Source organism: Nocardia albiluteola, assembly GCF_018860155.1.
GTDB lineage: Bacteria > Actinomycetota > Actinomycetes > Mycobacteriales > Mycobacteriaceae > Nocardia > Nocardia albiluteola.
In genome coordinates this window covers 1,135,020-1,190,906 of sequence record NZ_JAHKNI010000001.1, presented here as the reverse complement: position 1 = coordinate 1,190,906, position 55,887 = coordinate 1,135,020, and the positions used below count along the sequence as shown (strand labels likewise).

The following is a 55,887-nucleotide window of genomic DNA, read 5'->3' as shown; positions in this document are numbered from 1 at the left end:
GCCGGTCTCAAGGACCTGATCGACGTCGCTGGAATACCCACCACGGCCAGCTCCAGGGTCCGGGCCGACCACCGTGCGACCGCTGACAGCACGGTCACCGCCCGGCTGCGGGCCGCCGGCGCCGTCCTGGTCGGCAAGACCCACACCCACGAGTTCGCCTACGGCCTGACCACCCCGCAGACCGGCAACGCCTGGGACGGCGGCCGGGTCGCCGGGGGCTCCAGCGGCGGGTCCGCCGTCGCGGTGGCCACCGGGGCGGCGACCTTCGCCCTCGGCACCGACACCGGCGGCTCGATCCGGGTGCCCGCCGCACTGAACGGCGTGGTCGGCCTCAAGCCGACCTACGGGCTGGTGCCCCGCCACGGCGTCACCTCGCTGTCCTGGTCGCTCGATCATGTCGGCCCGATCACCCGCACCGTCGAGGACGCGGCCCTGGTCCTGGCCACCCTCGCCGGGCACGACCCGCGCGACCCCGCCTCGCTGGACACCCCCGCCGTCGACTACCGGCCGGAACGGGACCCGGACCTGACGGGCGTGCGCGTCGGCGTGCCGAGCAACTACTACTTCGACCACGTCGACCCGGAGGTGGCGGCCGCCGTCCACCGCGCCATTGCGCAGCTGGAAGCGCTGGGCACCCGGCTCACCGAGATCGACATCCCGATGCCCCGCTACATCCAGGCCACCCAGTGGGGCCTGATGGTGCCGGAGGCCACCGCCTTCCACGCGCGCACTCTGCGCACCGTGCCCGAGCTGTACCAGACCGACGTCCGGATCCTCCTCGAGGCCGGCGAACTGATGGGCGCGGGCGATTACCTGCGTGCCCAGCGCGCCCGCACACTGATGCGCGGCGCATGGGCTCGCGTCCTGGACGAGGTCGACGTGATCGTCGCCCCGACGGTCCCGATGACCGCGGTCCGGGCCGGCCAGGAGACCGTCACCTGGCCCGACGGCACGGTCGAGAGCGTCTCCGACGCCTACGTGCGCCTTTCCTCCCCGGCCAACATCACCGGGGTGCCCGCCCTGTCCGTCCCGGTCGGCCACGACACGGCCGGCATGCCCATCGGCATGCAACTGCTCGGTCAGCCGTTCAGCGAACGGACGCTGCTGCAGGTCGGCCACGCCTACGAGCGGACGCAGCCCGCCCGAGCGCTCGCGCCGGTCGCCTAATTTGCCTTAGTGAAGCTAGGGTGAGCGCCTCCTAAACGCAATAACTGTGCTTTAAAGTGGTGGCATGAGTCGCAAGCAGATGGTGCGCCCCGGTGGGCGCAGCGCCCGGATCCAGGCCGCGGTGCACTCCGCCGTGCGTGAACTCCTATCGGAAGCGGGGCGCGACGCACTGACCGTCCCGCTGGTCGCCCAGCGCGCCGACGTCACCCCGTCGACGATCTACCGTCGCTGGGGCGATCTGGCCGAGCTGCTGTCGGACGTCGCGGTGGAACGGCTGCGCCCCGACAGCGGGCCGGAGGACCACGGCGACCTGCGGTCCGACCTCACGGCCTGGGCCGAACAGTTCCTCGACGAGATGACCTCCGCCTCAGGCCGCGCCTACATCCGCGACGCCCTGCTCGGCGACCCGGACGGCGGCAACGCCGGCCAGTGCTCGGCCTACGCGGCCGAACAGATCAACGCCATCCTCGCCCGTGCGGCCGACCGCGGGGAGAACACTCCCGACGTCGAAGCAGCCATGGACCACGTCGTCGCCCCCATGATGTACCGCATCCTCTTCCGCCCGGCCGGGCTCGACGCCGCGTACGCCCGCCGGCTTGTGACCGACCTCCTCGGCGCCCGCGGGGGAGGTCGGTCACAAGCCGGGTGACGGCGGCCGCATGCGACCCGCGCGCATCGGACCGAGCACAGCAGTCGTCGACGCCGCCCGCGAATCCCTCGTCATCGGAATCCTTTGACCACCAAACGAATCCGTGACCACAACCGGTGCCAACTTGCCGAGATTTCCGGCCACTGATCTGTGAAGGTCACACGATAACGAGACAGCCAACCGAGGGGCGCGGTGTTGTCCCCCATCCGACGTGTCAGCTCCACATCAGGTCCGTGTCAGCCCGCCTGGCGACAGTACGTCCCATGAACAACACGGCAATCGCGGCCTCCGGGCTGCGCAAGGCGTACGGCGACAAGGCCGTACTCGACGGCATCGACCTGAATATCGGTGCCGGAACGATTTTTTCGTTGCTCGGACCCAACGGTGCGGGCAAGACGACGACGGTGAACGTGCTGACCACGCTGCTGAAGGCGGACGGCGGCACGGCCCACGTCGCCGGGCACGACATCGCCACCGACCCCGCGGCGGTGCGCGCGGCCATCGGCGTCACCGGGCAGTTCGCGGCGGTCGACGAGCTGCTGACGGGCCGGGAGAACCTGGAGATGATGGCGGACCTGCACCGCCTGCGGGGCGGCGAGCGCACGCGCGTGGTCGACGAGCTCCTCGAACGATTCGGCCTGGCCGAGGCGGCCGCGAAGCGGTCCTCGACCTACTCCGGCGGCATGCGCCGGAAGCTGGATCTGGCGATGACGCTGGTCACCCGGCCGCAGATCGTCTTCCTGGACGAGCCGACCACCGGGCTGGACCCGCGCAGCCGCCGCACCATGTGGGAGATCGTGCGGGAGTTGACCTCCGACGGCGTCACGATCTTCCTCACCACCCAGTACCTCGAGGAGGCCGATCAGCTGGCCGACCGGATCGCGGTGCTCGACCAGGGCCGCATCGTCGCCCAGGGCACCCCCGAGGAGCTCAAGCGCCAGGTGCCCGGCAGCCACATTCAACTGCGATTCACCACGGCCGGCGAGGTGGCCGCGGCGGCGCGAGTGCTGCCCGGCTCCACCCCCGACGAGGAGGCCCTGACCCTGCGGGTCCCCGGTAGCGGCGGCACGAAATCCCTTCGGCTGCTGCTGGATCGGCTCGACGAAGCCCACCTGGAGGCCGAAGAGGTCTCCGTCCACACTCCCGACCTCGACGACGTTTTCCTCTCCCTGACCGGCCACGCAACCACGGAGGCAGCAGCAGCATGAGCACCCTGACCGCACCCCTGACGGATTCGTCGATCATGGTGCGCCGCAACATCAAACACATCACCCGGACCCCCGTAACGATCTTCAACGCGGCCCTGATGCCGGTCGTGATGATGCTGATCTTCGTGTACGTCTTCGGCGACGCGTTCAATGTCGGCGAGCACTACATCAATTACGCGGTGCCGGGAATGATCCTGCTGGCCATCAGCTATGGGCTCTCGGGCACCGCGGTGTCGGTGAGTTCGGATATGGCCAAGGGCATCATCAACCGCCTCAAGGTGATGGACGTCTCGCGCGGTGCCGTGCTGACCGGTCACGTCGTGGCCACCATCATGACCAACGTGGTGGCGATCGCGGCCATCATCGCCGTGGCGTTCGCGCTCGGATTCCGTTCGCCTGCAACGCCGCTGGAGTGGCTCGGCGCGATCGGCGTGATGGCGGCGACCTCGTTCGCCGCGTCCTGGCTGACGGTCGCGCTGGGCATGGCGGCCAAGACGCCCGAGTCCGCGGGCATGAGCGTGGTGCCGCTGATCATGCTGCCGTTCCTGAGCAGCGCGATCGTGCCCGCCGGCAAGATGGGGCAGGGCATCCGGCAGTTCGCGCAGTATCAGCCCTTCACGCCGATCATCGAGTCCCTGCGCGGATTTCTCACCGGACATCCCTCCGGCGGAGACACCGCGGCCGCGCTGGCCTGGTGTGCCGGGTTCGCGATTGTCGGATACCTGTGGTCGCGGGCCACTTTCAACAAGCGAGTGTAGTTGCGGCCAGCTCGTGCCAGGCCGCCTCGCCACCCGCCCTCGTCGCCTCGGTGAAGACCTCTTCACCGAGGCGACTTCGTGCTTCCTGCTCGATGCGGGCCACGTCGGGCAGGGACAGATCGGGCAGGCCGCGCACCGCGGTACTCGCCGCGAGCAGCCGCGCGGCCTGCTCGTACTGCTCGGATCGCAGTGCCAGGTCCGCGATCCCGACGATCACCCGCGCGGCCCCGGGCGCATATCCCATCTCGGATGCCGCGCGGAAGGCGGCGGCACGGTGGGTGCACGCCTCGTCCAGATCGTCCGTGAGGTAGCCGAGCAGATCTTGTATCGCCGCTCTGTAATGTGCGTGCTCCGCGTCATGACCCAACGCTGTTGTCGCGACGTCGATCTGCCGGCGAGCAAGCTCGGTGTCACCGTTCCAGCGAGCCAGCTCGGCCTTCGCCAACGCCACCTCTGCCAGTGCGCTCGACCAGGAGGTCTGCTCCGCGGTTCGTTGCGCGTCCGCCGCGGCGGCCACACTGGCCTCCGGATCGCCCATCAACCAATACAATTGGGCCTGTCGGGACCGGAAACGGACCGCATCCTCGACTGCACCGACCGCGGAGACCGCGGAGACGGCCTGGTCGAAAAGCTCACAGGCGGAGGAGAATTCGCCGCGCATGGCGCGTCTGTCCGCCAGCTCGCTCAGCGCGAACGAGATCCCCCAGCGCTCACCGACGACACGGAACTCCGTCAACGCCGACTCGAAATACTCGTCGGCCTCGCGCCCGAGCTGGCCTCCCACCACGGTCCGCATCTTGCCGAGCTGCAGCCTGGCCAGCGCCCGCACCCACGGCTCTTCATCGGTGAGCAACGGTTCGAACGCGGTCAGCATCGCGTCGGGTCCCTGCAGTAGTCGCTCGAGCGCGCCGACGAACCGCACCCCGGGGTGCGGTGCCCGGCTGTCGCGGCCGAACCGGTAGGCCTTGTGAATCCAGTCCTGCACCAGGTATTCATCGTTGCGCCCGGTGGACACGAAATGCACGATCAGCCCGTACACGATGGCGCGGGTGTCGTTGTCCACCTCGCCGTCGAGCTCCGCAGCCGCGGTGATCAGCTCCAGCCCGGTGGACTTGTGCCCGCTCAGCCACCAGTACCACCCCGCGCCGGCGGCCATGCGCATCGCCCCGGCCGCCTCGCTGGCCGCGAGCGCGCCCCGCATCGCGACGAGGATGTTGTCGTGTTCGGCCGCGAGCGTCGCGAGCCACTCCACCTGCTCCCCGCGGCGCAGGTGCGGTTCCGCGGTAGCCGCGAGCCCGGTGAAGTACTCCAGATGCGCCCGCCGCGCCGACTCCGCCTCCCCCGCCTCGTCCAGCCGCTCCCGCGCGTACTGCCGAATCGTGTCGAGCATCCGATAGCGTGGCCCGCTGTCGTCCGCGATGAGCAGCAACGACTTCTCGGTCAGCGTGGTGAGCAACTCGAGCACCTCCCACTGCTCGATCGCCGTATGTGCGCCGCCCCCAACCGCTTCGAACTCGCGCCCCAAGACTCGCCCGCCCTCGAGCGCCTCCGGACCGCCCGGCGCACTCTGCCCAACACCCGCGCCGCGCCCCTCACGCCCGCTTCCGATGTGTACGCAAACCTGTTCCGCCGCTTCCAAACTCACTCCACCGGAGAACACGGCAATCCTGCGCAGCACCATCCGCTCGGCGTCGGTGAGCAGCTCCCAGCTCCAGTCGACCACGGCGCGCAGCGTCCGATGCTGCGGTATCGCCGTGCGGCTGCCGCCGGTCAGCAGGCGGAAGCGGTCGTCGAGGCGGGTGGCCAGCTGGTCGAGGGACATGGTGCGCAGCCGGGCCGCGGCCAGTTCGATCGCGAGCGGGATCCCGTCCAGGGCGCGGCAGACGCGCGCCATGGTCGCCAGGGTGGCGGCATCCGAGGGCAGCTCCTTGCGCACGGTTCCCGCGCGGTCGCGCAGCAGCTGAACGGCCGGCGCGGATTCGATCTCGTCCGGGCTCGCGCCCTCGGCGGGCAGCGCCAGCGGCTCGACCTGCCACAGCGCCTCGCCGGTGATGCCGAGCGGTTCCCGGCTCGTGGCGAGGATCCGCAGGCGCGTGCACTCCCCCAGCAGCCGGTGCGCGAACGCCGCGGCGGCATCGATCACGTGCTCGCAGTTGTCGAGGATCAGCAGCGTTTCGCGCTCGCGCAGCGCCGCGACGAGCCGTTCCATCGGCTCGGCCTGCTGCCCGGCGAGCAGCGCGTCCCGCAGTCCCAGCGCCGCCAGGGCCGATTGCGCCACGTCACCGGTCGCGCCGACCGAGGCCAGCTCCACCAGCCAGGCGCCATCGGGCAGGTCCTCGAGCATGCTGTGCGCGGTCTCCACGGCCAGCCGGGTCTTGCCCGAGCCGCCGGGCCCGGTCAGCGTGGTGAGCCGATGGTTCGCGATGAGCTCGCGCACCACCGCCACATCGGCGTAGGTGCCGATGAACGCGGTCAGCTCGGCCCGCAGATTCGTCCGGCGTTCCTGCTCTTCGCGCGCCCCCACCTCGCCGCGCAGCAGCGCGACGTGCAGCGCGGACAGCTCCGGCGAGGGATCCACGCCCAGCTCGTCGGCCAGCGCCTCGCGCGCATTCTGATAGACGGTCAGCGCCTCCGCCGCGCGCCCCGCCTCGCCCAGCGCCCGCATCAGCGCGGCAACCAGCCGCTCCCGCAACGGGTTTCGGGCAACCAGCTCAGTAAGCTCGGCGACCAGCCCCGGCCCGCGGCCGAGCGCGATCTCCGCCTCGTACAGATCCTCGGTGGCCGCGAGGCGCAACCCCTCGAGCCGGGTGATCACCGCCTCGGCGGCCTCACTGTCCTGGATCCCGACGTCCTGCATCAGCGCGCCGCGCCACAATTCGACGGCCTCGCGCAGCAATTCGGCCCGCTGCGCATCACCACCGCCGCGCGCCTGATCCAGCAGCTGTTCGAAGCGAACGGCATCGACGTTCCGGGGTTCGACCGCCAGCCGGTATCCCCCCGCCTGCACCTCGAGCGACCCGTCCGGCAGCACCCGGCGCAGCCGGGAAACCAACGCCTGCAGGGCATTCGCCGCATCAGCAGGCGGCTGCTCACCCCAGATCCAGTCGACCAGCGTCGTTTTCGCGACCGCCCGGCCGGGCTCCAGCGCGAGAGCAATAAGCAGCGCCCGCAATCGGGCGCCCGGCACCTCGATCACTCCACCGTCATCTGCCCGGATATCGAGCGGTCCAAGCAACGCGATCTTCACCCGGCCCATTCTGCCGTGCGAATCCTGGTTCGGGCGGACCGCCCGGTGTCACCGGACGGCATCGACGGCATCGACGGCATCGACGGCATCGACGGCATCGACGGCATCGACGGCATCGACGGCATCGACGGCATCGACGGCATCGACGGCATCGACGAGGCAACCACAGTGCGCCGGCCCGTCCGGAAGATTCACCCAGATCCCGGTAATACGTGGCGCCGTCGCGCACATCACGATGCCGCAGCCTTCGCTCACGTGCATCACGACGCTGCCCGCCATCCGGTCGCGGCCTCGCTCACCGATCCCCGAGTGGTCGGTGACCACGGCCTCGGCATCGCTGGGCACCCCCGGCTTCGAGGGAATCCATCTGCAGCCGCGGTGCGCGCCGACCCCGGCGTCGGCGCTTTCGAACGGGCGAAACCTGCCGAGGTGACGCGTCGCATTCCGGCCCACACGTGCTGTCAGCCGGTGCTCGACCAGCCCAGAAAATGCTCATCTACCAGCGTAAACACACTGTCAGCGCCCATGTCAGAGCGGTATCAGCCCGCTGTCAGCGCCCCCGGCGAAAGTATTCACATCAACGAAGCACAGCGAACCGGCCGACCGGCCGAATTCGCCACCCACACAAGGAGAAAACAATGACCACCTTCCAGACCCCCGCCCCGATCGCCGTCACCGTCGAGGTCCTGTCCGCGACCGTGAACGTGATCGCCTCGGACCGCACCGACACCGTCGTGCAGGTCCAGCCCGCCGACCCCGCCAAGAAGGGCGACGTACGGGCCGCGGCCCAGACCCAGGTCGACTTCGCCGGCGGCGTGCTGACGGTGAAGACCCCGAAGGACTGGCGCACCTACACCGCCTTCGGCGGCAACCCCACCATCGACGTCACCATCGAGGTCCCCGCCGGCTCCCGGCTCAGCGGCACCTCTGGCTGCGGAAACCTCTACGCCAACGGCGAACTCGGCGAGATCCGCGTCGAGACCTCGATGGGCGACATCGTCCTGGACCGCCCTCTCGGCTCGGTTACCGCCAAGACCGCCAAGGGCAACATCCGGATCGGCGCCGCCACCCGCGGCGACATCCGCCTCGAGACCTCCATGGGCGACCTCGAGGTCGGCATCCGTCCCGGCAGCGCGGTGACCGTGCACTCCAACACGATGCAGGGCGCGGTGCAGAACCAGCTGGGACCGGTCGCGGACGGCAACGGCGACAACGTCGACGTCTACGCCCGCACCTCGATGGGCAACATCGTCGTCCGCCACGCGGTGGCCGCCTAGTGCTGGGACGGCAGGGCCGATCCACTCCGCCGAGCCCGGGTACGCGACAACATCTCGTACCCGGGCCCCGGGAAAGCAGCTACCACCAGGGCGAATCCAACGTGTCAGGCCCGTATCAGGTCGATGTCAGCCGATCGGGCGAAGGTATTCCCATGACCAGTTCCGCAACCGCGACACCAAGGGCACGGAAGGCGAACGGGCACAAGATGATCCGCAACGACGCGGCGATGCGCAACGGCGCGCTCACCATCTTCCCCACGCCCCGCGGCCCGATCGCCGAGAAGTAGAGGCAGCCCATGGAACTCCGGGTGGACCGGGAGCGCTGCATCGGCGCCGGAATGTGCGCACTGACCGCTCCCACGGCCTTCGACCAGGACGACGCGGACGGCCGCGTGCTGCTGCTGGACACGGCGGCCGACCCCGAGGGCATCCGCGAGGCCGCACGGCTGTGCCCGTCCGGCGCGCTCACCATCGTCAACTGAATCGTCACGTGAGGAAATCCCCGATGAGCCAAGCAGATTCGATCCCGCACGGCCTCCCCACCGCTCGCGACGCGGGCCCGTTCAACCCGCCCAGCGCGGTCGCCGAGCTGCGCGAGACCCGCCCGGTCAGCCCGATCGTCTTCCCGGACGGACACCAGGGCTGGATCGTCACCGGCTACTGGGCGCTGCGCGAACTCCTGGCCGACACCCGCTTCAGCTCCCGCCAGGACCTCGGGGTGCTCCACACGCTCGAGGACCTGCCCGACCTGCCGGCCGACCGCGAACCGTCGCCGCAGATCCCCGGTGTGTTCATCGCCATGGACCCGCCGGACCACACCCGGTTGCGCCGCAAGCTCACCGGCGCCTTCACCGTCCGGCGCATGAAACAGCTGGAAGACCACATCGTCGAGGTCGTCGAGCGGCAGCTGGACCACCTGGCGAGCCTGACCCCGCCGGTCGACCTGGTCGCGGAGTTCGCGCTGCCGGTGCCCTCGCTGGTGATCTGCGAGCTGCTCGGCGTCCCCTACGCGGATCGGGTCACCTTCCAGTCCAACTCGGCCAAATTCCTGGTCCGGGACCAGGAGATCGAGGAGAAGATGGCCGCCTACGGCGCGCTGACGACGTACCTGGCCGAGCTGGTCATGAGCAAGCGCGCCGAGCCCGGCGACGACCTGCTGTCCGATCTGGCCCGCCAGGACGATCTGTCCATCGAGGAGCTGACCGGCATCGCGTTCCTGCTGCTGCTCGCCGGGCACGAGACCACCGCGAACATGTTGGGCCTGGGCACATTTGCGCTCCTGGAGTATCCCGAGCAGGCCGCCGAGCTGCGCGCCGAACCCGATCTGATGCCCGGCGCCGTCGAGGAGCTGATGCGCTACCTGTCCGTGGTCGATGTTCTCTACCGCTACGCCGCGGAGGATCTCGAGCTCGGCGGCGAGACGATCGCCAAGGGGTCGACCGTCGTCATCTCGCTGCTCGCGGCCAACCACGACCCCGCGCGCTTCGAGAACCCCGATGCCCTGGACATCCGCCGCACCGCCCGCGGCCACCTGTCCTTCGGCCACGGCGTCCACCAGTGCCTCGGCCAGCAGCTCGCCCGCATCGAGATGCGAGCCGGATTCCAGGGCCTGCTGCGCCGCTTCCCGACTCTCGCCCTGGCCATTCCGGCGGAGGAGGTGAAGCTGCGCACCGATATGAACATCTATGGGGTACACGAACTTCCGGTCACCTGGACCGAAACCTCCTAGTAACCACGCACTCCGGGGCGGGGATCCGGCGGATCCCCGCCCCGGACTCATATCCCGTACCCCAGCCATGCCCGCCGACCACCAGGCCAGTTGCGTGAGACACTCGAGCGCACGACCGGACGTGGTCCGCCCCCATCCGCTCGATGTACCGCCGCGCCCGAGATCGGACGTGCCAGCAAACCCGATCACCGCCCCACCACAGGGGCCGGGGCGAGTGACCCAGCGGGTGCGAGTGTCCGCTGCCACTGAAAATGCGTGTTCAGCGTGCAAATCCCGCGTTTCGATCGGGTCTGGCGGCACAATGTGCCCCATGCAGCCATTTGCCAGAATGATGCTTGCCGCCCTCGCCGGCGCGCTGACCGTGGTCGCCGGATCCGCGGCCGCCACGCCCACCGCGTCCCACACTCAACTGTTCCCCCAGCCCGTGGCCGAGCCCATGGGAATCCATGCGCAGGAGGCGGAGCTCGCCGACGCGACCACCGGCCTCCCGCTGTGGTCGCGGCAGGCCAACACCCCGGCCCCGATCGGCAGCCTCGTCAAGGTGATGACGGCGCTGGTCGTGCTCAACTCCGGCGACCTCGACCGGAATATCACCGTGCCGCAGGGCATCATCGCCTACGACGCCAAGTACGACGGCAGCGCCGCGGGCCTGGTGCCCGGCGAGGTGCTCACCGCGCGGGAGCTGCTCTACGCGATGCTGCTGCCCTCGGGCTGCGACGCCGCCTACGCCCTGGCCGAGTCGTTCGGCCCCGGCCAGGACGCGTTCATCGCGAAGATGAATGCCACCGCGCGCCAATTCGGCATGGCGGGAACGCATTTCAGCGATCCCAGCGGGCTGCCCAACCCGACCGACCGCGCCACTCAGTCCACCCCCGCCGACCTGGTGAGGCTCGGCATGCGCGCGATGAACCTCCCGGCCTTCCGCGACGTCGTCCGGCTGCGGAGCTATCACCTGCCTGCCGCCCCCGGCCACCGCGACCACGTCTGGCGGACCACCAACCGCCTGTTGAGCGACTACCCGGGCGCCACCGGCATCAAGACCGGCAGCACCGACGCCGCGGGCACCTGCCTGCTCTTCGAGGCCGTCCGCGCAGGCCACCCCCTGATCGGCGTGGTCCTGCACAGCTCCCCCGGCGACGGCGCCGTCGCCGCGTCCGACGCCGAACACATGCTGGACTGGGGCTTCGGCCCGACGGTCAGCGCACTGCCGCTGCTGAGCGTGCTGCCGTTCGGCGCACGGTAGTCCGGCCCCCGCGGCTAGCACTCGACCCGCGGGGGCGAAACTCGCTGTGGCCTAGGCGGTCTAGGCAACCCGCAGCACGAGCTTGCCGCGTGTGCGGCCGTTCTCACCCCGGTCGTGCGCGGCGGCGGCCTGTTCCAGCGGGAAGACCTCCGCAACCTCCACCCGCACCTGCCCGTCGTCGATGAGATCCGCGATCCGGGTCAGGGCCGGACCGTCCGGCTCCACGAGGAAGGGCGTCGACCGCACGCCGAGTTCCGCTGCCGCGTCGGCCAATTCGGGGGAAACCCCGCTGGGGACGGCAACGATCACGCCGCCCTGTCGCAGCACCCGCAGCGAGCGCGACGAGGTCTTGTCATGCTCGTCGCCGACCAGATCGATGACGACATCGACATCGCCCACGGCATCCTCGAACCGGACCGTGGTGTAGTCGACGACCTCGTCCGCGCCGAGCTGCCGCAGCCAGTCGTGGTTCCTGCTGCTTGCCGTGGCAATCACTTGGGCGCCAAGGTGTTTCGCGAACTGGACCGCGAAATGCCCCACCCCGCCCGCGGCGGCATGCACGAGCACGCGCTGTCCCGCCCGCACGTCGGCGGCGTCCACCAGGGCCTGCCAGGCGGTCAGGGCCGCCAGCGGCACGGCCGCGGCCTGCTCGTGATTCGCGGTGACCGGCTTGCGGGCGAATTGCCGCGACGGGGCGGTCACATACTCGGCATAGCCGCCGGCCGCGTGTGGAAACCGTGGCATGCCGTAGACCTCGTCGCCGGGCCGCAGCGCGGTCACGCCGAAGCCGACCGCCTCCACCACTCCGGACACGTCCCAGCCGAGCACGAGCGGCGGCTCGCCGAGCACCCCCGCCATCCCGCCGCCGCCGCGGGTCTTCCAATCCACCGGGTTGACCCCCGCCGCGTGCACCCGCACCAGCACCTCGGTCGGCAGCGGCTCGGGGCGGGGCACCTCCCGCACCCGAAGCGCGCTCGAATCGCCGAAACTCTCCAGTACCACCGCACGCATCGTGTCCGCGGACATCGCGTCACCTCTCGATTCGCGGAAGACCTCGGGCGGTCTCCCTGTTGACGGAGGTGAAGGTATCCCCGAGGGGGTACTTACCATCAAGAGCTGCAACTTTCCTCGAGGAAAGCTGCCTGGTGAGGAGATCAGCAATGCCGACAAGCTGCCCGACCGGACGGCACGCGCACCACGACGTCTACTCCACGCAGTGCCCGTGCCGGCCGATGTTGGATCTGCTCGCGAACAAGTGGTCCGCGCTGGCGATCGGCGTGCTCGAGGACGGCCCACAACGGTTCGGCGAGCTCCAGCGCCGGCTGCAGGGCATCAGCCCCAAGGTCCTGACCCAAACACTGCGCCGCATGGAGGATTTCGGCCTGGTCGACCGGACGGTCTATCCGGCCGTTCCGCTGCACGTCGAATACGCCCTCACCGAACTGGGTGAGAGCGCGGCGGTGCCACTGAACAACCTGCGCGCCTGGGTGGAGCGCAACCTCGATGCCGCCCTGACGAAGGCTGCGAGCTGAGAATGCGGCAGGGCCGCTGCGCCTGCGGGATCTCGGTTCCAGATGACGCCTCGAGCCGAGTGCCATTGGCGGCCAACCGATCTCACAGAGCGCATCGGACCGGGCGCCGTGGGTGGGGCACACTCAGGACCGGCCCACGATTTCCTGCAGGACAGACAAGACAGGCGTGGCCGGACGCCCGATCAGCGTCTCGAGCTCGGGGTCGGTGGCGGCGAACTCCCCGCGGCGCGAGGCGTGGAACATGCCGAGCAGCAGCTCCGCCTGGGCGGCGGGGACGCCGTGGGCGATCATCGTGGCGGTCCATTCGGCGTCGTCGGCGACGACGCGACGGATCGGGCGGCTGGTGAGTTCGCTGAGCATGGCGGCGATGTCGGCCAGGTCGTGGGCGGTGGGCGCGGTCAGGGGCGGGGTGGGGCCGTCGAGGCGGCCCTCGTCGGCGAGCAGGGTCGCGGCCGCCTCGGCAAGGTCAGCGTGCGCGGTCCAGGAAACGGGGCCGTCGGCCGGCGCGACGAGTTCGCCGGTCTCGAGCGCGCCGCCGAGCAGGCGCGCGATGGTGCCGGCGTAGAAGCCGTTACGCAGGGCGGTGAACGGCGTGCCGGTCGTCGCGAGGTAGCGCTCGGTCGCGGCATGGTCGGGCATCGGCGCGAAGCGCGAATCCGCCGCCGCGCCTTGATGACTGGTGTAGAGGATTCGTTTCGCGCCGGCCGCGCGCGCGGCGTCGATCGCCGCGCGATGCTGGGCGACCGCTGCCGCACCCGTCGAGCCCGCCGAGACGACGAGCACCTGCGACGCACCCTCGAACGCCGCGGCCAGCGAGCCGGGCTCGCCGTAGTCGCCACGGCGCACGCGCACTCCGCGCGCGGCCAGCGTGCGGGCCGTGCCGGTGTCGCGAACGCTGGCGCCCACCCGTTCGGCGGGCAGCCGATCGAGCAGCCTGTCGACGATCCGGGAGCCGAGCTGGCCGTTTGCGCCGGTAACGATGATCATGATGCATCCTCTCGCGGTTATAACGCTGATAATATCAACGTTAATAACCACGATAGCAACAATCGCTATGATGGCCACATGGCAGAGACGAGGTCGGGAACCAGGCACCAGACGCGGGCGAGCATCGTGGAGGTCGCCGCGCAACTCCTGCGCGAGCAAGGCCCGGGGGCGGTCACCATCAGGGCGGTCGCACAATCCGCTGGCCTGCAGCCCCCAGCCATCTACCGCTTCTTCGAGGACAAGGACGCGCTGCTCGACGCCGTCGCCGAACACGTCTTCGCCACCTACGTCGAGGCGAAAGCCGTCGCGCCGGATAGCGATCCGGTCGCGGACCTGCGCGCCGGATGGGACATGCACATCGACTTCGCCCTGGCCAACCCGGCCGTTTTCGGCCTGCTCACCGATCCGCACCGCAGCGGGCACTCACCCGCGGCGGCCGCCGGGGTCGAGGTGCTGCGCACCCGGGTGCGCCGCGTCGCCACGGCGGGCAGGCTCCGGGTCGGCGAGCGGCGAGCCGTCGAGCTCATTCACTCCGCCGGCACCGGCGTACTGCTGACGCTGCTGGCCACGGCCCCGGGGGACCGCGACCCCGGCCTCGCCGACGCGATGTACGACGCGGTGACTCGCGCGATCCTCACCGATGCCCCCGCACCCCCCGAGCCCGTCGCGCTCGATCCGGCCGCCCTGCCCGGGCTCACCGCGGCCGAACGCGCCCTGCTGTCCGAATGGCTACAGCGCCAATAAATTCCGCGCATCGCACCCCGCACATGCGAAGGGCCGCCGTCCCGAACGGAACGGCGGCCCTGGGCGGTGCAGCGTCGAGAACTACTTCGCGGCGACCGGCGTGCGACTGATCACCTCGTCGACCAGACCGTAATCGCGGGCCTCCTCGGCGGAGAACCAGCGGTCGCGCTCCGAATCCTCGGTGATCTGCTCCGCGGTCTGCCCGCTCAGGTCGGCGATCAAGGTGGCCATGCGCAGCTTCATGCGGCGCAGCCGGTCGGCCTGGATCTTGATGTCCGACTCGCTACCACCGATGCCGGACGACGGCTGGTGCATCAGGATTTCGGCGTTCGGCAGCGCATGACGCTTGCCACGCGCGCCCGCCGTCAGCAGGAACTGACCCATCGACGCGGCCATTCCCATCGCGTAGGTGGCGACGTCGCAGGAAATCAGGTTCATCGTGTCGAAGATGGCCATTCCGGCAGTAATGGAACCGCCGGGAGAGTTGATATACATCGAGATATCGGCGTCCGGATCCTCCGCGGCCAGCAGAAGCATCTGAGCGCACAGTTTATTGGCAATCTCGTCGTCCACTTCCTGACCCAGGACGATAATTCGCTGGGCGAGTAGGCGATCGTACAGAGAATCGCCCCAAGAAAGCCCGCCCGACGCGGCCCGGTTGACGGGCGTAGCGGAGAAGCCGGACCCAACGACGGGCTCGGCCGCTGCCTGCCTGTTCTCGTACATACCCACGTGCTGCTCTCTTTCTGTCACTGCACTCCGACCTGCCGAGCCTACTCTAGCCGGGTCCGGAGCCCTGGTGTCCGCTGGTACCAACGGGTTCGCTGAGAGCGTAGGTTCCCCCAGCGGTCCGTGGGCGTGAACGAAATATCGAAACCGGCCCGCCATTCTGTATTTTTCCGCGGGATCCGCCCGAATTATTCCGAACCCGGGCAATGCGCCGGGAATGGCTCACCCCACCGAGCGGATTGCCTCGGCAACGGCGGCGAGCGCCAGCAGCCGGACCGTATCGACCGCGGCGTCGACCGAACCGGTGGCCGCGGCAATGATGCCGTCGCCGTCGAACCGGGTGTGCGGGGGCGTGAGCGCGCGGGCGAGCCCGTCGTGCGCGCCTTGGGCGACGATATGGCAGCCGACCTTGTCCAGGCGGGCATTGGTGATCACAGCACCGATGGTGGTGTGGGTGCGCGGCGCGGCCGCCTCCCGCAGCGCCTCGAAGATCGCGGCCGAGTCCAGACAGATCCCGCCGCTTCCGTCGTCGATGTCGCCGAAGGCGTTGACCGCGCACACCGCGACCACCACCAGCTCGCCCAGAGTCTTTTCCGCACAAACGATCCCGCCGGGCCGCCGCTCCGGCCCCCGCCACTGCGAGGTGTACGCGCCGGTGCCCGCGCCCACCCGCCCGCGCAGAATCTGCTCCCCCGAGGCCGCCGCGGCCGCGGCATATCCGTGCTCCGCGGTAGGCCGCACGGCCGGATCGCCCGCGGCCAGATCGAACAGCGCCATCGTCGGCACGATCGGCACCCGCCCGCCGGGCGTGACGACGCCACGCCCCTGCTCCTCGAGATAACGCATCACCCCGTCGGCCGCCGCGAGCCCGAAGGCCGAGCCCCCGGTCAGCAGAATCGCGTCGACGGAATTCACCGTCTTGTCCGGCGCGAGCAGATCCAGCTCCCGGCTGGCCGGCGCACCGCCGCGCACCTCACAGGAGGCGACGGTCCCCTCCGGCAGTGTCAGCACCGTGCACCCGGTCTCCGCCGCCGGATCCGACCAGTGCCCCACCCGCACCCCGGCGATCCCGATCGTCATGCTCTCCTCCGATTCTCGACGAGTATCCCTGCCACTATGTTGGAGCAATGGCGCAACTGGGAACCACCGACCTCGACATCTACCCGCTCTGCCTGGGCGGCAACGTCTTCGGCTGGACCTCGAATCGCAACGAATCGTTCCTGGTCCTGGACGCCTTCACGGCCGCGGGCGGCAATCTGATCGACACCGCCGACGCCTACTCCGCCTGGGTGCCGGGACATTCCGGCGGCGAGTCGGAGACCATTCTCGGCGAGTGGATGGCCTCGCGCGCCAACCGCGACCGGGTGTTCATCGCGACCAAGGTGGCCAAGCTTCCGCAGCGCCCCGGCCTGAGCGCGAGCAATATCCGTGCGGCCGCGGAGGATTCGCTGCGCCGCCTGCAGACCGATCACATCGACCTGTACTACGCCCACCACGACGACACCGAGGTGCCGCTCGAGGAAACCCTGGCCGCCTTCGACGAGCTGGTCCGCGCGGGCAAGGTGCGCCATCTGGGCGCCTCCCAGTACACCGCGCCGCGGCTGGCCGAGGCGCTGGAGATCTCCGAGCGCGAGGGCCTGGCCCGCTACCAGGTGGTACAGCCCCACTACAACCTCGTCGAGCGCGAGCACTACGAGGGCGACCTGGCCGACCTGTGCGTGCGCGAAGAGCTCGGCGTGCTCCCGTACTACGCCCTGGCCATGGGCTTCCTGACCGGAAAGTACCGCCCCGGCGACCAATTCGCCGGAAACAGCCCCCGCGCCGCCGGCGCCCGTGGCTACCTGAACGAGCGCGGTATCGCGATCCTGGCCGCCCTCGACGAGATCGCCGCCGCCCACGCTGTCCCGGTCGCATCGGTCGCCCTGGCCTGGCTCCGCGCCCGCCCCGCGATCGCCGCCCCCATCGCCAGCGCCCGCGTCCCCTCCCAGCTCGATGCCCTGCTGAAGTCGGCAAACCTGGATCTGACCACGGCAGAGGTCGACACTCTCACCGCCGCATCGGAATAATCCACCTCGCAGATCCCGAAGACACCGCCATCCAACGCGTGCACTACGGGTTGACCCACCTCGCGCCGCGCTCGCCTCAGTGCGGTCGGTGAAGCACACTGAGTGCCGAACCGGGACGGATCCCGAGGGGACACAGCGATGGCGAACATATCGACGGTATTCATTCGAGCCGAGCAAAATCCGGATGGTGCTGGAGATCTGACTCCCGCCGATCTGCTCGAGGTACTCCTGTGGCGCAATCAAGGTTCCACCTACAACGTGCCGCTGTGGGAGCGCATCAGCGGCAACCTGATCGACCTGCAGTTCGGCGCGAAGTGGGGCGCCGGCTTCGCGGTGACCGAACTGCGGGACCGGTTCGGCGACCAGCTGCGTTCCATATGGGCGCGCTGGACCGATGACACCGACATGCTCGAGTACCGCACTCCCGACGAGGCCGGAGCGTGCCGGTGCCCCTACTGGTTCGACGAGATCCGCCTGACCCCGGCACTCGATGCACCGGCCGCCTCGACCGCACCGCCGGGTTGGTCGGCGTCCCCTCTCGGCTGGCGCTCGATCGACGGCCCGCGTCGCCGGTTCGCCGACAACTGCCGCACCGGCTTGTCACTGTATGTCGATCCCGGAGTGCCGACGACGACCTCGACGACGCGCGCGGCCACGAACTGGCTGTTGAGCGACGACTGGCTCACCTTCTACTGGCCGAACCTCGATGTGCCGGAATCGATCACCGATTACATCCGGTCCAACGACGAGGGGCTGCACCGCGTCGAGGTGTGCTGGCGGGGCATGCCGGTCGAGACCTCGATCCGCATGGGCTCCGGCCCGGACGACGGCTGGACATTCTGGTCCGCCGACGACTGGTCGACCTGCGCCGACGACGAATTCGTGCACTACTTCGGCAACGAGTAAAGGCGCTGTCATCCGAATGCCTTGGATGACAGCGCCCTTCGTCCCGATCGTCAACGCTCGGCGACCAGCTCCGAATCCGGGTCCTGCTCGGAATCGCCTGCGGCAGTGGCATTCTCCTCCAGCACCGCCTCGCCGCGCGCCACCATCCCGGCCTCGTCGGACAGTTCCACGTGCGGAATGAACAGCGCCAGCACGAACGCCAGCACCGCGCCCGGAATGATGTACCAGAAGCCCGGAACCAGCGCGTGCACATACGCCCCGACGATCGCGTCGTGCAGATCGGCGGGCAGATGCTTGACCACCGCCGGCACCAGATTGCTCGGATTCAGGTGCGAGCTGACCACTTCCGGCATGTGCGAGGTGAACGCATCGGTCAGCCCCGAGGTCAGCCGGCTGGTGAAGATCGAGCCGAAGATCGCGACGCCGATCGCGCCACCCATCTCCCGGAAGTAGTTGTTGGCGCTGGTCGCGGTGCCGATCTGGCCGGGCTCCACGGCATTCTGCACCACCAGCACAATGATCTGCATGATCAGGCCCAGGCCCGCGCCGATGACGGCCAGCTGCGCACCCACCACCCACATCGGGGTGTGCGCGGTCAGCTGGGTCAGCCAGAGCATGCCCGCGATCATCAGCAGCCCGCCGATCGGCGGAAAGACCCGGTAGCGACCGGTTTTGGTGATCACGCTCATCGAGGAGATCAGCGTGATCATCATGCCGACCATCATCGGGATCAGCAGCAGCCCCGAGATCGAGGCCGAAACCCCGGTCGCCATCTGCAGATACGTGGGAATGAACGCCAGCGCCGCGAACATCGTCAGGCCGACGATCAGCCCGATCGCCGAGGTCAGCACGAAGGTCCGGTTGCGGAACAGCCACAGCGGCAGCATCGGCTCCTCGGCCCGCGCCTCCACGGCCACGAACGCCCCGACCACGATCACCAGCGCCGCGACCATCCCCAGGATCGTCGCCGAGCCCCACGCGTATTGCTTACCGCCCCAATCGGTGATCAGGATCAGCAGCGCCGTCGCGGACGACATCAGCACGGCGCCAAGGTAATCAGGCCGGGCCTTGGGACGATGGGTCGGAATCGACAGGTACCGCGCGGCGATCACCAGCGCCACCAGCCCGATCGGCACGTTCAGCCAGAAGCACCACTGCCAGCCGAGATGATCGGCGAACAGGCCGCCCAGCAGCGGCCCCGCCACCGAGGTGATGCCGAAGATCGCGCCCATCGGGGCCATGTACTTGCCGCGATCCTTCGCGGGCACCACATCGGCGATGATGGCCTGCGCCAGGATCATCAGACCGCCGCCGCCCACGCCCTGCAGCCCGCGGAACACCACGAATTCCCAGAAGCCCGTGGACATTGCCGCGCCGATCGAGGCCGCGGTGAAGACCGCGATCGCGAACAGGAACAGCCAACGCCTCCCGAACATGTCGCCGAACTTGCCGTAGATCGGCATCACGATGGTGGTGGCGAGCAGATACGACGTTGCGGTCCAGGCCATGTACTTGACCCCGCCGAGGTGGCCGACGATGGTCGGCATCGCCGTGCCCACGATCGTCTGGTCCAGCCCGGCCAGGAACATGCCCGCGATCAGCGCGGAGAAGATCAGCCAGATTCTCTTCTGCGTCAGGACAATCGGCGGTGGTGCTGCATCCGTGGTGGTCATCCCCGTCTCCCGTGGTCGGTGGTCTTGCCGGTGGTCTCGGGCGCGAACAGCCGGGCGGCCATCGCGCGGTAGTCGTGCACGGCCTCACTCAGCGACCGCTCCGGGTTCTGCCCGAGAGCCATGGCCGCGCGCATCGTCAGCATGGACATCAAAGCCGCTGTGAACGCGCCGAATTCGGGCGAGAGATCATCGCCCATCCGGGCGGACAGCAGCTCTACAACGGCGGTCTCGTGCTTGGCGCCTGAGGCGACGAATGCGGCCAGCACCCGCGGCTCGTCCCGGATGATCTCGCTGACCTGCTCGATATCCGCGAGTACGTCCTCATCGAATCCGGCCATGTAGAGCTGAATCAGATCCTCGAGCAGCTCCCCGGTCGGCCCGCCCGCGACGAATTGCGCACGCGTTTGCGGTGTTCCGACCTCGCCGACGGGCCCAACGACGGCGTCCAGCTTGGTCTCATAGTAATTGAAGAACGTGCGCGGCGACACCCCGACCGCCTTGGCGACGTCCTCCACCGTCGTCGCGTCCATCCCCCGCTCGAGCACCAGCCGCCGCGCGGCCCGGCACAGGTCGAGCCGGGTCTGATACTTCTTCTGCTCACGCAGCCCGACGGGCGCCTCGTGTTCGAACAGGGACATACCCAGAAACTAGCACAAACTGCAAAATTTCAGAAAATGCAACTTCTGTGAGCCGGGTTACACCCGACACCCGCCCCATCGGCGAGCGCTGCGCGAGATGAAGGCCGGCCATCCGGCACCCTCCATAGATGCCGAGAAGTCACTCGGAACGGAACCGTCGTTCCGCGTAATAGAACGGCGAATAACATGACCGTGCCCGCCGGACAAAAATTTCCGAGGTTCCGATCCGGCGGGCACTGATCAATACCCTAGCCACGCGAATCCGGGGCGCCCACACGCCTTTCCATCAAAGGATCCGCGATTCACAGCGGCGATCAGCCAATGCCGCAACGGATTCCCGAATCATGCATAGCTACAAATTTGCTGCAACGCTCGCACTACCAAACACAGCGGGCCCGTACCGTAACTCCCGCCCTGGTGGTCCCGGGTTATGCCGTAACTCCTCGGACCCCTCCGAATCCCCCGAATCCGGCTGCCACTTCGGCGTGTTCCGATCCGCCAGCGCCCGACTGATCTGCGCCCCCGTGGTGCGGATCATCGGCACAACCGCCCGGGCCGCCTCGGTATTGGGCACGATCGCCGACAGCGCCGCCACCACCTCACGCCCGGTCGAGCGCACCGGCACGGCGATCGCGGTATTGGCCGGATCGATCAATCCGGGACAGTAGGCCGCACCCGTCCGGCGGATCTCCGAGAGCAGCGCGCGCAGCGCCTGGGGGTCGGTGACGGTCCGCGGCGACAACGGCGGCAGCGGCCCGGACAGCACGGCCTCCTGCAGCCCCGACGCCGAATAGGCCAGCAGCACCAGCCCCGGCGCCGAGGCGTGCAGCGGCAGCCGCGATCCGGGCCCGTTGAGCACGGTCGGCACGGCATGGGGCGCGGAGAGCAGCTCGATGAACATCACCTCGAACCCCTGCCGCACGCTCAGGTGCACGTTCTGCCCGATCCGCGCGCTGAGCTCGGTCATGTAGGGCGTCGCCACCCGGACCAGATCCCGGGTCGGGGCCGAGCGCGAGACCAGTTCCCACATCCGCAGTCCGATCCACACCCGCCGGTCGGCGTCGCGCTGCAGCCAGCCCCGGTCCACGAGCTCGGACACCATCCGCGACACGGTCGGTAACGAAAGCCCGGTCCGCTTCGACAGTTCGGAGACAGTGATGACCGGATTATCGTCCTCGAACGCCTCGAGCAGGCGCGACAAGCGCGAGAATACCGACTCCCCATTGGAATATCTGGCCATAGAACGACTTACCTCCGGTTTATCCGGGACACCCGACTACGCGCCCGCAACGCTGCGAGCGCGACCGGTTCCGACTTTTTCGGATCGCGCTGTCTGCCCCCTGGTCGACCGCTTAGAGTTGTCTGTGAATCCTTTAGACTTGCAAACAATGAAATCCCGGAGAGTGGGAATTACATACAAGGAAACCCCTGTGATGACGCAATTATGTGCGCGATCACAGGGGTTTCCCGGTGCCCGAATTATCCGATACTGAACGGCTTGCCGTAGACGGTGACGTACCCGATCGACGAGTTCGTGTACACCTTCGCCTGCGCGAACGACCGCGCCTGCGCGTAGCCGCCGCAGCCGTCCACCGCCCACTGCTCGTCGTGCCAGGTCAGGCTCTGGTGCGGGCCCGGAACGGACTGCCACGAATAGTGGCTGTCCACGCCGAAGTCGTCCGGCTGCTCGATGTCGAGCAGGTCCAGTTCCTTGGCCTGACCGGCCGCGAGGGTGAGCGTCGTGGAGCCGGTGCCGGTGGCGGATACCGAGTTGCTGCTCGGGTCCGCGGTGGCGCTGGCGCCCACGCCGTTGGTCATGCCGCCGGACAGGTCGACCTGACAGCCGACGATGTAGCCGACGATGAGGTGGGTGGATGTCTTCGGGTCGCCGGCCGCGCCGCCGGTCAGATTGACCTGGGCATGTCCGCTGGTCCAGGTGTTGCGGCTGAGCGGGGTCGCGACCATGGACGGGTTGATGTTCGCCGATTCACCGGTGATGTCGACGTGCACGACGGTGCCGTCGCCCATGGTCTGGGTGATGTGGCTGTCGGGTAGCGGCACGAAGGTGTCCGCGTTGGCCGCGCCGGTCGAGAGGAGTCCCACGGCCGCGACGGCGGTGGCCCCGATGCCTGCCAGACGGGCGAATGCACCCATACGAATTGTTTTCATTGCAAGTGTCCTCGAGAAAGTGGTGGGTGAACTCAGCCGAGGCTGAACGGCATGCCGTAGAGGGTGGTCTTGGTGTAGTCGGGGCCGACGATCTCGACCGTCACCACCTGCCGGGCCTGCGCATAGCCCGCACAGCCCTGCACGGTGACCTCCTGGTCCTGCATATCGAAGTGATAGACACCGCTGGTGGTCATATCCTTCTGGTCGTAGTTCACCCACTTGACCTGGCCCGGAGCCAGCGGCAGCGACAGCGAGCCCGACAGGGTCGGGGTCGTGCTGATCTCGCCGGAGACGCCCGCGGTCAGGGCGCCCAGCGCCACCTGGCAGCCGACGACATACCCGACCGACATGGTCGAGGCGCCGTGCGTCGAGGAGTTGTTCGTGCCCGGGTTGTTGATCGGGCCGTTGTTCGGGCCCACCGTGCCGGGCGGCGTGGTCACGTTCGCGGTGATGTGCGTCGAGAGCCAGGCGACGCGCCCGGCCCCGTTCGCCGCCAGCGACGGCGAGATGTTGACGCTGTTACCGACACTGTCGATGGTGACCCCGGGGTTCACGACGTGGCCGTCCGGCAACGGCACGAAGGTGTCCGCGTTGGCGGCACCCGTCGAGAAGAGCCCGATCGCGGCGGTGCACGCCGCGGCGATACCGGTGGCCCGGACAACCCAGGCCGAACCGGCTTTCTTGATATCCCTCATCAGTCCTCACTACCAATCATCAGGCAATGCCCCGAGACGAAGTCGGAGCATTCGTCCGGTGCGCCGAAAGGTCGCTTCACAGAAGTCGTAAACCGCCGAATACAATGCGCACCGTGCCGAACGGTAGCTCAAATCACAAAGAAACCCAGTTGGTGTTTCCTTCATTGAATCTCCGGACATCACGGCCTATTTCGCGCCGATTTCCATCAATGAAATAGATCCTTCATTGAAATCGCGGTGGCTTCGGGCGCCCCGGCTGGGCACGCTGAAGACGGCCCGTACGGACTTCCTCGGCGCTCAACTCTCGAGCGAGCACCGGACTGCACTCCGGAACCCTCGATCCGCCGTCGAGGTTCGTAAGACCACCGGGCTCCGGGCGCGCCCGTCGAAATGTATGCCCCTCATCATGTTTCGGCGGGCACGCCCCCACTTCGGTGTCAAGACCCCTGGTGTGACACATCCGATGCGAAACATCCCGCGCCCGGATTCGCTTTTGGGGCCCGCGGCGAGCAAACTTCGGGGCATGAGCCAGGAGAGCGGGCCAACGCCCGGATTGTTCAGTCACACCTCAGCACCCATCGAGACCGACAGCACCGCGTCCCACGACAAGGTACAACGGCCCCTGTTCAGCAGCGCACCGTCCGCCGAGCCGCAGGTCCCCACCGACGGCGACCGCTGACGGGTCGCCCCCCGTCACCGCCGCGATTCCACCCCGTACTCCGGCGATACTCCGCAGTCGTTCCGGCCACCGGCAACCCCGTAGTCCCGGAACCGCACCCCAATCGTTCAGGCCCTCCGCCGCGGTCGCAGCCACCGCCACGGCCCCGCCCGAACTCGCGCCCGAGTGGACCACCACCGAGGACGCACAGCCGATTACGCTGGGACGCGTGAACGCACTCAGCGAGAAGGCCACCACATTCCTGTCCCTGCACCGCCCCGGTGATCCGGCGATCCTGCCGACCGTCTGGGACGCCTGGTCGGCGAATCTGGTGCAGCAGGCCGGATTTGCGGCACTCACCGTGGGCAGCCACCCGCTCGCCGATTCGCTCGGCAAGGCCGACAAGGAGGGGATGACCTTCCCCGAGGCGCTGGCCCGCGTCCGCGAAATCACCGCCGCCGTGGACATTCCCGTCTCGCTGGACATCGAGTCCGGCTACGGCCTGAAGCCCGAACAGCTCATCGAGGGCCTGCTCGAGACCGGCGTGGTCGGGCTGAACATCGAGGACACCGTGCACAGCGAGGGCGGTCGGCTGCGCGAACCGCAGGAGCATGCCGATTTCGTCGCGGGCCTGCGCCAGGCCGCCGACGCCGCGGGCGTGCACGTGGTCGTCAACGCCCGCACCGATCTGTTCCTGCGCCAGGACGGCGATGCCGAGACCCGCGTCGAGCGCGCGATCGCCCGCCTGCGCCTCGCGGCCGAGGCAGGCGCCGACGTCCTGTACCCCGTCGGCGGCCACGACCCGGAAACCCTGCGCCGCCTGACCTCCGAACTTCCGCTGCCGGTGAATGCAATTGGCATGCCCGACAAGGGCGATCGCGCGTACTTCGCCGAACTGGGCGTCGCCCGAGTCAGTTTCGGCCCGTTCCTGCAGGCGGCACTCACCGCCGAGACGAACCGACTCCTCGGGCGCTGGAGTTGATCGCCCTCACCCGGACCGAGCTCACCCATGACACCTGATCCGGGCGGGTGGGCGCGATCGGCGCTGAGGGTGCTGTCAGCAACTCGCTCGGCAGACGAGCCCACGCCCCTGTGGAGCTTTCCGCTCCCCGGGGATTCGACGGTCGAGCTGTTCGTCAAGGACGAGTCGCGACGGCCGACGGGAAGCCTGAAATACGGTCTCGCGCGCAGTCTGCTCGCGGATGCGCTGCGGCGCGGACGGATCCGCGAGGGCACAATGCTGATCGAGGCGACGAGCGGGAATCTGGCTGTGGCCGAAGCCTATTTCGCGCGCCTGATCGGGCTACCGTTCACGGCTGTGGTGCCGCGCCGCACCGCGGCGGCCAAGCTGGCCCGGATCGAGGAATACGGTGGGCGCTGGCATCCGATCGAGCCCCCGCTGGCCGTGTACGAGAGGGCAGCCGAGCTGGCGGTCGACATCGGCGGCTATCACATCGATCATTTGAACGCCCTCGGCGACGCGGTGGATCACGACGAATCGAACCTCGCCGCCGAGATCCTGGACGACTGCGAACGGATCGAACGCGCCGCCCCCACCTGGATCGTGACAGGTGTCGGCACCGGAGCCACCTCCCGCGCCATCGGCCGCCATCTGCGCACACACGGGCACACCACGCGACTGGCCGTGGTGGATCCGCAGAACTCGGCGTACTTCCCGGGCTGGGCCAGTGACTGCCCCGATTACGCCACCGGAATGCCCTCGATGATCGAGGGCATCGGACGCCCGCGCATCGAACCCGCATTCGACCCCGAGGTGGTCGACCTGGTCATTCCGGTCGGCGACGCGGCCAGCGTCGCGGCCATGCGTCATCTCAGCGATATCACCGGCAGGTCCGCCGGTCCGTCCACCGGCGCTTGCCTTGTGGGCGCCCTGCACCTGATCGCCCGGATGCGCGAGCAGGGACGAGCCGGGACTGTCGTTGTCGTGCAGGGAGATTCGGGCCGCCCCTACGCCGACACGTATTACGACGACGGTTGGATCGACGCCAAGGGCTGGGACCTGACCGAACCAGCGGCGGCACTTGCACACTTCGCAGCGACAGGCCGCTGGGATCTCCCCCGTTCGGCCTGAGTTCCGGGCCCGACCTCAGCTCCCGCCGCAGGCCAGATCATGTGTTGAGCGCGGGTGACGGTGGGAAGGCTACGGGCAGAGCCGACAGGGACCGGTGGAACGGGCCTGGCCGCCATGTGAGGTTCTCGACCTCGGTCGCGAGCCGGATTTCGGGGAGCACGTCGAGGAGCTGGTCGATGGCCTCCTGGGCGACCAGGTACGCGATCGATCGGCCGGGGCAAGCGTGCAGGCCGGCACCCCAGGCCAGATGCGAGCGGTTGCCCGCGTAGCCGTTGCGGTCGGTGATGGAGGGGTCGTCGTTGCAGGCGGCCATGCTGATGACGACAGGTTGGTGCGCCGGCAGCCAGACATTGTCGATCAGGATCGGCTGGCGGGGGTATCGAGTGCACAGATTCGCCAACGGCGGATTGGTGAACAACACTTCATCGAGTGCGTCACGGGTGAGCATGCTGCCGCCGAGGACGCTTCCGGCGAACCGTTCGTCGGTCAGTATCAGTACCAGCGTGTTGGCGATCAGGTTCTGCATGGGTTCGATCCCGGCGCCGTACATCAGCACCAGTTGCTCGACGGCCTCGACGTCGTCGAGCGCGACCGGATGCCGCAGCATCCGCGTAGTGATGTCGTCACCGGGTTCGGCCCGCTTCAGCGTCACCAGGTCGGACAGGGCTCGGATGATCATCGCGTTGCCGGTTTCACCTTGGGTGCCGTCGAGCATGGCGGCGAAGCCGGCGGCGATGTGCTGTCCGGTCTCTGGTGGGCAGCCGAGGATGGCATTGACGATCGCAAAGGTCAGGGGGAAGGCGTACTGGCTGATCAGCTCCGCCGACCCCTCCTGACAGAACGTGTCGATCAACGACGTCGCGACCTGTTCCACCGTGTGGCGCACGGCATGCAGGTCGGCGTTCTCGGTGCCTGCGAGGATGGCCTGCCGGTACCGGGCGTGTTCGGCGCCGATGCTCTGCAGGGCCGCGGGTCGCCATTGCATCACAGGCAGCACCGGACTGTCGGCCGGAACGGTCTTCTCCCAGATTCGCGAGTCGGAGGGAAAGTGGTCGGAGTCATGGAGGATCTGCACCGCGGCGCGGTAGCCGATCACCAGGGTGGCGGGCACCCCCGGCGCCAGTTCCACCGGAGCCAACGAGCCGAAACGCTCGCGCATCGAGCGGTACACACGGTGTGGATCGGCGGCGAATTCGGGTGAGTACAACGGAACACGCGGCCCGTCCGGGCCGGTCGGCAAGCTCTGTGTGAGCGGGCGAGCGGCCGTGAGCGGCGAGAACTGCGGCGATGTCAAAGGTGTGACTCCGGGAGGTAGGTCAGAATTCGGCAACCGCGATCCGGGCTGCCCCGGACGCGGCCGCCGCAGCGTACCAGCGAAACCGCGCTCCACACGCTAACACAAAGCCGAAGCGCAACAACATAAGTCGAGCGGGGTGGAGAAGAGGCGATGCACCCCACGACTGGCAACAAGATGGTCCCATCATTGGCGGAATCCACGGTCTCCCACCATCTTTCCCAGCTCCGCAAGGCCGGCCACGAGGCCACGGCCTCACTTCCACCAGGACGGCCACGGGATCGGCAGACTGACGATAACGATCACTTATCGCTGCAGTTCCGGACTGCCCCTTGGTCGACGCCACGATTCGCGGTGAACTGGTCTCAACGAAAGATCAGGGCCCGCAACGGCTCCCGACCAGGAGGAACACCATGAACCGCAACGCCGAGCAGACCGTCCGCGAGTACTTCGACGCCCTGGCCACCGGTGGCGACGTCGCCGCGTACTACGCCGAGGACGCGACCTTCTGGTACCCCGGCGACCTGCCGATGTCGGGCACCTGGCGCGGGCGCGAGGCCATCGTCGAGGGCTTCCTCGGCGCCGCCTTCGGCCTGCTGGACCCCGACAAGGAGACCACGATCGAGGTCACGAACATTATCGCGGCCGAACCCTACGTCACGGTGGAATGGGATTCGATGGCCACGGTCCGCAACGGCAACGCCTATCACAACAAGAACATCGCGATCTTCCACGTACAGGACGGCCTGATCACGACCGCCCGCGAGTACGCCAACACCCAGCACTGGGAGCACGTGCTGCGCGATCCGCAGGCGGCGTGAGTCCCCGTCCGACCGAACGAATGTCCCGGCCGGGACGCGGCTACCCGGGAGGAAGGTGTTCCTTGACCCAGGCGTCGGCCGCCAGCTTCGCGTCCTCGACTCCGCGAGCGGATACCTCGCGAAGCATCCCGCCGTCGGGCCGGGAGATGAGCCAGGCGCAGGTGGTGCCGGTGGTGCCGGTGATGCGAGCATGGAAGGTGCCGAATGTTTTGGTTAACCACCATTCGGCCGGGTCACCGTCGACCTCCCACCCGTCGGACGCGTGCTCCGGTCGGACAGGCCCGAACGGCCCTCCGCCCACTTTTCTTCGCGCCTGGCCGACCACCCGTTTCCTCTCCGTTACCTCTACCGACCGATACTCTAATATTCTCGCCTGCCTTGCGAGACAACAAGTTTTCGAGCATGGAATTTAGTTGTAAACTGACCCGTTCGCATTTCTGAGCACACCGAGCAAACTTTCCAGCTGCGGCAACCCGAGCAGCCCCGGGAGCGTCGTCACCAACGCCCACCTGCGCCAACACTTCTCGAATACGACGCCGTCACTTCCCCTGAACGCTCCCGAGCGCCCGGCAATTCTTCCCGCGCAACCATCACGCATACTCGGAAGCGCCGAAACATAATGCGGTAGTGCAATTTCCGGCAGCGCACACCGGTTCCTTCTCTCTGGTGGCGAATCGCGCCCGTGAGGCTACGTTCATCCGGTTCCATTCGATCGACCCCGTGCCGAACCACGCCGGTTCGTGGGTCGACGGCCAACAGGAGAAGACCACAGGTGGCCATCGCGGATATTCAGGCGTTCGCCCATCTCACCGACCCCGACATCGAGGCGCTCGGTTGCGAACTGGACCAGATCCGCACGGATATCGAGCAGTCGCTCGGGCAATCGGACGCGGACTATATCCGGCGTGCGATCAGGATTCACCGCGGTGTCGAGGTGGCCGCGCGTGTGTTGTTGTGCGCCAGCCGATATCGAACGCCGCGGATCGCCGGGACCATGATGCTGGCGACCGCGAAGATCATCGAGATGATGGAGCTGGGCCACAACATCAGTCACGGTCAATGGGATTGGATGAACGATCCCGAAATCCATTCCACCAGTTGGGAGTGGGACTTCCTCGGCCCGTCCGCACACTGGAAGCGCGCGCATAATCACGTGCACCACACCTACACCAACGTCTACGAAATGGACGAGGACCTGGGCTTCGCCGTCCTGCGGATGACCCGCGACGAGCCGTGGCGTCCGGTCCATCTGCTGCAACCGATCACAAATCTGCTCATCGCCGCATCGTTCGAGGTGGCCATCGCTGTCCACGACCTGGGGGTAGAACGCCGACATCTGAGCATTCCCCGCAGCCGAGTGGGGTCGGCGCCGAATATCGAGTTCGCGCGAAAGATGGCCCGCCAGGTCGGCAAGGACTTCGTGCTGTTCCCGGTGCTGAGCGGGCGGCGCGGGTTCCGGCACACGCTCGCGGCGAACGCCACCGCGCTGTTGCTGCGAAACCTGTGGTCCTACCTGGTGATCATGTGCGGGCACTTCCCCGACGGCGCGGAAAAATTCACCGTCGAGCAACTGGACGAGGAGACCCGCGGGGAGTGGTATCTGCGGCAACTGCTGGGCTCCGCGAACTTCACCGCCGGCCCGACGCTGGCGTTCATGACCGGCAACCTCTGCTATCAGATCGAACACCACCTGTTCCCCGACCTGCCCAGCAACCGCTACCCCGAGATCTCCGAGCGCGTGCGCGCCCTGTGCGACAAATATGACCTGCCGTACACGACCGGCTCGCTGCCCACACAGTTCTGGCTGGCGCACCGCACCGCGTGGAAACTCGCGCTGCCGGACCGATTGCTGCGCCGCACCGCCGACGACGCCGCCGAAACCCGCTCGGAACGCAAGTTCTCCGGCGTCTCGCCCACCTCGGCCGATCGATTGGCGGCGACCGACCCGGCCATCGGCGCACGACGCGGGCTTCGCACCGCCTTGGCCGCGGCCGAATCACCGAAGCGCCGAGCCGATCACGGTGTGCGCCGGTGGATTCGGCGGTGGATCGCCTCGATCACCGGACGGCGCTGAGGGACACCAGTTGAAAGGACAGCCCTTGACGACAGAGCGGCCCGTGGTTCGGATTCTCGCCGGAGTGGCGGGCCGCAGCCTCACGCTGATGGTCGGGATGGCGATCGGCGCGGTGGACGCGATCACAGCCCGGCGAGACCAGAACAGTCCGCAACCTGCGCCCGCGGTGCAACCGGTCGTCGTGGGTGTCAGCGGTGGCGCGATCGCGGCCGCGGCGATCGCGCTGGGAATGCCCCGGGATAGGGCCCGGCAGATCGCGGTCGCCTATCCCCAACAGGATGTCCTGGGCGCGAAGAGCTTTCGCGCCATGCTGACCCGACACGCACTGTACCCGCAGCCACGAATTCGAGAACTTGCCCACGCGGTCGTCGGTGACCGCACCTTCGCAGACTTCGCCCTCGATCCAGAATCCTCCGAACAGCAGCCACACCGAGCCGCGTCATCATTGCTCATCCCCGTTTACTCGGCCGAACACGGCACCCTGCTGCTGCCCCGCGACCTCCCGAAGCTCGGCCTGTCCGACCTGCCCGTCGCCGATGCTCTGGTCGCCGCCACCCGGATACCCGGAGCCCTGCCCGCAGCCCCGGGACTCGAGGACATCTTCGACGGCGGTTGCCAATACCGAGTGCCGCACGACATCTTCGCCCCACACCCCGCCCTGATCCTGGACCTGTACGGGCCGCAACCGCACGACAGCCGAGGCGGATTGATCTTCCCACTGCTGCATCCATCACTGCCCGCAATCGCCCACCGCCCGCGTCCATTCCGCGACGAGACCCTGTGCGAATCAACCATTTTCGCCCACGAGCCCTACGGCGCCGCGCTCAAGGCGCCCACCCGGACATCCGAAGAACAGTTCGACACCGGTTACGACATCACCACGAGCTGGATCAATTCCCGGTCCGACCAGCAACTTCTGAACGTTCTCGACCCGGATGTCCTCGGTCTGCCGAAGGAGACCGTCGCGGCCGATCGAGTCCGATCCATCGCCTGACCGGTCGGCGGCCCCTAGCCTCGCACGCACGGATCCCAAACCACCCACGGTCGCCGCAGTGGCGCGGTGCAAGGCCCGTGTGAGCCAGCGTGGCAGAAGAAGCGGCCCGGGCGGCCACCCTGTAGGGGCTCGGGGAGTCCCGAGCGAATGTTGTTATGCTGGATCGGATTTCGAGCGGCAACACAGGGGGGATCGTGACTCATCCTAATTTTGGCAGCTCTCATCCGCTGCAGCCGACTCCGCCCGGACCCCCCATGTCCTATTTCCCCATGGGCGGACCGGGTTATTCAATGCCGCCCGGGCAGCCCGCGCCGTTGGAGCAGGTGCCCCAGTTTCCTCCGCTTGGACCGAACTATCAGATGCCGCCGCAGCGACGCGGTCACGGCGCTCTGATCGCGGTGGTGGCCGCGGCAGTGGTCGCCGCACTGGCAGTTGCCGCAGGAGTCGCATATGCCATGTGGCCGTCATCCAATGACCTGAGATCGATCGCCGGCGATTGGACAGATAAGGAAAAGGTGGTCGTCAGAGCCTTTCCGAAGATCGTCACCGATCCTGGCAATCAGGCTGGCTGGCAGGGGACTCGATGCTACGGCGACGTCGACAGTCCCAATGACCAGATCCAGGGCGTAACTTGCAGCCCACCGAGCGTGAGCTTCACAGTGAGCATCCTGGACACTGGCAACGCCAACGCCGCAGTCGCCTATCTCGCCGGGCGAACAGACGCACAGTGGCAGAAAGCAGCGGTTGCCCACGACGGATTCTCGGCCCCACTGTCGGTGTGGACCGCCCCGAGCGGCGACGAGATCCGGACCGGTTTCGGCGCTGATTCGAAATTCGGACGGTACGTAGTCGACTTCCGCATGGACGGCCACCCCAAGGAGCAGCTCATCGCGGCGTGGAAAAAGCTTCCTCTGCGTTAGGGATGTGGTTGTCGTCCAACCGATCTGCGCCATGTCACAGCCGACAACACATGATGACCACGGGATCCATGAGGACCCGGATGGCTTCGCGGTGGGCTGGTGGTGTGGACGGCTGGTGAGCAGGCGAGGACCCCGGCTGTGATGCCGAGACCCTCACCTGCGTTGGCGCTGGTCGGTGGGGTCAGTTGGCGGGCGCTGGGTTGAGCACTGCCGGGTCCACGTCGGGCACTGCGAGTCTCGGGTTGTACCCGGCCGCGACGACCTTCATGACAAATCCGGCGGCCTCTTCCAGTTGGCGAGCGTGGGCCAGCCCCGCGATCACCGCGGTCTCGGCTCCCAGATCGGCGATGAGGGTTGTGGCCAGATCGAGCCCGTCGGGCTCGTCTCCGCATACAGCCACGACCGGCGCAGCCTCCGGCAATCCGGTGTAAGGCCAGGAGGCTCCGGCGAAAAGGTGCAGTGCTTTCACCACCCGCGCTCCGGGAGCCGTGCGAGCCACCAACTCCGCCGCCGACCCGGACGCCGGCTTCAACTCACCGGTTGCGTAGTCCACCGGATTGGTGCAGTCGATCACCGTCTTGCCGACGAAGGATCCGTCCGGACCGCCGACAAGCGTGATAGCGGCCTCGAGCCCTTCGTAGGACACCGCGACTACGATGACATCCGCGCTCGTCGCGAAGTCGCCCGGGGCGATAGCCGTGGCCGCGGGTCCGATCTGTTCGGCCGCCTCACGTGCATGCACCTGATTGCGCCCGGTCACCAGAATCGAGTGACCGGCACCGGCCCAGGCCCGGCCGAGCGTCACGGCAAGGTTGCCGGTGCCCAGGATGCCGATATTCATAACGTTCTCCTTCGTCGGGAAATGATGACCTCGAGAACGCTACGAACCATGCTCCTACCGATCGGTAGGAGCATGGTGGGAGACTGATCCCATGATCGAGGGATCCTGCCAAGTCTTCGTCTCCGACTGTCACGTACGCGCGGCAACCGAGCTCATCAATCACACCTGGGATCCCGTGGTGCTCTCGGCGCTCCGCCTGGGACCAACACGCCGCAACGAGCTACTGGCCCGCATCACCGGCGCCAGCGACAAGGTACTCACCCAATCGCTACAACGCCTCCAATCCCACGGACTCATCACCAAACCGGTCACCACCCCGCCCGCGAACAACAGTGCGATCTACCAACTCACCCCACTCGGCGAATCCTTCGCCCACGGACCACTGGCCCATCTCGCTCAATGGGCAGCCGACAACCACACCGAACTCACCGAGCCGCACACAACGTCATGACCCGCAACAGCTAGCTCAGCACGGGTTACGGCCCGCCCGGCAGGCGGCGGCGGCCCGTGTGGAGTTCGGCGATGAGGTCCTCGTAGCCGATGGCCAGTTCTGCCAGGCGTTCCCAGGCGTCGCCGAGGCGCCAGTCGACCGGGCTGGCCAGGGCGGCGTAGGCGGTGGCGGTGAACCGCGCGACGCGGTCGACGACGGCACCCAGGGTTTCGGTGTGCACGTGGGCCGAGCCGTGCGCCGGCGGGAGGGACGAGGTGACGCAGCGGTCGATGTCGGCGATGTGTTCGGCGCGTTCGAAATCCAGCTCGGCCGTCTCGGGACAGGTTGTGCCCAAGCGCCTTTCGTGGAGCTCAGTGAGAGCGTGCGCCGCGCGCAGGATCGGATGCCGGTCGTACTCGAGGCCGCGGCAGGCGTGCAGCAGTTCGGATTTGGTGGGCAGGGGTTCGCCTAGCATGGTGGGGCGATCTTCGAGGTGGGACATCTGGGTGCCATGGGTTCTCGTGTCGTGGGTGGATATGGATCGGACGCGCAGGGGATTTCGCGCGGCATCGATTCGGTGTGGAATATTCCGAGGCTGAATATCTCGGCTGGAATGTCTTGCGCCGTCCGACATTCCGAACCCCGAGCCCTCCGGCGCGCTATTACCGGTCCGCAGACATCGGTCCGGCGAATTCCGTCCGAGAGCATGTCGAAATTACTGGGTGCGGATGTCGAGATTTATGGGTGCGAATGCTGAATTGGAATGTCTCCGCAGTGAACTGCCCCCGCGCGAAGGCCTCAGGCGGACGCGCAGAGGGGGCATTGCTCCGGAGGGGCCGACGGATTCGGATGCCCCAGTTCGATGAGCATCATCCAGCAGAAGCGGATCATGTCGCAGTCGCTCAGCGTGCAGTCCGCGTGCCGCTCATGATTCAGCTCTCTATGCATCTACACAGGTGAGAGTGGGTTTCCCGGGATGTCGTGGTAGACGGGGTTCCACCGCAAGGAGCGTCCCTCTCCTTCAGGATCCGGCATGCGCCGCGGTGGCCGGCCGTAGCATCCCGGCCCCGATCAAGGCGCGCTTGGCCTGTCTTTTCAGCGCGCACACGGTAATTGGACAATCGATATGTTCCTGCATGATTCGATGCGCTACGGGGATCGTCATTACGGTCACAGCGTTGTGATCCGCGGGCGGCAGGCCGTACATGGTGGCCCCCTTTCCGATTGGCTGGTCGATGAACGAAATCTTTTCTACGCCAGGCGATGGCGAATCGGCACACATCGACCTACGATGTCGGTTGTAATCGCTCGATCACCACCGGGGCTCTCGCCCGTAGATTCCTTTCCGGCAGGGGTATATCGGTTATGCGCTATTTCCGAGATCGCGTTCTCCGGCAGAGCCCTCTCCGCCGCAACGCCTTCCGGCATACCGCTCCCCCGATCAGCACCATCCGGTACGGGGCCTACCGGCGCGGGCCGTTCCAGTACGGGGTGCAGATTCGTTAGGGAGGCAAAGGGAATGGCAGGATCTACGCTCGCGCGGCGGTCGCTCGGCCGGCGGTTGCGGCAGCTCAGGGAAGCGGCACAGATGAGCCAATCGGCGGCGGGGAGAGCGGTTGAGCTGTCCCCGCAGTCCATCGGGAGGTTGGAGGACGGGCAGGCGACGCGGACGTCGAGTTTGCATATCAACGCGCTGTGCGATGCATATCGGGTAAGCGATGCCGAGCGAAAGGTGTTGCTGGCGTTGGGCGCTGAGGTGCGGGAGGCACACAAGTCCGGAGGAAGATGGTGGCGAGCCTACGCCGACGAGATTCCGATGGACTTCAATCACTATATCTCGCTTGAGGATTCGGCCAGCAATATCACTTTCTGGTCGACACTCCTGATACCGGGACTGTTCCAGACCTCCGACTACCGGCGGGCGCTGGCGTGGACCGAGCATCCGACAAAGACACACGATGAGGTCGAGCGACTTGTGCAGTTGGCCTCGAGGCGACAGCGTCGACTGCGGGACCCCCGGGTCACGATCGTTGTCCTGATCTTCGAAGCGGCGTTGCGCTGCCAGGTAGGCAGCGTCGCGGTCATGGAGGAGCAGTTGCTGAGACTCGCTGCGCTCAGCGAGTATCCGAACATCACGATCCAAGTCGTGCCGTACAAGGCGTCCAACCATTTAGGGTCTCTCGTCGGCAAGTTCGTGTTGCTGGATTTCCCACCTCTGCCTGCGACCAAGCTGCAGGAACCATCGGTCGTCTACGTCGAGGGCTTCGCGGGCAGCCTCTACCTCGAGCGAGAGTCCGAGGTAGAGCAGTATCGGCAAGCGGGAGAACAGATCCGGCGTGTAGCGTTGAACCCAATCCAATCCAGAGAGCTGATCCTGGAAATAGCAAGGGAGTGTGCCCAATGAGCATCAACCTCATCGGCGCTCAATGGTTCAAGTCCAGCAAAAGCAGGGAGACCTCGGCTTGCGTGGAGGTTGCCTTCCTGAACGAAGATCACGTCGGCGTCCGCGACTCGAAGAATCCGACCGGTCCGGCACTGATCTTCGCGCCTGCGGAGTGGGATGCCTTCACCGCTGACGTGCGGGACGGCGGACTCGATCACGCTTGATCGAACGTGCGTGAGGACCGGACACATTGTGTCCGGTCCTCACGCCGTTTATGCCCCGTAACCTCGTTGAAGATGCGGCCCGTGATAACCGATCAGTTGAACCCCCGCCCGAGTGCCCAGTAGGGTTCCGGGAAGCGGGGGGACGCCAACCAGCCCCCACATCGGGCGACAGTGGAGGGCGACGGATGACCCAGAGGTCGAAGACACTCAGCGTGGTCGCGCTGACCGCCGCCGCGGGGCTGACGCTGGCTGGATGTGGAAAAACCAACACTGGATCGCCGACATCGGCCGCACAGACCACGACGGCAAGCAGCAGCGCAGCTGCGGCTACAACCACCGCGTCCGATTCCGCAGTGAAGCAATGGGACCCCTGCACTATTCCAGATTCGGCTGCTTCCGGTCTGGGTCTTAATGCGACCTCAAAGACCGACCAGATCGCCGGAACGACGTTCGATGGTTGGAAAACCTGTGGATGGCAGGCCAACGACAAGACCTACACCTTCGAGATGTTCACCTCTAGTCACACATTGAGCGAATACAAGCAGCGAACGGACTACGAAGGATTTACCCCGATAACCGTCGGAAGCCACCAAGGTCTTCAGTATCACGCCGTGGGTCAGGCTGATATTGATTGCTCAATCAGCCTGCAAGTGACAGGCGGCACTGTCGACTTCGAAGTGGTCAACCAATACGGAAAGCCGGGCCTTGGAGAGCCCTGCGCCACAGTTCACCGCCTTGCGGATGGTCTGGCCCAGTACCTCCCGGGGACGTAGGGAGGGGATAGTGGACGGCGTCGATCCTAGCCAGTGGAAGACCCTGCTGGACAAGGCTAATTCAGGCGAACTATACCTCGATCCGGAGACAGGCAAGGGCCTGGACAAGGTGTGTGACGATCACATCGACGAGTTGAACAAAGTCCTCACATCATCGTTGTTCCTGGATCGTATAACAGGTTTCGGTAATTTCAACTCAGGCAAGACCCTCGAGAAGAAGTTCTCCGCAATCGCAAACGGGGACGATCGCTCGTTGAACACCGTGATCAAGCAGCATATCGACAGCGTCAATACCGCCAAGCAGGTCGTAGCGAAGGCAATTGCGAATTATGTCGCTCTCGACGAGGAGCATCGCCGCCAGATCGAGGCGGTGACCCCGCAATGAGCTACGACGACTACAAGCGCAAAGTTATTGCTGCCCAAGAGCAGTGGAACAAAGACCGAGATTGGATCTACAAGACCGAGGGCCAAGGTAATTACGGCACCGAGTTCTCCGGCGATGTCCAAAATCCGGCGATCACTACCCCGGACAGCTACGACCACATGGACCTCGCGGCCATGCAGCAGTCCGTCAATGCGATGAATCCGAAGCAGGTTGACCAAGCGGTCACGGCCTGGGCGAACATCGGCGCAACCCTCACCGGCACCTTCTCCCAATTCCAGCAACAGTTCGCCAAGACGATCAACGGCGACAACGGCCACTCCGGCTGGCGAGGCCAAGCCGCCACAGCTGCGGTCCAAGCGGTGAACAACTACACCGACAAATCCAACCACCTGGCGCACGCGGCAACCGCTGTCTCCCTGAAGCTTTCGGAGATGAAGACCGGCCTCGAGGAAACCCAGTCCCTGATGCCCGGCGTCACGACCCCCACACCGTCCGGCAAGACCCTGCCCACCGACGGCGTCATGAAGGTCGACGACCACAACAAGCAGGAAGCCACCCAGGAAGCCCGCCGCATCCTCACCACCGTCTACGGCCCGGTGGCCAGCCAGACCGATACCGGCGTCCCCTACCTGCCGACGGCCCCGCAGCTCACCTCGGACCCGAACGGCCCGGTCGGCCCCTCGGGCCCGAACTCCAAGCCCGTCACACCCGCAGGCGGCACCGGCCCGACCAACACCGGCGCGTCCGGCCCGAGCGCCGGCGGCGCGACCGGCCCCGCCAACAGCGGCGCCACTGGCCCCGATTCGAGCAAGAGTCCGGGCGCGACCGGCCCCGGCGAGTCCGCCACCGGTCCGTCCTCCACCTCCTCGAACCCCGCCGATTCCACCTCGACCGCGGGCGTGAAGTCGCAAAGCTACAGTCCGACAACACAATCGTCGACCCCTTCCATGGCCACATCGGTCTCCAGCCCGACTACGCCGGGAACGACGTCCAGCCCGAACTATTCGAGCTACACGCCGGGTTCGAACCTCGGCGGCTCGACCAACTCCGGCATCCAGACGCCGACCACGAATGCGCCCGGCCGCAGCGTGCCCGGCAGCACCGGCACCGCGCAGCCCGCCGCCGTGTCCACCACCTCCGCGGCGGCCGCGGCCCGCGCGGGCACCACCGGCATGACGGGCATGAACCCGGCCGCGGCCAAGGGAAAGGGCGAGGACTCCGAAAAGTCCGGCACCCCGGACTATCTGGTCACCAAGGAGCACGGCGACGAACTCACCGGCCTCGGCGACCAGCCGAAGATGGTGCCCCCGGTCCTCGGCGGAGACTACGATGCCCCCAAGTATTAGATTCACCGGCCTGGAATTCGAAATCCTCTGGGCCGCATACGATCGCGACCGGCTCCCGTATCCCCTGCAATACCGCACCCACATCGAAGATTTCGACACCCTCAAGCGCGCCCGCGAGGCCGCCGTCGACTCGGTACTCCAGAAATACGAGCCGGAACTCGAACGCGCCCTGCATATCCTGGTGAACCCCGAGGCCCGCGTCGAGGCCAAGGGCTTCGGCGGCCCCGGCATGTCCCAGATCTACCGCTTCCACGGCGCGGTGCAGGGTAACGCCGCCGCCGTCATGGTCCAGCTGCCCGGCCCCGCCCCCGACTGCGGCGGCGAGGTAGTCATAAAATATTGCAGTGCAGCCCAATTGGGCGACTACGCGGTGGAATCCCTCCCCAAGCGTAAACCGGGTAGGCGCGCCCCCTTGGAAATCCGTCGCGACGCCCTGGAAGCCGACCGCCGCAACCCCATCCGCCACTCCCCCTCCCTCACCGCTCAATTGGACGAGGTCTTCACCCGCCCCCGCCAGGCCTACGGCGAAATCATGATCTTCCCCGGCCCGGCCCTGGACGCCCGCCGCTCCCCCGGCCGCTCCTTCTGGTGGATGGACTACGAAGACGGCCGCTACTACGTCAAAACCACCAACCCCATCATCGCCAAACCCATAGACCCCAAAGCCCTTGCCGCAGAAGTAAACCGACTGACCAAAATCACAGCCCAATACTTCCGCGAAGACGCCGAACACGACGAATACCTCCGCACCCGCCACCCCTGAATCTCGACTTTCGCGATCCCTCTCGAGCATTCATTCGATCACAGACCGCAGACGTCTTCCCAGACGACCGATATGCGGCAATTGAGGATGTTCGGCAGCTGAGTTGATGAGTGCGGAGGTGAGCCGATCGGTAGAAGCATCCGCTACAAGAGCAGAGGATTGGCGAAGGTCGAGTTGTCGATGATGACGTCCATGAAAGGCAACGGTTCGACCTCGGCGAGGTAGATCTGTTCGGCCGGTAGGTACCGGTCGCGGTGGATCGTCTCGTCGTTGTCCCGCTCGGTGCCGCGGCTGACCGAAATCTCGGGGGATACCTCCAGCCAGATGCGGAAGTCCCAGTATTCGTTGATCTCCGGGCGGAACGCGAAGACACCGTCCACGATCAGCACCGCGTCGTCGTCGGCCGCGGTCACTACCGAGGCATGGTCGATCTGGGTCAGAGGGTCGATCGCGCACAGCGCGCACTCGCCGGAACCGTTGGGGCCGAACGGTTCGAGCAGCAATGCCCGAATGCGCGGGTAGTCGAAGGCGTTGCGGTAGTAGCCCTCTCCGGACTCACGATCGTAGAGGTGCCGGTCACGCCAGGGATTCTTGAAATCATCCAGACTTGCCCGCAGCACGGGCCGCCCGGCTCGGGCGATTCGTTCGGCAAGTTCGTGGCCGAAACTGGTCTTACCCGAGGCGGTCAATCCGTCGATGCCCACCGTCAGCCGATGGTGACCCAGTGCCAAAACGCGTTCGGCGACTTGATCAACCAATGCGGCACGCTCGGGTGAAGCAGACAGGGGAACAGGTTGTTGCCAGGTCGAGACCGAACGATGAATACGCCCCCTTGCCCTCATGCACTGAGCCTAGCCGGGTTCGCTGGAACCGGTACCGGCAAGTGAGCGCTCTGGACCGAGCCTGTCACGGCAGCACCCCATAATCACTCGCTCATCGGCAGATCCGGACGTTCGCGAACGCGTGGGTCGCGGCATGAGGGGATGCTCAGCCGACGGTTTCGCGTCCCGCAAGGAATCGGTCGAGCAGGTCGAACAGCACTTCGAGGATGCGGATTTCCTGCTCGGGAGTGAGATCTGTGACGAAGTCCCACTCGGGCACCGCGATCTGCTCGATCAAACCAGGCCACGTGAAACTGCTTTGGCGACGGAGCTGATTGGCGAGCAGCCAGTCGCGAAAGCCATCCAGTCCTGGGCCGCCCGACCGCCGCGCGGCGTAGTCGTAACCCTCGAGGAAGCACGTCACGCCGCGAACACTGGTGAAGCCGATGAAGATGCCGGGGCGCGCCGCGAACTGTCGGAGGTATTCACGTTCGGTCAGGCTGCTCGGGTCCATCGGCTTCGGCTCGATCTCTCGCGCGCGCCGGGCGAAGTGGGTATCCAAGTCCATGGGTTTCTCCATTCCGCGAGTTCACCATGCCGACGGTGATCGCGCTCAGCATGTACGTGCTCCGGTCAGCCGGGCGCGCAGCCGATTCTGAACACCCTGATCGCGGCAAAGTAGTGCGTTGCGGCGGGTCCGGTTGGATTGTGGCGTGCAGGCTTGCGACGCGCAGGACAAGATGGTCTGTATGGCGGATCCTTTACGACTGCGCGTCGGCGGCTACTACGACTCAGGGATACAGCGCTGGCCAGGGGCAGAACTGATCCTGACCATCGAGGGATGTTTGTTGCTCGTCGACCAGATCTCTCCGACTGCTGAGCAGATCGCCGAGTTCGAAACCGCGCAAGCACAATTCGCCTGGCTCGATGGCCGGCACAACGGGATCCTGCTCTATCGATTCGGCGAAGCCTCGTGGACCGGTCTTCCCTTCAATCCGCACGAAGACACTCCGCCAGGCATGAGCGCCGGACTGCCGAGGGTCGAATCCCGACAGCACCTAGCGGTTTCGGTCGGCCTGGCCGACGTCGATCGTGCACCGGTAGTGGCCGTGCGCACCATCCGATGGCCCGAGCGCTTCGTCAGCGCAATCAGCGCAACAGTGCTGAGACTGACCCAGCAAGACTTCGACCACGCCAGCAGGATCGACGAGGCCAACTACCTGCACCTGTTCGTCGGAAACGAACGACTGGCCCAGCGCGCGGGGATGCGCTGCACGAGCACGAACTGAAGCGCATACCATCGGCCCGCTCCGCAGTGGTTCGGGGAGCGCGTCACGCACGCCATTCGGCAAGAGCGGACATGCTGCGCCGCAGTCGATCTCGCCGAGTAGAACACCCGCCCAGCGGCATGACATGACGTATCGCTTGCAGATCGTTTGGTAGCGTCAGCATCACCGGTCTGGCCTTACGAGCCGGTCAGGGGTTAGGGGGATGGATGGACACGGCCCAGCGTTATCAGTTCTTCGCCGAGTACGAGGTGCGTGGACATTCACCATGCTACGAGGCTTGGGGCCACGAAATTGCCAGCGACAAGGATGTTCTCGGGCTGATCGACCAGCTTCCTCCAGAGAAGCGGCAACCGAACCTCATCCTGGGCGCGGCTCGCTACCTCGGCGTCGAACCATCGAACTATCGAAATTTCAAGACTTGGCTGACCGACCATTGGGCACAAGTCGTCGAGGTCGCGATGAGTCGGCGCACACAGACAAACGAGCCCGGCCGGACCGCAGTGCTGCTGCCGGTGCTGGCACAGATTCCGGGACCGCTGTCGCTGATCGAGGTGGGGGCCTCGGCCGGGTTGTGCCTGTATCCCGACCGGTACAGCTACCGCTACGACGACCAAGTGGACATCGATCCGACCGACGGACCGTCTTCGGTGGTGCTGCCTTGCGCGACATCAGGGAATCCGCCCTTGCCCGAGGGCCTGCCCATGGTGGTTTCGCGCGCTGGGGTCGATTTGAATCCGCTCGATGTCAACGACTCCGATGATGTGCGCTGGCTCGAGTGCTTGGTCTGGCCGGAGCAGCAGCATCGGCTGCAGCGATTACGGGCCGCGGTCGGCGTCGCTCGTATGGACCCACCTCGATTGGTCGTCGGTGACCTGCTCGATTCGGTCGCGAAGCTGGTCGATGCGGCTCGATCGGGCACCACCGTGGTGGTCTTCGGTAGCGCAGTGCTGGCCTACCTCGATCCAGATTCTCGTCGCGTATTCGAGTCGACTGTGCGGGGTCTCGATTGCCGTTGGATCGCCAACGAGGGCGCTGGCGTGATCGAGTCTGTCGCCGCGCGGCTGCCCGGGCCACTCGGCAGTGCCCGGGGCAGGTTCGTTGTCAGTCTCGATGGTCAACCGCTTGCCTACGCGGGCGGACACGGGCAAACGCTGGACTGGATCTCCCAGACCGACCTGCACACACCATAATCGGCAGGAGCGGACGTCCTCGGCGCTCAGATAGGCATGGCCCGTTGACCTTCGCCCGCACGGCGCAGGCCGTCTCGGGCAGCACGCCACGCGGCATTGGCGTGCGTCTCTACATCCCGGGTGGCAATTGACAGCGCGCCACGGAACCGCCCCGGATCGCCCGCCCAGCGGCAGAAGAGCTTACTCGGGCCGACTAGGTGTCACTTCCTGACAGAGGCAGGACCACGGATCTGCGAACATGGCTGAAGATCACCGAGGTTCGCACGTGCACGATCTCCCTCCGTTGGGTGAGGCGGTCCAGAATGAAGGCGCTGAGCTGATCGTTGTCGGCTACCGCGATGTGTAGCAGGAAGTCGTCGCCGCCGGACATGACGAAGTAGGACAGCACTTCGGGCAGGTTCGCCACGAACGCCTGGAACGACTCGATCACCGTGCGGTCGGGCGGGCGCAGCTGCACCGCCACGATCGCCTGGGTGCCGCGGCCGATCTTCCGCAGGTCCACATCGGCGTGCTGGCCGCGCAGGATGCCGCGGTTGGTCAACCTGCGGATGCGTTCCAGGCAGGTGGACTGTGCCACGTGCAGGCGGGCGGCCAGGTCCTTGTTCGTCAGCCGGGAGTCCTCCTGCAGGAGTGCCAGCAATGCCGTGTCAAGTTCGTCCAGCACTAGCGTCAGCGCCCCTTCTCCGTGCATAGTTCGCGATATTCGATAGAGATCCGAATTTATCACGGCTATTGTCGGAAACATTCGTAGCCACTGTTAATTTGGCGCGATGCTTCCCTGTAGCGACGAGCTCGTCGCAATCGGCCCCATGAGACCCGCGCGCGGGCGCACCTCGGCGGTCGTGGCCGTGGTGGTGGCGGCGCTGATTTGGAGCACGTCGTACGCGGTCACCAAAGTGACGTTGGCGCAGATCCCGCCGCTGACGATCGGTGCACTCCGGTTCTGCGCCGCCGCCCTCATCCTCGCCGTGGTGGTCCACGCCAGGCGCGACCGACGGCCGCCGACAGTGCGGCAGCGGTTGGTCATCGGTGCGGCCGGGCTACTGGGCATCGCGGCATACTTCGCGGCGGAAAACTTCGGCGTCGACCTGGCGACGGCCTCGGATGCGACGCTGATCGTCGCCTCCTACCCGATCATCACCCTGGCCCTGGAGGTGATCCTGCGGCGGGCCACGTTGTCGATGATCCGGCTGACGGGCATGTTGATTGCCGTCGCCGGGGTCTGGCTGGTCGTGCGCGGCGGGGCAGACCGCGACCTCGGGAACCGGTTGTGGGGCGATGCGCTGCTGATTCTCGGTGGGCTCATCTGGACCGGATACAACCTGGTGGCGCAGCGCGACACCTCGGGCGCCTCGCCGATGGTGGTGACGTACTACCAGACTCTGGCCGGGGCACTCGGATTCCTGGCGATGTCGCTGTTCGAGACGGACCGCTGGGCGTGGCCGTCGCCGACTGACCTCGGCCGTGTGCTCTTCCTCGCCGGACCCTGCTCGGTGGCCGCGTTCGGGCTCTACAACTACGGATTACGCCGGCTGCCGTCCAGCGTAGCGGTCAACCTACTCAACATCGTCCCAGTGGCAGGCCTGGTATGGGCGGCGTTGCTGACCGGGGAATCGGTTGGCGCGCAACAGATCATCGGCGGCGCGATCGTCATCGCCGGCGTGGTGGCCGGCCTGTACCAGCGAAACGACCACCAATACGCAGACATATCAAACACGGAAAAGGACCACGTATGACAAGCCGGCCAGAGTTCAAGTGCGCGATCGTGGTCAGCGACGAGCTGCCCACGGGACTCGCGGTCAACGCCGCCAGCGTGCTCGCACTGACGATGGGCCACCGCATCGAGGGAATCGTCGGCACGGATGTGAAAGACGCTGACGGTGTAGTCCATCCCGGCGTCATCTACACCCCGCTGCCGATCCTGGTGGCGCCGCACCACCAGGTCGGTACCATCGTGCAGACCGCGGCCGCTCGGGACGAACTATTCTTCGTCGGTTTCAGTTCCCTGGCCCAGGCCTGCAAAACCTACGAGGAATACATCGACAAGATGGCGTCCACCCCGACCGCAGACCTGGCCAGTGTCGGCGTCGGCCTGTACGGCCCGCGCAAACAGATCAACAAGCTCGTCGGCTCACTACCTCTGCTACGCTGACAGACCTTCTCGGGGCAGTCCCGTTTCCGCCTACGCGCTGCGGGAGGTCTGGGACATCTTCGCTCACCACGACTGACTGCAGAACCGACTTCTCGAGCATCGCCCCCGATTCCCGACCGGCTGGTCCTACAAGTTGATATTCTCGGCCCGAAACCTGTTCAGGGGGTGGTGTTTCGGTGGCCCGAAGCCGCGAGCCCAGGCGGCGCGTAGTCCAAGTAGCCGGCCGCGTACGCAAGCCCCAGGCAAGTCCCCCCGCACCGGCCGCTGCGCCACCCCCGACACCAGCCACACCACCAAGCCCCCCAACCCCAGCGGAAGGCACGCCACCGGCAAGCCCCCCAGCTCCGGCGGAAGCCACTTCCTCGGCGAGCCCTTCGGACCCTCCAACCGGCTGGAAACACCCGTTCGCGTCGCTGACCAAACCAGGTAAGGCTCTCGTCGGCCTGGTGGCCACCGGCGTGATCGGCGGTCTGATCACGTTGTTGATCAACGCATACGGCCCCACCATCACCGACATGATCAGCTCGGGTCCGCCGCTCGACGTCGTCGTGCAATACGACAAATCGCTGACGGCCTACGGCCGGTACGCGCTCCCTGGGAAGCTGGCGGGAAATGCGATACCCCAGAGGGATCTCGCCACGCAGCATCCGGAGGCGGTGGCGGTCGGTGGATTCACCGTGAAGCTGATTCTCCAGGGCCGGCGCAGCCAGCCCGCCCTGATCACCGATCTGCGGGCGCGCGTGCTGGTCCGCTCGAAACCCATTGCGGGGACTCTCATCTCGACATGGGGGAGTGAGAACACCAATACGAACGGCTGCATGTACCTGGCCGATCTCGCGCCCACCTTCATGACGCCGGATCCCAACGCACCGGGATGCCTGCCGGGAGCGAAACCCTATTTCGCGGTGCACAATCTGACGCTCAATCGCGGCGAGCAGGCCGTGATCGACGTGAACGCCATGGTGAGCCAGCAGAATCCGACACCACCACAGGCCGTCGGCTCCTACGAATGGGAATTCGTACTGCGTGTCGTACAGAACGGCAAGGCCACCGATATGACGATTCGCGATGGCACACAACCATTTCGACTGACCTCCCTCGCACCCGGCTACCAGGCGGCCTACTCCGGCGTCGGGGTGTTGAACGCCCAGGACCCCGCACAGGAGCTCCACCGAGCCCTCACCAACGGGACGCCGCCGTGATCCGCGCCGCGCAAGCGGCACTGACCGTCGCCGTGATCGTCCTGGCGCTGACGGCGCTCGCGGCGGACGCACACCTCGCACCGAAACAGAGTGTGGTTCAACTGAAGCCGGTGAGCGCCGACCCGAACACCAGCGTCTCCGACGTGGCGTTCAGCCCCGACGGTCGATCCCTGGCCGCCCTGGTCACCGCCACCGACGCCCTTCCGGCCGGCCCGACGCCGGCGCCCGTCACCGCCAGAACCGTGGAACTGTGGAACATGCGGACCGGGCACCTCGACTGGATGTTTCAGGACGCCCACGGTCACATTTCCCACATCCTGTTCGGCCCGGACGGTCACACCCTGGTCCTGCTGGTGGCCGACACCGTCGAACTGTGGGATCTGCGCAACCACGAACTGATCGCCACCCTCGACGCCTGCCCGAGCGGCAAGAACAGTTGTCCCGACGAGCGGCACGACTGCCACGAGTACGCCGGCGAATGCAGGGACGACCTCGGCTACCAGCAGGCGGCGTTCAGCCCGGACGGCCGTACTCTCGCGGTCAGCGGCCACTGGTCCGATTCTTATGATTCCGTGGACATCTGGGACTACCGAACACGAAAGCTGGTCAACTCCTTCCCCACCGGCCTCCCGAACGGCCTGGCGGCGACGATGGAGCCGCGTAGTCTCCATTTCAGCCTCGACTCTGCGCAGCTGACGGGAATCGGATCCGTGTCCGGCCCGGACGGAGCACAGGATGCCGTCGCCACCTGGGACGTTCAGACCGGAAGCCTGGTCACCCAGACGACATTCGATCTCAACCGCTCCGTCGGCGCCTTCGACCTCAGTCACGACGAGCGGCGTCTGGCAATCACCTACAACCAGCAACGGCAACCGGTCGTGGAGATCTGGCAGCTGGCGAACGGAAAAATCGACACAACCCTCAAATACGATGTCGACGATGTCGGCACGCTCTCCTTCGGTCTCGATGATCGCACGCTCGCCGTCGCGGTCGACGACAACAGCATCATGCTGGCGGACACCACCGGGCACCATCCTGCGGCCAAGTTGAGCGGTCCCCCCACGCTGCCGTTCTCCCTCGTGAACACGGCGGCAATAAGCCCGGACGGCCGCGTCATCGTCGGTGTCACCCTCGACGGCATCGCACTGCTCTGGGAATTGGGCTCCCGCCAGTTCATCGCCGCCAAGAACCCCCAGTGCGCGGGCCTCTGCGCATACGACGGAGACATGGCATTCTCCACCGACAGCCGGCTACTGGCTTTGGCCCGGCTGAACGGCGTCATCGACATCGTCCGCCTGCAATGACCTCGACCACAGTATTACCGGACAGCCCCGCCTGGCGGTGAGCCCGGACGGCACGATGCCAGCCGCAGACGGCGAACCAGGCACGCCGACAAGGCATTTGACGTCGCGGATCAGGGCGTAATGGCGCCACCGGCCGGAATCCGGCGCTAACGCAGTGATGCCCCGGGGATAGGGCCGGGGCATCACGAAAATGGCTGTGGCTGTGGCTATTTCTTACCGGATCCGCCACCAGCCACGAAAGTCGTTCGTGCAGCCACCCATTCGTCGCCGGTCACGGATCCGATCAACCCGAAGTCGATGTGCAGGCCCGTGAGGTTTCCATCGACGTCTTTCGTCGCCATTACTGGATAGCCGCCATCACCGTCGCCGGATCGGCCAGAGATGAAATTTTCTCCGGTGGGAAGGGGCAACACGTAGTTCGGATTGTCTTCCAAGTCGGCAAGATCGATCTCGTCCGCAGTTTGGCAACGCGACGCGGCGTGGGCATCGACAAAGCATGCACAGCCGGTATCGACGCCAATGACATTGCCCGCCTTCTGCCCCGCTACCGGCTCGACCGCGCAGGGAACCGCTGGCTCAACGGACATCGTTGATTTGTCGCTGATTACCAAACTCAAGAAGGCGGTACCGCCATCGAAGTCGAGAGGCGTCGTGAAAACTGTAGCGCGTACTGGATACTGACCAGCGGGGATGGGACCGAACACGGGGATAAGTCCGGTTCTCCCATGTTCGTCGGCGACGAAACTCACACGGTGAGCACCTATGTAGCCGGGGTCGCACGCTGCGACATAACCGGACGGGACAGTAAGAAGCCCCAAATCCTCGACGCTGAGTGTGGCTTCGCGGACACCACCGACCATCCGTTCCCACCTGTTTCCGAGCTTCGGGGCAGCCCCCGTCTGGAGCGCGTAGAAGTACTCGGCCGTGGGGGCAATATTCAATTCTGGAGCGTGTTCGGCGCCGGATTTCATGGGTGCCAGCGATGGGGGAAGCCCCGACCGACACCACCATTCGTGTGACGTGCCAGAGATCACAACGCCGAAATCAAGGTGCAGACCAGTTAGTGCCCCGTTGGCATCCCTGGTCGCCATAATCGGAAAAGTGCCCTCGATACCCTTGCTGTATGCAAGGGTGTCGCCATCTGATTCCCTCAGTAGCGCGATCGTGCCGCACTGGAGCCCGTCCGCGGATCTTCTTGTTTGCATCGAAACAAGCAGCTCGAGATGTGCCCGCCCATTTGCCGGGGTATAAGCAGCAGCAGCGTGCGCATCCATGAAAGTGGCAGAGCTTGTTACTCGAACGCCGTTGCGTACCGCCGAGGAAGCATCCTCGCCGAAACCATCGAAGTCTGCGCCTTCGGCGACCCACGGTTCGACCGTGACCGCTGGGATGTCACTGAGTACCAGACTCATATATGCCTCGGAAAAGCTACCGCCGTTACTCCGGAATCCGGTCAGACGTACCGGGTATTTCCCGGGCGGCACCGGGCCGAACACGGGAAGCAGGCCGATACCGGGACGATCGCTTGAAGGACCAACAGCGACAGCACCCAGATCATGGGCGTTCCCCACGGCAACCCGCCCACTGGGGACACTCAGCTCACCTACGTCGCGGACCTCGAGCACCACCTTATGAATGCCACTCCGGACAAACCAACCGTCCCAGAGGTCACTGTTTATCGGTGCCCGCCCGCTACCGAGTGCAAAGAAATCGTCGATCCCGCTCATCGCGGGCATCGTAGCAAAGAAACCATCCGTGAGAAGGTGAACCGCCGCTGACATTGACCTTGTGGAACCTTTCGGGCGCAAGCGGTTTGAACAAATGGTCACGCCCGAGGACGTCGTGCATCCTGTTCGATCGGGCAGATTCGCCAGCTGCGGCCGATAGGTACGGCCCAGCAGATGCAGCAGACCGAACACGATATCGCTGTAACTTCCTGTGTCGGTGATGATCTGCTCGGAGAGCCGCACATGAAACCACCAGCGTCGCAACGATGCCCGCGATTCGCCAAGCAGGTCAGGCGGTCTCAACCCCTGGTCGGGCTTAGCGCCGGATTCCGGCCGGATGCGCCACTACCCCCGATCATGTGAAGCCCCCAGTGTGACCAGCCGGGAAGACTACCCTGGGCAGGTGACCTCAGCAGGCGATGGTGACACCGAAGACAACGCCGTTCGGTCGAATGAGCTTTTCGCAGTACGTCTATCCGAACTGTTCCGGGCCGCGGGAGACCCGACCCTGGAGCGGGTCACCCGGCAGACGCGGGAGCGGCTCGGACCGACCTGGAAGGTCCCGACCATCCAGCGGGTCCAGTCGTGGCGCGCGGGAAAGCACGTTCCCGCCAAGTTCGCATCGCTCGAGCCGATCCTGGTGACGCTGAGACATCTAGCGCGGCAACGGAAGTCGACCGAACCGGTCGCGGCGCTCACGATGGGCGCATGGCAGAAGCTATGGCAGGAGGCCCGCGACAAACCCGCCGCGACCGCGTCGGTGTCACGCCCGGTTACCGACACCCTGCCACGAGACATCCCGCTGATCGGCCGGGGTGAGGAACTGGAGCGGATCGCGGGCATCGCCGAACGCGGTGGGGTGCTGTCGATCAGCGGTATGCCGGGCGTGGGCAAGACCGCGTTCGTCACCAGTGTGGCGCACCGGCTGGAGGACCGGTTTCCCGACGGTCGATTGTTCGTGGACCTGCAGGCCCACGCGCCCGGCCGCACCGCGGCGTCGCCTTCCGATGTGCTGGCCGGGCTGCTCACCGATCTGGGGATGGATTCGCGCGAGATCCCCGACACCCTCGAGAGCCGTCGTAGCCGGTGGCGGGATCGAGTGGCGGGGAAGCGCATCCTGCTGGTGCTCGACGACGCCGGGGATCGGGCACAGGTCGAACCGCTGCTGCCGACCGGACCGGACTGCCTGACCCTGATCACCAGCCGACGACAGCTCGTCGCGCTCGATGATCACGAGCCGTTCGTCCTCGACTCGTTGCAGCCGGACCGGGCGGCCGAATTGTTCTGCACGCGAGCGCGTCTCGATTTGGCCGACCGCGATCATCCGGCGGTGGCCGAGATCGTCCGGCTGTGCGGGTGCCTGCCCCTGGCGATCGTGCTCATCGCGGGCCGCATGCGCTATCACTCGGCATGGACCGTCACCACCGTCGCCCGCGACCTGGCCACCGCTCAGGATCGCCTCGGCGAATTCGAGGCCGATGAGCGGGCCGTGCGCGCCGCGTTCACGATGTCCTACGACGTGATGCCACCCGATCGGCAGCGTCTGTTCCGGCGCCTCGGCATCCACCCGGGCCGCACCGTCGACAAGTTCGCCGCCGCGGCGTTGGACGGCGTCGAGGTGGCCGACGCCCGTCGCGAACTGGAGGCGCTGTTCACCGAACATCTTCTCCAGGAACAGCTCGAGGGCCGCTATCGGATGCACGACCTGCTGCGCGTCTACGCGAGCGAGTTGGCCGACCACGACCCGGCGGTCGATCGGCGGGCCGCCGTGGATCGTGTCCTGACCTACTACTGGCACGCCGGCGAAATCGCCGATCGGTGTCTGGCGGTCGAAACCCGTTCGCGGCGGCCGCCGATCAACGGCGCGTTCCCCGCCACACCGCGTCCGGCGAGCCGGGCGCATGCGCTGGCCTGGCTGCGGGCCGAGCGCGACAACCTGCTGGACTCTCTCGAATATGCCGCCGCCGACCGAGCGGGACGGCAGGAAGCGATCGGCCTGACCGGCGTCGTGGCCGGGCTGCTGCGCCTCGACGGCCCCTGGCCGGTGGCCATCGAGCTGCATCGCCGCGCGGCCGCCCTCGCCAACTTCGACGGAGACCGGCGAGGCGAGGCGGACGCCCAGTACAACCTGAGCGTAATGCGGTATGCCACAGGCGATTATCCGGGCGCTGTCGGTCCGATGCTGGAGGCGTCGGCGATCTATCAGGAGATCGGCCACCCGGCAGACCACGCGCGGGCCCTCGGCATGCTCGGCACCCTCGCATACGCCACGGGCGACTACCCTCGCACGGCCGAGCTGATGCAGCGGGCGGCCGCGATCTACGAGAGAGACGGCGACGGCTCGGCCGGGGCCTATGCCCTCATCGGGCAGGGCATGGCCGGATATGCTACCGGCGACTATCCCGTTGCGGCACAATGGGTCAGCCGCGCTCTGCAAGCATTCAGGGACATCGGCGACAGCGTCGGAGAGGCGGCCGCGCTCGACCGGCTCGGGGTGATTCAGTATGCGACCGGCGACTATTCGCTGTCGGCGGCCTCGGTCGAGCAGGCGCTCACGATCTACCGAGCCGCCGGGGACCGATTCGCCGAGGCGCACGCGCTGAACGCGCTGGCATCGGTGCGGTTCGCGACCGCCGAGTACGCGGTCGCCGCCGATCACGCGTGGGAGGCGTTGCAGATATTTCGGACGGTCGGCGACCGGGTGGGCGAGGCGTACGCGCTGGACAGTCTCGCCAGGCTGCACTTCACCACCGCGGAATGGCAGTCCGCGGGCGACGATATGAACCGTGCGCTGGCGATATTCCGGGACATCGGCGACCGGGTGGGCGAGGCCTACGCCGTGAACGATCTCAGCCTGTCCCAATACATCAGCGGCGATTATTCGGGAACGGTCGAACGCATGGAAGCCGCGATGCTGATATTCCGTGATATCGGCGACCGCGTCGGCCAGGCGTATACGCTCATCGGGCTGGGCCTGGTGGCGTATGCGAACGGTGACTACACCGCCGCCAAGGACCCGATGCTCGAGGCCCGCGCGCTGTTCGAGCAAATCGGCGACAAGGTCGGCCTGGCGTATGTTCTGGTCGGCCTCGGCCGGTTGCGCATTGCGACAGGAGAAGATACGGGCGCAGCCGACCTGCTGGCACAGGCATCGACGATATTCGGCGATATCGATGACAAGGTGGGCCAGGCGTACGTCCTGATCAGTCAGGGGAGGCTGCGCTTTGCCATAGGCGACGGCAACGGAGCGATCGAACTGCTGCTGCGGGCCGAGCGGATCTACCGGGACATCGGCGATCGATTCGGGCAGGCCTTCGCCCTGGGCGGCGTCGCCCTGCTGCACTATGCGCAGGGGAACTCATCCGGAGCGATCGATCCGGCGGAAAGGGCATTGGGCATCTTCGATGCGATCGGCGATCGCGTCTGTCACGCTTACACATTCGTCGGACTGGGCCTGCTGCGGTACGCCGACGGTGACCATTCCGGCGCGGTCGCCATGGTGGAACAGGCGCCGGCGATGTTCCACGAGGTCGGCGACCGCGTCGGCGAGGCGTATGCCTTCATCGGACTGGGCCTGCTGCAATACCAGACCGGAAACTACTCCGAGATGGCGAATTGGGCTCAACGGGGATTGGCGACATTCCGTGAGATCGACAAGCATCCCCGGCGCGCGGAATTGCTCGAGCGGATCACGAATACCTGGGAGGAGGCGAGCAATCCGCACGACGCCATCATCTCCTACCTCGATGGGCTGCGCCTCATTCGTGAGATACAGATCCGGTGGCGCAAGCGCCGCGTCTGGCGAGATCTACCGGCGCCGACCAGCCGCCGGTGACGCCCGCGCGGCCTAACCATTCAGCTGCGCCTTCCAATCCCGGTGCCGCAGGCCGAGTTCGGTGGCCGGCGGGTCGCCGTACAGCCATTCACACGCGATCCGGTACCAGTTCGCCGTCGCCCGCAGTTGTCCGAGTGTGGCGCAGGTCCAGAAGTCGGCGCGGCGGGAGATCAGGTGCTCCGGCGGAAGACTCTGGTGCCGCATCCCCGAGAATTGATTCCGCCGCGGGTCGACCACGGTGAGGAAGCCGCCGCAGGCCAGGTCCGGGGTGATCGGCACGTCCCCGTCGACCATGCTCCATTCCGTGGCGGCCAAGGCGAAATCGAAACACTCGGATACGGTCACGCCGGATCGGTCGCCGATGACACCGCGTCCCACCATGAGCCGATACAGGTCCTCGGGCCGATCCTCGGCAATGGCGCGCAGACACGCGGCCTCCAGCGCGACGTGCTCGGCGCTCATGTGCTTGTAGAGCCCGAAATCGACGAACACCACCCGGCCGTCCGGGCCCAGCAGCACATTACCGGGATGCGGGTCGCCGCAGAACTCGTTGAATTCGAACTGCGTACCCACATAGAACCGGTAGATGATCTCGCCGATCCGGTTGCGTTCGGCGGCCGGCAGGGCCCGCATGGCGTCGAATCCGATTCCCGGCATGTACTCGCTGACCAGGACACGGCGGCTGCTGTGTTCCGGAAATACCTGGGGCACAGCGATAAAGGGATGACCCGCATATCTGCTGGCCACGCGCTGCTGGCTGCGGGCCTCGATCGTGTAGTCGATTTCGTTTTCGAAGTTGTCGCGCATTTCGTCGAACACCGAAACCGTGAAGGCCGGCAACATCGGCCGCAGCAGCGGTCGCAGTGGCGCCAGGTTCCGCAGATCCGCGCGTACCGACGCGTCGATCCCCGGATACTGCACCTTCACCGCGACCTCGACGCCGTCCTCGAGCCTGGCCCGGTACACCTGGCCGATCGAGGCGGCGGCGATCGGCTGCGGGTCGAACTCGGCGAAAAGCGTCTCCAGCGGCGCTCCGAAATCTTCCTCGATCACCTGACGCATCCCATCGAACGGCACCGGGGGAGCGCTGTCGAACAGCACCGCGAGCCGACGCTGAAACGTCTCGCGATGGCGCGGCGGAACCAGATCCAGGTCGAACAGCGACAGCAGCTGGCCCAATTTCATTGCCAGGCCCTTCATCTCGCCCAGCACCTGAACCATCTGCTCGGCCAGCTGCCAGACGGACTCGTCGGCGAGGCGTTCCCGGACCTGCTCGGATCGGCCGAGCATCGATAGCTTCGTGCGCTGCCTGCGAACGACATAACCCCCGCCGAGCGCCGTCAGCTTCGACGCTCGAACCAGTCCCGACTTCGACACGGGGTTGTCCATACCGATTCCTCCGCTGGGTACCTCATGACCGCCTCGTGAACGGTAGGCGCAGACACCCATCCAGCACTACCGGCCGCCCGCACCCGGCCGTGAAACCGCCGATCGCAGCGCCGCCGCACTTTTCCGGTCCGGAAATCTCGTCCCTGTGGCCTGGGTATTCGGTCGGCCGCCGGTTCGCTCGCCGCGCAGGTCAGGAAAACAGGAATTGTGCTGTGAGCAGGGGTGTTGGCGGTACCTACCGCGAGAGCCCATGGCCGGGCGGGGCGCCGCGTTCCTACCGTGAGAATCGCTCGACCGCACCGGGTCGCCGGCGTGGATCAGTCATCACGAAAACTGGAGTAAGTCATGGGAATTGCCACCAGCATCATCGAACTCGTCACTGCCTGTATCGAACTCGGCTTCAAGGCCGCCGTTGGAGTACTCGATCTGGCGAATGCCGGGAGCTCCATCCTGGAGCACATCCTGCCCAAGTAGATCCGGCGCGGGCCGACGCCGGGTGACGTCGGCCCCCTCCGCACGCGCAGCGCCGGAATCTCGGCTGCACGCTGAATATTCCTCTTCTGCAACATATTTCAATCCACACGATCGGTTCGTGACGCCACGACACGCACCCCCGCCACTTGCTCATCATGCTAACCTCCGGTACATGGCTGACACAGGGGGAAGTCCTGAGATCTCTGCGATTCCGGACGACGTCGCGGCACTCGGCAAGTACGCATCCGACCTGGCCGAAACATTGCGGTCGGCACTGACTGGCGCGGGACGCGAGGTAGAGGCATTGACTTCGAGCGGATGGACCGGAACTGCTTCTGCCAGTTTTGCTTCCGGCTGGGCCGAGTGCCAGGACGGGGGATCCACGATCATCGATGCCCTGAGCACGATGGCCTCCTCCCTCGGCGTCACCGCCGACTCGTATCGGAGCCACGACAATCAGTTCGCCGCCGAGATTTCCAGCCTGGACCTGCCATGAGCAGCGGATACACTGTCGACCTCGAGCAGCTCGACAACATCGTCACGCGGTTGTCCAGCCTGGTCGGGTTCATCACCGAGCATCTGGATACTCTCGATCAGAAGGCAGCTTCCGTGCATGCTGGTTCCTGGTCTGGAGCGGCCGCGGCTGCTCACGAGATCGCCCATCGCGAATGGTCTACGGCAGCGCGTGAATTTGTCCAGGGTGTCGATGACATGACCACAGCGGCGCGCAGCGCCCACACCAGCTACACCGCCGCGGTCGACTCGAATACCCGCATGATGAGCCGCAGGTAGCCGACATGGTGAATGTATCGCCTCAAGTATATTACGACGCCGCAAAGAAACTTAGAGGCATCCACACAGCCGCTCAGCTGGTATTCTCTCCATTATTGGTCACTTTGATCAACAGCCGAAACATGGCCGGCAATTACGACAAGGTCCGGACTTGGTCGTCGGGATACGACGATAACTCCACTGATCTATTGGACACCTTCACAACGTACGTCAATGCCATGGCAAATTTCGCCGACATCCTGGACGTTGCAGGACACAACTGGGCGTATTCGAACTGGCTGGCCGACATAAATCCAA

General features: G+C 66.4%; 59 protein-coding genes (2 of these 59 running past the window's edge). 38 read left to right on the top strand and 21 right to left on the bottom strand.

Features of this window, described 5'->3' with window-relative positions:
- The 4 genes from KO481_RS05515 to KO481_RS05500 form a co-directional block, all read left to right on the top strand.
- A protein-coding gene (locus KO481_RS05515; protein ID WP_215915752.1) for an amidase crosses the window boundary here: on the top strand, window positions 1–1,167 show its 3' portion. Its footprint begins 225 nt before the window's first position; 1,167 of the gene's 1,392 nt are visible here — the last part of the coding sequence; its start codon lies off the left edge, out of view; it ends in the stop codon at window positions 1,165–1,167.
- Between the two features lie 64 nt (window positions 1,168–1,231).
- The gene (locus KO481_RS05510) at window positions 1,232–1,816 is read left to right on the top strand and encodes a TetR/AcrR family transcriptional regulator (RefSeq protein ID WP_215915751.1); all 585 of its coding nucleotides are present in this window, start codon (window positions 1,232–1,234) and stop codon (window positions 1,814–1,816) included.
- A 263-nt stretch (window positions 1,817–2,079) separates the two neighbouring features.
- Entirely contained in the window at window positions 2,080–3,024 is a 945-nt protein-coding gene (locus KO481_RS05505; protein ID WP_215915750.1) for an ATP-binding cassette domain-containing protein, read from the top strand.
- Complete coding sequence (locus KO481_RS05500) at window positions 3,021–3,782, top strand: ABC transporter permease (RefSeq protein WP_215915749.1); 762 nt, start codon at window positions 3,021–3,023, stop codon at window positions 3,780–3,782. The genes KO481_RS05505 and KO481_RS05500 overlap by 4 nt, the downstream gene beginning before the upstream one ends.
- Here the strand turns inward: KO481_RS05500 and KO481_RS42760 are convergent.
- Window positions 3,766–7,029: an AfsR/SARP family transcriptional regulator gene (locus tag KO481_RS42760; RefSeq protein WP_504740208.1), complete on the bottom strand. Its 3,264-nt coding sequence runs from the start codon at window positions 7,027–7,029 to the stop codon at window positions 3,766–3,768. The two genes, KO481_RS05500 and KO481_RS42760, sit on opposite strands and share 17 nt — an antisense overlap.
- A 48-nt stretch (window positions 7,030–7,077) precedes the next feature.
- On the bottom strand, window positions 7,078–7,353 hold the full coding sequence (locus tag KO481_RS05490; RefSeq protein ID WP_215915748.1) for a hypothetical protein: 276 nt from the start codon (window positions 7,351–7,353) through the stop codon (window positions 7,078–7,080).
- Window positions 7,354–7,667: 314 nt separating this feature from the next.
- Here KO481_RS05490 and KO481_RS05485 point away from each other — a divergent pair, with 314 nt between their 5' ends.
- The 5 genes from KO481_RS05485 (at window position 7,668) to KO481_RS05470 (ending at window position 11,278) form a co-directional block, all read left to right on the top strand.
- Entirely contained in the window at window positions 7,668–8,306 is a 639-nt protein-coding gene (locus tag KO481_RS05485; RefSeq protein WP_215915747.1) for a DUF4097 family beta strand repeat-containing protein, read from the top strand.
- A gap of 152 nt (window positions 8,307–8,458) precedes the next feature.
- Entirely contained in the window at window positions 8,459–8,593 is a 135-nt protein-coding gene (locus KO481_RS43855; RefSeq protein ID WP_281066003.1) for a hypothetical protein, read from the top strand.
- Between the two features lie 9 nt (window positions 8,594–8,602).
- Window positions 8,603–8,788 (top strand): ferredoxin, encoded by a 186-nt coding sequence (locus KO481_RS05480; RefSeq protein WP_215915746.1) that lies wholly within the window; start codon window positions 8,603–8,605, stop codon window positions 8,786–8,788.
- A 23-nt stretch (window positions 8,789–8,811) separates the two neighbouring features.
- Window positions 8,812–10,035 carry a cytochrome P450 gene (locus KO481_RS05475; protein WP_215915745.1) on the top strand — a complete coding sequence of 408 codons (1,224 nt, stop codon included), beginning with the start codon at window positions 8,812–8,814 and terminating at the stop codon, window positions 10,033–10,035.
- 310 nt (window positions 10,036–10,345) lie between these two features.
- Window positions 10,346–11,278 (top strand): D-alanyl-D-alanine carboxypeptidase family protein, encoded by a 933-nt coding sequence (locus KO481_RS05470; RefSeq protein ID WP_245400276.1) that lies wholly within the window; start codon window positions 10,346–10,348, stop codon window positions 11,276–11,278.
- 60 nt (window positions 11,279–11,338) lie between these two features.
- Here KO481_RS05470 and KO481_RS05465 read toward each other — a convergent pair whose 3' ends face one another.
- Entirely contained in the window at window positions 11,339–12,304 is a 966-nt protein-coding gene (locus tag KO481_RS05465) for an NADP-dependent oxidoreductase (protein ID WP_215915744.1), read from the bottom strand.
- Between the two features lie 134 nt (window positions 12,305–12,438).
- Between KO481_RS05465 and KO481_RS05460 the strand changes: the two genes are divergently transcribed.
- Window positions 12,439–12,810, top strand: coding sequence for a winged helix-turn-helix transcriptional regulator (locus KO481_RS05460; protein WP_215915743.1), 372 nt, complete (start codon window positions 12,439–12,441; stop codon window positions 12,808–12,810).
- Window positions 12,811–12,933: 123 nt separating this feature from the next.
- Here the strand turns inward: KO481_RS05460 and KO481_RS05455 are convergent, their stop codons facing one another.
- A complete protein-coding gene (locus KO481_RS05455) occupies window positions 12,934–13,797 on the bottom strand; it encodes an NAD(P)H-binding protein (RefSeq protein ID WP_215915742.1) in 864 nt (287 codons plus the stop codon).
- A 78-nt stretch (window positions 13,798–13,875) separates the two neighbouring features.
- Between KO481_RS05455 and KO481_RS05450 the strand changes: the two genes are divergently transcribed.
- Window positions 13,876–14,541: a TetR/AcrR family transcriptional regulator gene (locus KO481_RS05450; RefSeq protein WP_215915741.1), complete on the top strand. Its 666-nt coding sequence runs from the start codon at window positions 13,876–13,878 to the stop codon at window positions 14,539–14,541.
- A gap of 81 nt (window positions 14,542–14,622) precedes the next feature.
- On the opposite strand, the gene KO481_RS05445 is transcribed toward KO481_RS05450, so the two are convergent.
- Both KO481_RS05445 and KO481_RS05440 read right to left on the bottom strand, forming a co-directional pair.
- Entirely contained in the window at window positions 14,623–15,267 is a 645-nt protein-coding gene (locus tag KO481_RS05445) for an ATP-dependent Clp protease proteolytic subunit (protein ID WP_215915983.1), read from the bottom strand.
- Window positions 15,268–15,492: 225 nt separating this feature from the next.
- Window positions 15,493–16,350: a P1 family peptidase gene (locus tag KO481_RS05440; protein WP_215915740.1), complete on the bottom strand. Its 858-nt coding sequence runs from the start codon at window positions 16,348–16,350 to the stop codon at window positions 15,493–15,495.
- Between the two features lie 47 nt (window positions 16,351–16,397).
- On the opposite strand from KO481_RS05440, the gene KO481_RS05435 reads away from it, so the two are divergent.
- On the top strand, window positions 16,398–17,336 hold the full coding sequence (locus KO481_RS05435; protein ID WP_215915739.1) for an aldo/keto reductase: 939 nt from the start codon (window positions 16,398–16,400) through the stop codon (window positions 17,334–17,336).
- 138 nt (window positions 17,337–17,474) lie between these two features.
- A complete protein-coding gene (locus tag KO481_RS05430) occupies window positions 17,475–18,242 on the top strand; it encodes a hypothetical protein (RefSeq protein WP_215915738.1) in 768 nt (255 codons plus the stop codon).
- A 50-nt stretch (window positions 18,243–18,292) separates the two neighbouring features.
- Here the strand turns inward: KO481_RS05430 and KO481_RS05425 are convergent, their stop codons facing one another.
- From KO481_RS05425 to KO481_RS05405, 5 genes are all read right to left on the bottom strand, one after another.
- Window positions 18,293–19,915 (bottom strand): MDR family MFS transporter, encoded by a 1,623-nt coding sequence (locus KO481_RS05425; protein ID WP_215915737.1) that lies wholly within the window; start codon window positions 19,913–19,915, stop codon window positions 18,293–18,295.
- Window positions 19,912–20,553, bottom strand: coding sequence for a TetR/AcrR family transcriptional regulator (locus KO481_RS05420; RefSeq protein WP_215915736.1), 642 nt, complete (start codon window positions 20,551–20,553; stop codon window positions 19,912–19,914). Before KO481_RS05420 ends, KO481_RS05425 begins: the two co-directional genes overlap by 4 nt.
- A gap of 352 nt (window positions 20,554–20,905) precedes the next feature.
- On the bottom strand, window positions 20,906–21,793 hold the full coding sequence (locus KO481_RS05415) for an IclR family transcriptional regulator (protein WP_215915735.1): 888 nt from the start codon (window positions 21,791–21,793) through the stop codon (window positions 20,906–20,908).
- 239 nt (window positions 21,794–22,032) lie between these two features.
- Window positions 22,033–22,722: an MspA family porin gene (locus tag KO481_RS05410; RefSeq protein ID WP_215915734.1), complete on the bottom strand. Its 690-nt coding sequence runs from the start codon at window positions 22,720–22,722 to the stop codon at window positions 22,033–22,035.
- 32 nt (window positions 22,723–22,754) lie between these two features.
- Window positions 22,755–23,417, bottom strand: coding sequence for an MspA family porin (locus tag KO481_RS05405; RefSeq protein WP_215915733.1), 663 nt, complete (start codon window positions 23,415–23,417; stop codon window positions 22,755–22,757).
- Window positions 23,418–23,940: 523 nt separating this feature from the next.
- On the opposite strand from KO481_RS05405, the gene KO481_RS05400 reads away from it, so the two are divergent.
- The 3 genes from KO481_RS05400 to KO481_RS05390 all read left to right on the top strand — a co-directional run bounded on the left by KO481_RS05400 (window position 23,941) and on the right by KO481_RS05390 (window position 26,167).
- Entirely contained in the window at window positions 23,941–24,096 is a 156-nt protein-coding gene (locus KO481_RS05400) for a hypothetical protein (RefSeq protein ID WP_215915732.1), read from the top strand.
- Window positions 24,097–24,304: 208 nt separating this feature from the next.
- Window positions 24,305–25,057, top strand: a complete 753-nt coding sequence (locus KO481_RS05395) for an isocitrate lyase/PEP mutase family protein (protein ID WP_215915731.1) — start codon at window positions 24,305–24,307, stop codon at window positions 25,055–25,057.
- 27 nt (window positions 25,058–25,084) lie between these two features.
- Window positions 25,085–26,167 carry a PLP-dependent cysteine synthase family protein gene (locus KO481_RS05390; protein WP_215915730.1) on the top strand — a complete coding sequence of 361 codons (1,083 nt, stop codon included), beginning with the start codon at window positions 25,085–25,087 and terminating at the stop codon, window positions 26,165–26,167.
- Window positions 26,168–26,204: 37 nt separating this feature from the next.
- Here the strand turns inward: KO481_RS05390 and KO481_RS05385 are convergent, their stop codons facing one another.
- A complete protein-coding gene (locus KO481_RS05385; protein ID WP_372451907.1) occupies window positions 26,205–27,461 on the bottom strand; it encodes a cytochrome P450 family protein in 1,257 nt (418 codons plus the stop codon).
- Window positions 27,462–27,874: 413 nt separating this feature from the next.
- Here KO481_RS05385 and KO481_RS05375 point away from each other — a divergent pair, with 413 nt between their 5' ends.
- Window positions 27,875–28,282: a nuclear transport factor 2 family protein gene (locus tag KO481_RS05375; protein WP_215915728.1), complete on the top strand. Its 408-nt coding sequence runs from the start codon at window positions 27,875–27,877 to the stop codon at window positions 28,280–28,282.
- 40 nt (window positions 28,283–28,322) lie between these two features.
- Here KO481_RS05375 and KO481_RS05370 read toward each other — a convergent pair whose 3' ends face one another.
- Complete coding sequence (locus KO481_RS05370; protein WP_215915727.1) at window positions 28,323–28,583, bottom strand: hypothetical protein; 261 nt, start codon at window positions 28,581–28,583, stop codon at window positions 28,323–28,325.
- 471 nt (window positions 28,584–29,054) lie between these two features.
- Between KO481_RS05370 and KO481_RS05365 the strand changes: the two genes are divergently transcribed.
- The 3 genes from KO481_RS05365 (at window position 29,055) to KO481_RS05355 (ending at window position 32,270) form a co-directional block, all read left to right on the top strand.
- The gene (locus KO481_RS05365) at window positions 29,055–30,356 is read left to right on the top strand and encodes a fatty acid desaturase family protein (protein ID WP_215915726.1); all 1,302 of its coding nucleotides are present in this window, start codon (window positions 29,055–29,057) and stop codon (window positions 30,354–30,356) included.
- Between the two features lie 25 nt (window positions 30,357–30,381).
- Window positions 30,382–31,350 carry a patatin-like phospholipase family protein gene (locus tag KO481_RS05360; RefSeq protein ID WP_215915725.1) on the top strand — a complete coding sequence of 323 codons (969 nt, stop codon included), beginning with the start codon at window positions 30,382–30,384 and terminating at the stop codon, window positions 31,348–31,350.
- Between the two features lie 254 nt (window positions 31,351–31,604).
- Window positions 31,605–32,270 carry a hypothetical protein gene (locus tag KO481_RS05355; RefSeq protein WP_215915724.1) on the top strand — a complete coding sequence of 222 codons (666 nt, stop codon included), beginning with the start codon at window positions 31,605–31,607 and terminating at the stop codon, window positions 32,268–32,270.
- Between the two features lie 181 nt (window positions 32,271–32,451).
- Here the strand turns inward: KO481_RS05355 and KO481_RS05350 are convergent, their stop codons facing one another.
- Window positions 32,452–33,111 carry an NADPH-dependent F420 reductase gene (locus tag KO481_RS05350; RefSeq protein ID WP_215915723.1) on the bottom strand — a complete coding sequence of 220 codons (660 nt, stop codon included), beginning with the start codon at window positions 33,109–33,111 and terminating at the stop codon, window positions 32,452–32,454.
- A gap of 91 nt (window positions 33,112–33,202) precedes the next feature.
- On the opposite strand from KO481_RS05350, the gene KO481_RS05345 reads away from it, so the two are divergent.
- Window positions 33,203–33,562 carry a winged helix-turn-helix transcriptional regulator gene (locus KO481_RS05345; protein WP_215915722.1) on the top strand — a complete coding sequence of 120 codons (360 nt, stop codon included), beginning with the start codon at window positions 33,203–33,205 and terminating at the stop codon, window positions 33,560–33,562.
- Between the two features lie 25 nt (window positions 33,563–33,587).
- Here KO481_RS05345 and KO481_RS05340 read toward each other — a convergent pair whose 3' ends face one another.
- On the bottom strand, window positions 33,588–34,016 hold the full coding sequence (locus tag KO481_RS05340; RefSeq protein ID WP_215915721.1) for a DUF4254 domain-containing protein: 429 nt from the start codon (window positions 34,014–34,016) through the stop codon (window positions 33,588–33,590).
- Window positions 34,017–34,562: 546 nt separating this feature from the next.
- Entirely contained in the window at window positions 34,563–34,823 is a 261-nt protein-coding gene (locus tag KO481_RS05335; RefSeq protein WP_245400275.1) for a hypothetical protein, read from the bottom strand.
- A 237-nt stretch (window positions 34,824–35,060) separates the two neighbouring features.
- Between KO481_RS05335 and KO481_RS05330 the strand changes: the two genes are divergently transcribed.
- The 6 genes from KO481_RS05330 to KO481_RS05305 all read left to right on the top strand — a co-directional run bounded on the left by KO481_RS05330 (window position 35,061) and on the right by KO481_RS05305 (window position 39,415).
- Window positions 35,061–35,945: a helix-turn-helix domain-containing protein gene (locus tag KO481_RS05330; RefSeq protein ID WP_215915720.1), complete on the top strand. Its 885-nt coding sequence runs from the start codon at window positions 35,061–35,063 to the stop codon at window positions 35,943–35,945.
- Entirely contained in the window at window positions 35,942–36,148 is a 207-nt protein-coding gene (locus KO481_RS05325; protein WP_215915719.1) for a DUF397 domain-containing protein, read from the top strand. The genes KO481_RS05330 and KO481_RS05325 overlap by 4 nt, the downstream gene beginning before the upstream one ends.
- Before the next feature lie 185 nt (window positions 36,149–36,333).
- Complete coding sequence (locus tag KO481_RS05320) at window positions 36,334–36,921, top strand: DUF3558 domain-containing protein (protein ID WP_215915718.1); 588 nt, start codon at window positions 36,334–36,336, stop codon at window positions 36,919–36,921.
- A gap of 10 nt (window positions 36,922–36,931) precedes the next feature.
- A complete protein-coding gene (locus KO481_RS05315; protein WP_308166329.1) occupies window positions 36,932–37,306 on the top strand; it encodes a hypothetical protein in 375 nt (124 codons plus the stop codon).
- Entirely contained in the window at window positions 37,303–38,652 is a 1,350-nt protein-coding gene (locus KO481_RS05310) for a hypothetical protein (protein ID WP_215915717.1), read from the top strand. The genes KO481_RS05315 and KO481_RS05310 overlap by 4 nt, the downstream gene beginning before the upstream one ends.
- Window positions 38,636–39,415, top strand: a complete 780-nt coding sequence (locus KO481_RS05305) for an ESX secretion-associated protein EspG (protein ID WP_215915716.1) — start codon at window positions 38,636–38,638, stop codon at window positions 39,413–39,415. Before KO481_RS05310 ends, KO481_RS05305 begins: the two co-directional genes overlap by 17 nt.
- Before the next feature lie 143 nt (window positions 39,416–39,558).
- Here the strand turns inward: KO481_RS05305 and KO481_RS05300 are convergent, their stop codons facing one another.
- Complete coding sequence (locus KO481_RS05300) at window positions 39,559–40,173, bottom strand: nucleoside/nucleotide kinase family protein (protein WP_245400273.1); 615 nt, start codon at window positions 40,171–40,173, stop codon at window positions 39,559–39,561.
- Window positions 40,174–40,402: 229 nt separating this feature from the next.
- A complete protein-coding gene (locus tag KO481_RS05295; protein ID WP_215915715.1) occupies window positions 40,403–40,816 on the bottom strand; it encodes a hypothetical protein in 414 nt (137 codons plus the stop codon).
- 133 nt (window positions 40,817–40,949) lie between these two features.
- Between KO481_RS05295 and KO481_RS05290 the strand changes: the two genes are divergently transcribed.
- Entirely contained in the window at window positions 40,950–41,525 is a 576-nt protein-coding gene (locus KO481_RS05290; protein ID WP_215915714.1) for a hypothetical protein, read from the top strand.
- Between the two features lie 206 nt (window positions 41,526–41,731).
- Complete coding sequence (locus KO481_RS05285; protein ID WP_215915713.1) at window positions 41,732–42,715, top strand: DUF2332 domain-containing protein; 984 nt, start codon at window positions 41,732–41,734, stop codon at window positions 42,713–42,715.
- A 193-nt stretch (window positions 42,716–42,908) separates the two neighbouring features.
- Here the strand turns inward: KO481_RS05285 and KO481_RS05280 are convergent, their stop codons facing one another.
- Window positions 42,909–43,406, bottom strand: coding sequence for an Lrp/AsnC family transcriptional regulator (locus KO481_RS05280; protein WP_245400272.1), 498 nt, complete (start codon window positions 43,404–43,406; stop codon window positions 42,909–42,911).
- A gap of 118 nt (window positions 43,407–43,524) precedes the next feature.
- On the opposite strand from KO481_RS05280, the gene KO481_RS05275 reads away from it, so the two are divergent.
- From KO481_RS05275 to KO481_RS05260, 4 genes are all read left to right on the top strand, one after another.
- Window positions 43,525–44,451, top strand: coding sequence for a DMT family transporter (locus KO481_RS05275; protein ID WP_215915712.1), 927 nt, complete (start codon window positions 43,525–43,527; stop codon window positions 44,449–44,451).
- Window positions 44,448–44,867 (top strand): DUF2000 domain-containing protein, encoded by a 420-nt coding sequence (locus tag KO481_RS05270; protein ID WP_215915711.1) that lies wholly within the window; start codon window positions 44,448–44,450, stop codon window positions 44,865–44,867. The genes KO481_RS05275 and KO481_RS05270 overlap by 4 nt, the downstream gene beginning before the upstream one ends.
- A 446-nt stretch (window positions 44,868–45,313) precedes the next feature.
- A complete protein-coding gene (locus tag KO481_RS05265; protein ID WP_215915710.1) occupies window positions 45,314–46,069 on the top strand; it encodes a hypothetical protein in 756 nt (251 codons plus the stop codon).
- Window positions 46,066–47,373, top strand: coding sequence for a WD40 repeat domain-containing protein (locus KO481_RS05260; RefSeq protein WP_215915709.1), 1,308 nt, complete (start codon window positions 46,066–46,068; stop codon window positions 47,371–47,373). Before KO481_RS05265 ends, KO481_RS05260 begins: the two co-directional genes overlap by 4 nt.
- 206 nt (window positions 47,374–47,579) lie before the next feature.
- On the opposite strand, the gene KO481_RS05255 is transcribed toward KO481_RS05260, so the two are convergent.
- A complete protein-coding gene (locus tag KO481_RS05255) occupies window positions 47,580–49,343 on the bottom strand; it encodes a DUF4241 domain-containing protein (protein WP_215915708.1) in 1,764 nt (587 codons plus the stop codon).
- Window positions 49,344–49,503: 160 nt separating this feature from the next.
- Between KO481_RS05255 and KO481_RS05250 the strand changes: the two genes are divergently transcribed.
- Window positions 49,504–52,935 (top strand): tetratricopeptide repeat protein, encoded by a 3,432-nt coding sequence (locus KO481_RS05250; RefSeq protein ID WP_308166327.1) that lies wholly within the window; start codon window positions 49,504–49,506, stop codon window positions 52,933–52,935.
- A 12-nt stretch (window positions 52,936–52,947) separates the two neighbouring features.
- Here KO481_RS05250 and KO481_RS05245 read toward each other — a convergent pair whose 3' ends face one another.
- Window positions 52,948–54,324 carry an ABC1 kinase family protein gene (locus tag KO481_RS05245; RefSeq protein ID WP_215915706.1) on the bottom strand — a complete coding sequence of 459 codons (1,377 nt, stop codon included), beginning with the start codon at window positions 54,322–54,324 and terminating at the stop codon, window positions 52,948–52,950.
- A 345-nt stretch (window positions 54,325–54,669) separates the two neighbouring features.
- Between KO481_RS05245 and KO481_RS43850 the strand changes: the two genes are divergently transcribed.
- From KO481_RS43850 to KO481_RS05230, 4 genes are all read left to right on the top strand, one after another.
- Entirely contained in the window at window positions 54,670–54,798 is a 129-nt protein-coding gene (locus KO481_RS43850; RefSeq protein WP_281066002.1) for a hypothetical protein, read from the top strand.
- Between the two features lie 172 nt (window positions 54,799–54,970).
- A complete protein-coding gene (locus KO481_RS05240; protein WP_215915705.1) occupies window positions 54,971–55,294 on the top strand; it encodes a WXG100 family type VII secretion target in 324 nt (107 codons plus the stop codon).
- Complete coding sequence (locus KO481_RS05235) at window positions 55,291–55,590, top strand: WXG100 family type VII secretion target (RefSeq protein WP_215915704.1); 300 nt, start codon at window positions 55,291–55,293, stop codon at window positions 55,588–55,590. Before KO481_RS05240 ends, KO481_RS05235 begins: the two co-directional genes overlap by 4 nt.
- Window positions 55,591–55,595: 5 nt before the next feature.
- Window positions 55,596–55,887: the 5' portion of a polymorphic toxin type 34 domain-containing protein gene (locus KO481_RS05230; protein ID WP_215915703.1), read on the top strand. The gene runs 965 nt beyond the window's last position; 292 of the gene's 1,257 nt are visible here — the first part of the coding sequence; its start codon is at window positions 55,596–55,598; the stop codon falls past the right edge of the window.

Excerpts from the sequence above, each read along its gene's own strand:
- KO481_RS05510 (WP_215915751.1), top strand. The coding sequence starts at position 1,232 with ATGAGTCGCAAGCAGATGGTGCGCCCCGGTGGGCGCAGCGCCCGGATC.
- KO481_RS05505 (WP_215915750.1), top strand. The coding sequence starts at position 2,080 with ATGAACAACACGGCAATCGCGGCCTCCGGGCTGCGCAAGGCGTACGGC.
- KO481_RS05500 (WP_215915749.1), top strand. The coding sequence starts at position 3,021 with ATGAGCACCCTGACCGCACCCCTGACGGATTCGTCGATCATGGTGCGC.
- KO481_RS05485 (WP_215915747.1), top strand. The coding sequence starts at position 7,668 with ATGACCACCTTCCAGACCCCCGCCCCGATCGCCGTCACCGTCGAGGTC.
- KO481_RS43855 (WP_281066003.1), top strand. The coding sequence starts at position 8,459 with ATGACCAGTTCCGCAACCGCGACACCAAGGGCACGGAAGGCGAACGGG.
- KO481_RS05480 (WP_215915746.1), top strand. The coding sequence starts at position 8,603 with ATGGAACTCCGGGTGGACCGGGAGCGCTGCATCGGCGCCGGAATGTGC.
- KO481_RS05475 (WP_215915745.1), top strand. The coding sequence starts at position 8,812 with ATGAGCCAAGCAGATTCGATCCCGCACGGCCTCCCCACCGCTCGCGAC.
- KO481_RS05470 (WP_245400276.1), top strand. The coding sequence starts at position 10,346 with ATGCAGCCATTTGCCAGAATGATGCTTGCCGCCCTCGCCGGCGCGCTG.
- KO481_RS05465 (WP_215915744.1), bottom strand. The coding sequence starts at position 12,304 with ATGTCCGCGGACACGATGCGTGCGGTGGTACTGGAGAGTTTCGGCGAT.
- KO481_RS05460 (WP_215915743.1), top strand. The coding sequence starts at position 12,439 with ATGCCGACAAGCTGCCCGACCGGACGGCACGCGCACCACGACGTCTAC.
- KO481_RS05455 (WP_215915742.1), bottom strand. The coding sequence starts at position 13,797 with ATGATCATCGTTACCGGCGCAAACGGCCAGCTCGGCTCCCGGATCGTC.
- KO481_RS05450 (WP_215915741.1), top strand. The coding sequence starts at position 13,876 with ATGGCAGAGACGAGGTCGGGAACCAGGCACCAGACGCGGGCGAGCATC.
- KO481_RS05445 (WP_215915983.1), bottom strand. The coding sequence starts at position 15,267 with ATGTACGAGAACAGGCAGGCAGCGGCCGAGCCCGTCGTTGGGTCCGGC.
- KO481_RS05440 (WP_215915740.1), bottom strand. The coding sequence starts at position 16,350 with ATGACGATCGGGATCGCCGGGGTGCGGGTGGGGCACTGGTCGGATCCG.
- KO481_RS05435 (WP_215915739.1), top strand. The coding sequence starts at position 16,398 with ATGGCGCAACTGGGAACCACCGACCTCGACATCTACCCGCTCTGCCTG.
- KO481_RS05430 (WP_215915738.1), top strand. The coding sequence starts at position 17,475 with ATGGCGAACATATCGACGGTATTCATTCGAGCCGAGCAAAATCCGGAT.
- KO481_RS05425 (WP_215915737.1), bottom strand. The coding sequence starts at position 19,915 with ATGACCACCACGGATGCAGCACCACCGCCGATTGTCCTGACGCAGAAG.
- KO481_RS05420 (WP_215915736.1), bottom strand. The coding sequence starts at position 20,553 with ATGTCCCTGTTCGAACACGAGGCGCCCGTCGGGCTGCGTGAGCAGAAG.
- KO481_RS05415 (WP_215915735.1), bottom strand. The coding sequence starts at position 21,793 with ATGGCCAGATATTCCAATGGGGAGTCGGTATTCTCGCGCTTGTCGCGC.
- KO481_RS05410 (WP_215915734.1), bottom strand. The coding sequence starts at position 22,722 with ATGAAAACAATTCGTATGGGTGCATTCGCCCGTCTGGCAGGCATCGGG.
- KO481_RS05405 (WP_215915733.1), bottom strand. The coding sequence starts at position 23,417 with ATGAGGGATATCAAGAAAGCCGGTTCGGCCTGGGTTGTCCGGGCCACC.
- KO481_RS05400 (WP_215915732.1), top strand. The coding sequence starts at position 23,941 with ATGAGCCAGGAGAGCGGGCCAACGCCCGGATTGTTCAGTCACACCTCA.
- KO481_RS05390 (WP_215915730.1), top strand. The coding sequence starts at position 25,085 with ATGACACCTGATCCGGGCGGGTGGGCGCGATCGGCGCTGAGGGTGCTG.
- KO481_RS05375 (WP_215915728.1), top strand. The coding sequence starts at position 27,875 with ATGAACCGCAACGCCGAGCAGACCGTCCGCGAGTACTTCGACGCCCTG.
- KO481_RS05355 (WP_215915724.1), top strand. The coding sequence starts at position 31,605 with ATGTCCTATTTCCCCATGGGCGGACCGGGTTATTCAATGCCGCCCGGG.
- KO481_RS05350 (WP_215915723.1), bottom strand. The coding sequence starts at position 33,111 with ATGAATATCGGCATCCTGGGCACCGGCAACCTTGCCGTGACGCTCGGC.
- KO481_RS05345 (WP_215915722.1), top strand. The coding sequence starts at position 33,203 with ATGATCGAGGGATCCTGCCAAGTCTTCGTCTCCGACTGTCACGTACGC.
- KO481_RS05340 (WP_215915721.1), bottom strand. The coding sequence starts at position 34,016 with ATGCTAGGCGAACCCCTGCCCACCAAATCCGAACTGCTGCACGCCTGC.
- KO481_RS05335 (WP_245400275.1), bottom strand. The coding sequence starts at position 34,823 with ATGTGTGCCGATTCGCCATCGCCTGGCGTAGAAAAGATTTCGTTCATC.
- KO481_RS05330 (WP_215915720.1), top strand. The coding sequence starts at position 35,061 with ATGGCAGGATCTACGCTCGCGCGGCGGTCGCTCGGCCGGCGGTTGCGG.
- KO481_RS05325 (WP_215915719.1), top strand. The coding sequence starts at position 35,942 with ATGAGCATCAACCTCATCGGCGCTCAATGGTTCAAGTCCAGCAAAAGC.
- KO481_RS05320 (WP_215915718.1), top strand. The coding sequence starts at position 36,334 with ATGACCCAGAGGTCGAAGACACTCAGCGTGGTCGCGCTGACCGCCGCC.
- KO481_RS05310 (WP_215915717.1), top strand. The coding sequence starts at position 37,303 with ATGAGCTACGACGACTACAAGCGCAAAGTTATTGCTGCCCAAGAGCAG.
- KO481_RS05305 (WP_215915716.1), top strand. The coding sequence starts at position 38,636 with ATGCCCCCAAGTATTAGATTCACCGGCCTGGAATTCGAAATCCTCTGG.
- KO481_RS05295 (WP_215915715.1), bottom strand. The coding sequence starts at position 40,816 with ATGGAGAAACCCATGGACTTGGATACCCACTTCGCCCGGCGCGCGCGA.
- KO481_RS05285 (WP_215915713.1), top strand. The coding sequence starts at position 41,732 with ATGGACACGGCCCAGCGTTATCAGTTCTTCGCCGAGTACGAGGTGCGT.
- KO481_RS05280 (WP_245400272.1), bottom strand. The coding sequence starts at position 43,406 with ATGCACGGAGAAGGGGCGCTGACGCTAGTGCTGGACGAACTTGACACG.
- KO481_RS05275 (WP_215915712.1), top strand. The coding sequence starts at position 43,525 with ATGAGACCCGCGCGCGGGCGCACCTCGGCGGTCGTGGCCGTGGTGGTG.
- KO481_RS05270 (WP_215915711.1), top strand. The coding sequence starts at position 44,448 with ATGACAAGCCGGCCAGAGTTCAAGTGCGCGATCGTGGTCAGCGACGAG.
- KO481_RS05245 (WP_215915706.1), bottom strand. The coding sequence starts at position 54,324 with ATGGACAACCCCGTGTCGAAGTCGGGACTGGTTCGAGCGTCGAAGCTG.
- KO481_RS43850 (WP_281066002.1), top strand. The coding sequence starts at position 54,670 with ATGGGAATTGCCACCAGCATCATCGAACTCGTCACTGCCTGTATCGAA.
- KO481_RS05240 (WP_215915705.1), top strand. The coding sequence starts at position 54,971 with ATGGCTGACACAGGGGGAAGTCCTGAGATCTCTGCGATTCCGGACGAC.
- KO481_RS05235 (WP_215915704.1), top strand. The coding sequence starts at position 55,291 with ATGAGCAGCGGATACACTGTCGACCTCGAGCAGCTCGACAACATCGTC.